Source organism: Paenibacillus taichungensis (genome assembly GCF_003287275.1).
GTDB classification, from domain to species: Bacteria; Bacillota; Bacilli; order Paenibacillales; family Paenibacillaceae; genus Paenibacillus; species Paenibacillus taichungensis_A.
Window position 1 is genome coordinate 865,071 of record NZ_QEVW01000005.1, and the last position, 57,671, is coordinate 922,741.

At 46.6% G+C, this 57,671-nt stretch carries 60 protein-coding genes and 1 tRNA gene (2 of these 61 cut by a window edge); 23 read left to right on the top strand and 38 right to left on the bottom strand.

Annotation, left to right across the window (positions count from 1 at the left end; genetic code table 11):
- From DC345_RS09045 to DC345_RS09055, 3 genes are all read left to right on the top strand, one after another.
- A protein-coding gene (locus DC345_RS09045; RefSeq protein WP_113052783.1) for an oligosaccharide flippase family protein crosses the window boundary here: on the top strand, nucleotides 1-1,044 show its 3' portion. 426 nt of this gene lie to the left of the window's left edge; the window shows 1,044 of its 1,470 coding nt (coding positions 427-1,470); the start codon falls outside the window, past its left edge; its stop codon occupies nucleotides 1,042-1,044.
- Nucleotides 1,045-1,208: 164 nt separating this feature from the next.
- Nucleotides 1,209-2,549, top strand: a complete 1,341-nt coding sequence (locus tag DC345_RS09050; protein ID WP_113052784.1) for a multi antimicrobial extrusion protein MatE — start codon at nucleotides 1,209-1,211, stop codon at nucleotides 2,547-2,549.
- 37 nt (nucleotides 2,550-2,586) lie between these two features.
- Nucleotides 2,587-3,756, top strand: a complete 1,170-nt coding sequence (locus DC345_RS09055) for an MFS transporter (RefSeq protein ID WP_113052785.1) — start codon at nucleotides 2,587-2,589, stop codon at nucleotides 3,754-3,756.
- A gap of 149 nt (nucleotides 3,757-3,905) precedes the next feature.
- On the opposite strand, the gene DC345_RS09060 is transcribed toward DC345_RS09055, so the two are convergent.
- The gene (locus tag DC345_RS09060; protein WP_017689394.1) at nucleotides 3,906-4,103 is read right to left on the bottom strand and encodes a cold shock domain-containing protein; all 198 of its coding nucleotides are present in this window, start codon (nucleotides 4,101-4,103) and stop codon (nucleotides 3,906-3,908) included.
- A gap of 163 nt (nucleotides 4,104-4,266) precedes the next feature.
- Between DC345_RS09060 and DC345_RS09065 the strand changes: the two genes are divergently transcribed.
- The 5 genes from DC345_RS09065 to DC345_RS09085 all read left to right on the top strand — a co-directional run bounded on the left by DC345_RS09065 (nucleotide 4,267) and on the right by DC345_RS09085 (nucleotide 8,364).
- Nucleotides 4,267-4,500 (top strand): hypothetical protein, encoded by a 234-nt coding sequence (locus DC345_RS09065; RefSeq protein WP_024629225.1) that lies wholly within the window; start codon nucleotides 4,267-4,269, stop codon nucleotides 4,498-4,500.
- Nucleotides 4,501-4,503: 3 nt separating this feature from the next.
- The gene (locus tag DC345_RS09070; RefSeq protein ID WP_024629224.1) at nucleotides 4,504-4,689 is read left to right on the top strand and encodes a hypothetical protein; all 186 of its coding nucleotides are present in this window, start codon (nucleotides 4,504-4,506) and stop codon (nucleotides 4,687-4,689) included.
- Nucleotides 4,690-4,889: 200 nt separating this feature from the next.
- Complete coding sequence (gene pepF, locus DC345_RS09075; RefSeq protein ID WP_113052786.1) at nucleotides 4,890-6,680, top strand: oligoendopeptidase F; 1,791 nt, start codon at nucleotides 4,890-4,892, stop codon at nucleotides 6,678-6,680.
- A 136-nt stretch (nucleotides 6,681-6,816) separates the two neighbouring features.
- Nucleotides 6,817-7,206 (top strand): LapA family protein, encoded by a 390-nt coding sequence (locus DC345_RS09080; RefSeq protein WP_113052787.1) that lies wholly within the window; start codon nucleotides 6,817-6,819, stop codon nucleotides 7,204-7,206.
- Between the two features lie 117 nt (nucleotides 7,207-7,323).
- On the top strand, nucleotides 7,324-8,364 hold the full coding sequence (locus tag DC345_RS09085; protein WP_113052788.1) for a M42 family metallopeptidase: 1,041 nt from the start codon (nucleotides 7,324-7,326) through the stop codon (nucleotides 8,362-8,364).
- 195 nt (nucleotides 8,365-8,559) lie between these two features.
- Here the strand turns inward: DC345_RS09085 and DC345_RS09090 are convergent, their stop codons facing one another.
- The 9 genes from DC345_RS09090 to DC345_RS09130 form a co-directional block, all read right to left on the bottom strand.
- A complete protein-coding gene (locus DC345_RS09090) occupies nucleotides 8,560-9,498 on the bottom strand; it encodes a hypothetical protein (protein WP_113052789.1) in 939 nt (312 codons plus the stop codon).
- Nucleotides 9,499-9,663: 165 nt separating this feature from the next.
- The gene (locus DC345_RS09095) at nucleotides 9,664-11,598 is read right to left on the bottom strand and encodes an ABC-F family ATP-binding cassette domain-containing protein (protein WP_113052790.1); all 1,935 of its coding nucleotides are present in this window, start codon (nucleotides 11,596-11,598) and stop codon (nucleotides 9,664-9,666) included.
- Between the two features lie 74 nt (nucleotides 11,599-11,672).
- Nucleotides 11,673-12,251, bottom strand: a complete 579-nt coding sequence (locus DC345_RS09100) for a TetR/AcrR family transcriptional regulator (protein ID WP_113052791.1) — start codon at nucleotides 12,249-12,251, stop codon at nucleotides 11,673-11,675.
- 13 nt (nucleotides 12,252-12,264) lie between these two features.
- A complete protein-coding gene (locus DC345_RS09105) occupies nucleotides 12,265-13,074 on the bottom strand; it encodes a DUF92 domain-containing protein (protein WP_113052880.1) in 810 nt (269 codons plus the stop codon).
- Nucleotides 13,075-13,322: 248 nt separating this feature from the next.
- On the bottom strand, nucleotides 13,323-14,096 hold the full coding sequence (locus tag DC345_RS09110; protein ID WP_076292050.1) for an ABC transporter permease: 774 nt from the start codon (nucleotides 14,094-14,096) through the stop codon (nucleotides 13,323-13,325).
- Nucleotides 14,097-14,112: 16 nt separating this feature from the next.
- On the bottom strand, nucleotides 14,113-14,889 hold the full coding sequence (locus tag DC345_RS09115) for an ABC transporter ATP-binding protein (RefSeq protein WP_113052792.1): 777 nt from the start codon (nucleotides 14,887-14,889) through the stop codon (nucleotides 14,113-14,115).
- Nucleotides 14,890-14,916: 27 nt separating this feature from the next.
- The gene (locus DC345_RS09120) at nucleotides 14,917-15,972 is read right to left on the bottom strand and encodes an ABC transporter substrate-binding protein (protein ID WP_113052793.1); all 1,056 of its coding nucleotides are present in this window, start codon (nucleotides 15,970-15,972) and stop codon (nucleotides 14,917-14,919) included.
- Nucleotides 15,973-15,993: 21 nt separating this feature from the next.
- Nucleotides 15,994-17,433: an aryl-sulfate sulfotransferase gene (locus tag DC345_RS09125; RefSeq protein WP_113052794.1), complete on the bottom strand. Its 1,440-nt coding sequence runs from the start codon at nucleotides 17,431-17,433 to the stop codon at nucleotides 15,994-15,996.
- 46 nt (nucleotides 17,434-17,479) lie between these two features.
- A complete protein-coding gene (locus DC345_RS09130; protein WP_113052795.1) occupies nucleotides 17,480-18,037 on the bottom strand; it encodes a MarR family winged helix-turn-helix transcriptional regulator in 558 nt (185 codons plus the stop codon).
- Between the two features lie 358 nt (nucleotides 18,038-18,395).
- Between DC345_RS09130 and DC345_RS09135 the strand changes: the two genes are divergently transcribed.
- On the top strand, nucleotides 18,396-18,803 hold the full coding sequence (locus DC345_RS09135) for a hypothetical protein (RefSeq protein WP_113052796.1): 408 nt from the start codon (nucleotides 18,396-18,398) through the stop codon (nucleotides 18,801-18,803).
- Between the two features lie 122 nt (nucleotides 18,804-18,925).
- Here DC345_RS09135 and DC345_RS09140 read toward each other — a convergent pair whose 3' ends face one another.
- The 6 genes from DC345_RS09140 to hemE all read right to left on the bottom strand — a co-directional run bounded on the left by DC345_RS09140 (nucleotide 18,926) and on the right by hemE (nucleotide 25,475).
- Nucleotides 18,926-19,561, bottom strand: coding sequence for a fumarylacetoacetate hydrolase family protein (locus DC345_RS09140; RefSeq protein ID WP_113052797.1), 636 nt, complete (start codon nucleotides 19,559-19,561; stop codon nucleotides 18,926-18,928).
- Between the two features lie 105 nt (nucleotides 19,562-19,666).
- The gene (locus DC345_RS09145; RefSeq protein WP_113052798.1) at nucleotides 19,667-20,419 is read right to left on the bottom strand and encodes a glycerophosphodiester phosphodiesterase; all 753 of its coding nucleotides are present in this window, start codon (nucleotides 20,417-20,419) and stop codon (nucleotides 19,667-19,669) included.
- 31 nt (nucleotides 20,420-20,450) lie between these two features.
- Nucleotides 20,451-21,860, bottom strand: a complete 1,410-nt coding sequence (locus DC345_RS09150) for a CapA family protein (RefSeq protein ID WP_113052799.1) — start codon at nucleotides 21,858-21,860, stop codon at nucleotides 20,451-20,453.
- Nucleotides 21,861-22,043: 183 nt separating this feature from the next.
- The gene (gene hemY / locus DC345_RS09155) at nucleotides 22,044-23,468 is read right to left on the bottom strand and encodes a protoporphyrinogen oxidase (RefSeq protein WP_113052800.1); all 1,425 of its coding nucleotides are present in this window, start codon (nucleotides 23,466-23,468) and stop codon (nucleotides 22,044-22,046) included.
- Nucleotides 23,468-24,418, bottom strand: coding sequence for a ferrochelatase (gene hemH / locus DC345_RS09160; RefSeq protein ID WP_113052801.1), 951 nt, complete (start codon nucleotides 24,416-24,418; stop codon nucleotides 23,468-23,470). Before hemH ends, hemY begins: the two co-directional genes overlap by 1 nt.
- On the bottom strand, nucleotides 24,411-25,475 hold the full coding sequence (gene hemE, locus DC345_RS09165; protein WP_063564891.1) for a uroporphyrinogen decarboxylase: 1,065 nt from the start codon (nucleotides 25,473-25,475) through the stop codon (nucleotides 24,411-24,413). The genes hemH and hemE overlap by 8 nt, the downstream gene beginning before the upstream one ends.
- Nucleotides 25,476-25,679: 204 nt before the next feature.
- Here hemE and DC345_RS09170 point away from each other — a divergent pair, with 204 nt between their 5' ends.
- The gene (locus tag DC345_RS09170) at nucleotides 25,680-26,891 is read left to right on the top strand and encodes an MFS transporter (protein WP_113052802.1); all 1,212 of its coding nucleotides are present in this window, start codon (nucleotides 25,680-25,682) and stop codon (nucleotides 26,889-26,891) included.
- Nucleotides 26,892-26,985: 94 nt separating this feature from the next.
- Here DC345_RS09170 and DC345_RS09175 read toward each other — a convergent pair whose 3' ends face one another.
- Nucleotides 26,986-28,215 carry a cytochrome P450 gene (locus tag DC345_RS09175; protein WP_113052803.1) on the bottom strand — a complete coding sequence of 410 codons (1,230 nt, stop codon included), beginning with the start codon at nucleotides 28,213-28,215 and terminating at the stop codon, nucleotides 26,986-26,988.
- Nucleotides 28,216-28,725: 510 nt separating this feature from the next.
- Between DC345_RS09175 and DC345_RS09180 the strand changes: the two genes are divergently transcribed.
- Complete coding sequence (locus DC345_RS09180) at nucleotides 28,726-29,937, top strand: asparaginase (RefSeq protein ID WP_113052804.1); 1,212 nt, start codon at nucleotides 28,726-28,728, stop codon at nucleotides 29,935-29,937.
- A 139-nt stretch (nucleotides 29,938-30,076) separates the two neighbouring features.
- Here the strand turns inward: DC345_RS09180 and DC345_RS09185 are convergent, their stop codons facing one another.
- Nucleotides 30,077-30,709: an O-methyltransferase gene (locus tag DC345_RS09185; protein WP_113052805.1), complete on the bottom strand. Its 633-nt coding sequence runs from the start codon at nucleotides 30,707-30,709 to the stop codon at nucleotides 30,077-30,079.
- Between the two features lie 241 nt (nucleotides 30,710-30,950).
- Between DC345_RS09185 and DC345_RS09190 the strand changes: the two genes are divergently transcribed.
- The 4 genes from DC345_RS09190 to DC345_RS09205 all read left to right on the top strand — a co-directional run bounded on the left by DC345_RS09190 (nucleotide 30,951) and on the right by DC345_RS09205 (nucleotide 35,724).
- Nucleotides 30,951-32,102, top strand: coding sequence for a THUMP domain-containing class I SAM-dependent RNA methyltransferase (locus DC345_RS09190; protein ID WP_113052806.1), 1,152 nt, complete (start codon nucleotides 30,951-30,953; stop codon nucleotides 32,100-32,102).
- Nucleotides 32,103-32,315: 213 nt separating this feature from the next.
- Nucleotides 32,316-34,313 (top strand): LTA synthase family protein, encoded by a 1,998-nt coding sequence (locus DC345_RS09195; RefSeq protein ID WP_113052807.1) that lies wholly within the window; start codon nucleotides 32,316-32,318, stop codon nucleotides 34,311-34,313.
- A 94-nt stretch (nucleotides 34,314-34,407) separates the two neighbouring features.
- Nucleotides 34,408-34,833, top strand: a complete 426-nt coding sequence (locus DC345_RS09200) for a cytidine deaminase (protein ID WP_113052881.1) — start codon at nucleotides 34,408-34,410, stop codon at nucleotides 34,831-34,833.
- Between the two features lie 156 nt (nucleotides 34,834-34,989).
- On the top strand, nucleotides 34,990-35,724 hold the full coding sequence (locus DC345_RS09205; RefSeq protein ID WP_113052808.1) for a DsbA family oxidoreductase: 735 nt from the start codon (nucleotides 34,990-34,992) through the stop codon (nucleotides 35,722-35,724).
- 367 nt (nucleotides 35,725-36,091) lie between these two features.
- Here the strand turns inward: DC345_RS09205 and DC345_RS09210 are convergent, their stop codons facing one another.
- Both DC345_RS09210 and DC345_RS09215 read right to left on the bottom strand, forming a co-directional pair.
- Entirely contained in the window at nucleotides 36,092-36,922 is an 831-nt protein-coding gene (locus tag DC345_RS09210) for an aldo/keto reductase (protein ID WP_024629201.1), read from the bottom strand.
- A 174-nt stretch (nucleotides 36,923-37,096) separates the two neighbouring features.
- Nucleotides 37,097-37,378 carry a hypothetical protein gene (locus DC345_RS09215; RefSeq protein WP_113052809.1) on the bottom strand — a complete coding sequence of 94 codons (282 nt, stop codon included), beginning with the start codon at nucleotides 37,376-37,378 and terminating at the stop codon, nucleotides 37,097-37,099.
- A gap of 197 nt (nucleotides 37,379-37,575) precedes the next feature.
- Between DC345_RS09215 and DC345_RS09220 the strand changes: the two genes are divergently transcribed.
- Complete coding sequence (locus tag DC345_RS09220; protein WP_113052810.1) at nucleotides 37,576-37,974, top strand: hypothetical protein; 399 nt, start codon at nucleotides 37,576-37,578, stop codon at nucleotides 37,972-37,974.
- Nucleotides 37,975-38,059: 85 nt separating this feature from the next.
- Here the strand turns inward: DC345_RS09220 and DC345_RS09225 are convergent, their stop codons facing one another.
- The 10 genes from DC345_RS09225 to DC345_RS09270 form a co-directional block, all read right to left on the bottom strand.
- Nucleotides 38,060-38,281: a YuzB family protein gene (locus DC345_RS09225; protein ID WP_024629198.1), complete on the bottom strand. Its 222-nt coding sequence runs from the start codon at nucleotides 38,279-38,281 to the stop codon at nucleotides 38,060-38,062.
- 21 nt (nucleotides 38,282-38,302) lie between these two features.
- Nucleotides 38,303-38,605, bottom strand: a complete 303-nt coding sequence (locus tag DC345_RS09230) for an iron-sulfur cluster assembly accessory protein (RefSeq protein WP_064639226.1) — start codon at nucleotides 38,603-38,605, stop codon at nucleotides 38,303-38,305.
- Nucleotides 38,606-38,749: 144 nt separating this feature from the next.
- Nucleotides 38,750-39,007, bottom strand: coding sequence for a hypothetical protein (locus DC345_RS09235; RefSeq protein WP_113052811.1), 258 nt, complete (start codon nucleotides 39,005-39,007; stop codon nucleotides 38,750-38,752).
- Nucleotides 39,008-39,238: 231 nt separating this feature from the next.
- Entirely contained in the window at nucleotides 39,239-40,453 is a 1,215-nt protein-coding gene (locus DC345_RS09240) for a M14 family metallopeptidase (RefSeq protein WP_397333645.1), read from the bottom strand.
- 242 nt (nucleotides 40,454-40,695) lie between these two features.
- Complete coding sequence (gene racE, locus DC345_RS09245) at nucleotides 40,696-41,505, bottom strand: glutamate racemase (protein ID WP_113052883.1); 810 nt, start codon at nucleotides 41,503-41,505, stop codon at nucleotides 40,696-40,698.
- Between the two features lie 225 nt (nucleotides 41,506-41,730).
- Complete coding sequence (locus DC345_RS09250; RefSeq protein WP_113052812.1) at nucleotides 41,731-42,117, bottom strand: YtxH domain-containing protein; 387 nt, start codon at nucleotides 42,115-42,117, stop codon at nucleotides 41,731-41,733.
- A gap of 187 nt (nucleotides 42,118-42,304) precedes the next feature.
- The gene (locus tag DC345_RS09255) at nucleotides 42,305-43,210 is read right to left on the bottom strand and encodes a DUF4261 domain-containing protein (protein ID WP_181586529.1); all 906 of its coding nucleotides are present in this window, start codon (nucleotides 43,208-43,210) and stop codon (nucleotides 42,305-42,307) included.
- A gap of 11 nt (nucleotides 43,211-43,221) precedes the next feature.
- Nucleotides 43,222-43,683, bottom strand: a complete 462-nt coding sequence (locus tag DC345_RS09260; protein WP_113052814.1) for a DUF86 domain-containing protein — start codon at nucleotides 43,681-43,683, stop codon at nucleotides 43,222-43,224.
- Nucleotides 43,684-43,856: 173 nt separating this feature from the next.
- The gene (locus DC345_RS09265; protein WP_063564906.1) at nucleotides 43,857-44,144 is read right to left on the bottom strand and encodes a Dabb family protein; all 288 of its coding nucleotides are present in this window, start codon (nucleotides 44,142-44,144) and stop codon (nucleotides 43,857-43,859) included.
- Nucleotides 44,145-44,321: 177 nt separating this feature from the next.
- Nucleotides 44,322-44,822 carry a phage holin family protein gene (locus DC345_RS09270; protein ID WP_397333647.1) on the bottom strand — a complete coding sequence of 167 codons (501 nt, stop codon included), beginning with the start codon at nucleotides 44,820-44,822 and terminating at the stop codon, nucleotides 44,322-44,324.
- A gap of 438 nt (nucleotides 44,823-45,260) precedes the next feature.
- On the opposite strand from DC345_RS09270, the gene DC345_RS09275 reads away from it, so the two are divergent.
- Nucleotides 45,261-45,857 (top strand): helix-turn-helix domain-containing protein, encoded by a 597-nt coding sequence (locus DC345_RS09275; protein WP_024629188.1) that lies wholly within the window; start codon nucleotides 45,261-45,263, stop codon nucleotides 45,855-45,857.
- A 678-nt stretch (nucleotides 45,858-46,535) separates the two neighbouring features.
- On the opposite strand, the gene DC345_RS09280 is transcribed toward DC345_RS09275, so the two are convergent.
- A complete protein-coding gene (locus DC345_RS09280) occupies nucleotides 46,536-47,690 on the bottom strand; it encodes a sn-glycerol-1-phosphate dehydrogenase (protein WP_113052815.1) in 1,155 nt (384 codons plus the stop codon).
- Between the two features lie 160 nt (nucleotides 47,691-47,850).
- On the opposite strand from DC345_RS09280, the gene DC345_RS09285 reads away from it, so the two are divergent.
- Nucleotides 47,851-48,030 (top strand): hypothetical protein, encoded by a 180-nt coding sequence (locus DC345_RS09285; RefSeq protein ID WP_113052816.1) that lies wholly within the window; start codon nucleotides 47,851-47,853, stop codon nucleotides 48,028-48,030.
- A 60-nt stretch (nucleotides 48,031-48,090) separates the two neighbouring features.
- Here the strand turns inward: DC345_RS09285 and DC345_RS09290 are convergent.
- Nucleotides 48,091-48,174, bottom strand: a tRNA-Leu gene (locus DC345_RS09290).
- Between the two features lie 236 nt (nucleotides 48,175-48,410).
- On the opposite strand from DC345_RS09290, the gene DC345_RS09295 reads away from it, so the two are divergent.
- The 4 genes from DC345_RS09295 (at nucleotide 48,411) to DC345_RS09310 (ending at nucleotide 51,646) form a co-directional block, all read left to right on the top strand.
- Nucleotides 48,411-49,598, top strand: a complete 1,188-nt coding sequence (locus DC345_RS09295; RefSeq protein WP_181586530.1) for an adenosylhomocysteinase — start codon at nucleotides 48,411-48,413, stop codon at nucleotides 49,596-49,598.
- A gap of 40 nt (nucleotides 49,599-49,638) precedes the next feature.
- Nucleotides 49,639-50,631, top strand: a complete 993-nt coding sequence (locus DC345_RS09300; RefSeq protein WP_113052818.1) for a Gfo/Idh/MocA family protein — start codon at nucleotides 49,639-49,641, stop codon at nucleotides 50,629-50,631.
- A gap of 57 nt (nucleotides 50,632-50,688) precedes the next feature.
- Nucleotides 50,689-51,084: a DoxX family protein gene (locus DC345_RS09305; protein WP_113052819.1), complete on the top strand. Its 396-nt coding sequence runs from the start codon at nucleotides 50,689-50,691 to the stop codon at nucleotides 51,082-51,084.
- A gap of 202 nt (nucleotides 51,085-51,286) precedes the next feature.
- Nucleotides 51,287-51,646 carry a winged helix-turn-helix transcriptional regulator gene (locus tag DC345_RS09310; RefSeq protein ID WP_113052820.1) on the top strand — a complete coding sequence of 120 codons (360 nt, stop codon included), beginning with the start codon at nucleotides 51,287-51,289 and terminating at the stop codon, nucleotides 51,644-51,646.
- A 75-nt stretch (nucleotides 51,647-51,721) separates the two neighbouring features.
- Here the strand turns inward: DC345_RS09310 and DC345_RS09315 are convergent, their stop codons facing one another.
- The 5 genes from DC345_RS09315 to DC345_RS09335 form a co-directional block, all read right to left on the bottom strand.
- The gene (locus DC345_RS09315; protein ID WP_113052821.1) at nucleotides 51,722-53,338 is read right to left on the bottom strand and encodes a sensor domain-containing diguanylate cyclase; all 1,617 of its coding nucleotides are present in this window, start codon (nucleotides 53,336-53,338) and stop codon (nucleotides 51,722-51,724) included.
- A gap of 180 nt (nucleotides 53,339-53,518) precedes the next feature.
- Nucleotides 53,519-54,268: a spermidine synthase gene (locus tag DC345_RS09320; RefSeq protein WP_258530593.1), complete on the bottom strand. Its 750-nt coding sequence runs from the start codon at nucleotides 54,266-54,268 to the stop codon at nucleotides 53,519-53,521.
- A 149-nt stretch (nucleotides 54,269-54,417) separates the two neighbouring features.
- A complete protein-coding gene (locus DC345_RS09325) occupies nucleotides 54,418-55,320 on the bottom strand; it encodes a LysR family transcriptional regulator (RefSeq protein WP_053783582.1) in 903 nt (300 codons plus the stop codon).
- A 140-nt stretch (nucleotides 55,321-55,460) separates the two neighbouring features.
- Entirely contained in the window at nucleotides 55,461-56,198 is a 738-nt protein-coding gene (locus DC345_RS09330) for an SDR family oxidoreductase (protein ID WP_113052823.1), read from the bottom strand.
- A 26-nt stretch (nucleotides 56,199-56,224) separates the two neighbouring features.
- Nucleotides 56,225-56,500 carry an Atu4866 domain-containing protein gene (locus tag DC345_RS09335; RefSeq protein WP_113052824.1) on the bottom strand — a complete coding sequence of 92 codons (276 nt, stop codon included), beginning with the start codon at nucleotides 56,498-56,500 and terminating at the stop codon, nucleotides 56,225-56,227.
- 165 nt (nucleotides 56,501-56,665) lie between these two features.
- On the opposite strand from DC345_RS09335, the gene DC345_RS09340 reads away from it, so the two are divergent.
- A complete protein-coding gene (locus tag DC345_RS09340; RefSeq protein WP_113052825.1) occupies nucleotides 56,666-57,598 on the top strand; it encodes an AraC family transcriptional regulator in 933 nt (310 codons plus the stop codon).
- 62 nt (nucleotides 57,599-57,660) lie between these two features.
- On the opposite strand, the gene DC345_RS09345 is transcribed toward DC345_RS09340, so the two are convergent.
- Nucleotides 57,661-57,671: the end of a MerR family transcriptional regulator gene (locus tag DC345_RS09345; protein WP_113052826.1), read on the bottom strand. Its footprint extends 427 nt past the window's final position; only the last 11 of its 438 coding nucleotides appear in the window; the start codon falls outside the window, past its right edge; it ends in the stop codon at nucleotides 57,661-57,663.

The window sequence follows — 57,671 nt, forward strand, 5'->3', positions numbered from 1 at the left end:
TATTACGGCGCCATTGCTGTCTCGGAGGTAATGGAGCAAGCGGTTCGGATCGGTCTGATGCTAGGTATCACCTGGCTGTGGCTTCCTGAAGGTGTAATGTATGCAGTGGGGAGAAGTTTGATTGGAACAGCAATGGGCGGGATTGTCGCTTTTGTTATGCTGCTTCTTTTCTTGCGCCATACCGGTCAAAAGAATGAAATAGATTGTGTTCCCATAGAGAGATCGGACGGCTCTTGGTTTATTAAGAGCTCCATAGTCATTTCCCTCACACGGCTACTGATTCCGTTCTCCGATATGCTTGATGCGGTCATTATCCCTTCTCGATTGCAAACCGCTGGCTATACCTCCACACAAGCCACTGCAATGTACGGTCTTCTTATGGGTATGGCCATGCTGGTAGTTTATATGCCTACCATTGTAACCGCGGCCATATCACATACCCTGACCATGAAGCTGGCTCTCTCCTGGAAGGAGCTTCGTTATAATTATTTTGCCAAGAAAAGCCGACTAACCATGGAAATAGTGTGGATTTGGGGACTGACCTCCAGCTCCTTTTTATGGATTTTCAACCGCGACCTAGCACAGCTCATGTTCCATTCTACACAAGTCGCAGAGCTGATTCGCTGGTTAAGCATCATCCCTCTGCTTGTCGGACTTCGGGAAATTTCCACTAGTATATTATGGGCACAGGATAACAAAAGAGTCAGTCTGATCGGAACGGCAATCGGCATTACTGCGGCTTCCCTCTCCCACTACTTCCTGATTCCTCTCGACGGATTTCACCTTAAAGGTGCAGTGGCGGGTGTCATACTAATGGAACTTATTATCATGTCTGGAAATTTGATTGGATTAAAAGATACGCTAAAAGACATCCGGATTGGTACTTTGGCTATTCATGTCTTAGTTGTGTTGATAATTTCAGCGTTAGCAACAAGACCCGCCCTTCCTGTAAACTGGGGAGACTACGCGATTCTTCCAAACATTTTGCTGTTTTTTGTGTTAAATGGCAGCTATATGATGATCCACTATCGTCTGAAAAGCTAATCCCATCTATTTACATCAACTCCCTACAAGAATATAATGTCTATAATCTTTCAAAAGTATCGGAACCTTTTTGACCCGCTGGCATTCAATTGCTGGCGGGCATCTCTTTTATGTAAGCATCATCTTATACTTACCTTAATTCATCCATCAAAGGAGTCGTTGACATGACGTCTAGTGAACCGCTCTCGTGGAGACGGTTATTTGCTTTTTTTGTGCCGCTCGGCATTTCCGCTTCTCTTGTTACCATTTCTCATGTAATCATTAACAGTACACTCGCACGTTCCGCTCATCCCGAGACGGTCATTGCTAGCTACGCGATCGCTGGTAGCCTGCTAACCCTCACCGAGCGCCCTTCAACCCTACTGCGTCAAACCTGTTCGGCGCTGGTTCGGGACCGCCTTTCCTTTCAGGCCCTCACGTTTGTGACCAAAATCTTTCTCGCTTGTGTACTTCTGATCGGATTTCTCATCGTATATTCTCCCATTGGTACAGGTGTATTCAAATATCTGTTTGGCGTAAGCCCGGATCTGTTATCCAAAGTAATCGACGTCTACGAGATTCTCATGTATGTCAGCATCTTTTCGGTCATCCGCAATATCTATCAGGGCATCATTATTACGAATAACCGTACGAAATGGCTGACAATCGGCATGTTATTTCGCCTTGCTGGCATGTATGGCTTATCCTTGTATTTCATATATACTGACAGCATTGACAGCGGACGTGTAGGCGCTATCATTTTTGCCGCAGGTATGATGATTGAGACTTTGGTCAGTTTTCTTGAAGGTAACAGCATCAAACGCAAGATGCCAGCCAAGCTGGAAGATCATCCTGTTGAAAACAAGGCAGACGTCTTTCGCTTTTACAAACCGCTGTTATTATCCAGTTTTGTGGCCCTGTTTATCGGACCCGTCATTAATATCGTACTTGGCAAAACGACCGGGATTACTCTGGCCATCTCTTCCTTTGCCGTTGCAAGTAGTCTGATGCAGCTGATGCTAAGCTTTTTTACATACATCCACCAAATCGTGCTGAATTTCTATCTTGTTGATGCCAAACTGGTGAAGAAGTTCGCACTGGTCACCGGATTTGTTCCTTTTGCCATGACCGTATCGATTGCCTACACCCCACTTGGACCGTGGGTATTGGAAAATGTAATGAGCGTTCAGGGCAATCTGCTACAGCAAAGTTTGTGGACACTGCGTGCGTTTGTACTCTTTCCGCTGATTTCACCTTTTCTCGACTTCAGCAATGGTTTGATTCTTCTTCGCGGACAGACCAAAACGATGTTTCGCTCCCAGACGGCCAATGCCATATGTACGGTGATTGTTCTGCTCATACTGGTCAGCATATTCCCTGCGTGGAACGGCATGATCGGTGCAGTGGCTCAATCCCTCGGCCTGCTTGCCGAGCTTGTCATTGTCTGGCTTGTCATCCGGCGTACGCAGAAGGAACCTAGCATGTCTGTACACTCATCGGGGAAATCATCTTCCCTCAAGGGATAATAAATTTGAACTGTAATCAAGAATGGAGCCTTTCATCATGAAATCAAGTCATACCGCCCGGCCAGATCAAAACTGGCTGCGGGCACTCATGTTCACCATCTTCGGTTCCACCGTTCTGGTGGTATCGTATTTCCAGCTTTATTTCAGTCATCTGGGATTCAGTCGGGCTGAAATCGGTTACCTCTACGGAATTGGTCCTCTCGTCTCCGTATTCTCCAATATGTTCTGGAGTATGGCGAGTGACCGATACAAAACCGTGCGCAAAGTGATGATCATCCTGCTTGCCGGGCAACTGATCACTGGTGTCATGCTTGCCAATGCCACAACCTTTGGTCAGGTGTTTGTACTGGTGACCCTGTTTTACTTTTTCTACTACCCGGTTTATCCACTTTCGGATACGATGGCGATTACAACCGCAAGCAAGTATGGACGAAATTTCACTTCCATTCGTGTATTTGGCTCGATTGGATATGCGTTCTTTGCGTTAAGCATTGGATATTTTCTCGGATCTTTCGGACCGGGATGGACGATGTGGGTATGTATCGCACTGGCGGCGACTACTCTCCTGATCGGTTTTCGATTAAAAGATCAGCCTTCGGGCAACAGCACTAAAATGGATCTTTCGGGACTATGGTCCATCTTGAAAAGAAGGGATGTTCTCACCTTTTTCGGCTGCGTTTTCCTGCTCGCTCTGGGTCACCGGATGAATGAAGCTTTTCTCACCATTACGCTGAAAGACCTAGGTGCCAGTGAAGGACTGATCGGGTGGTCCCTGTTAATCTCTTCGGTCAGTGAGATTCCAGTGTTTTTGCTGCTAAGCAGATACGGCAATCGCTACAAAGAACTTCCTTTGCTGACGATCGCTGCGCTGATGTATACGATTCGCTTATTTCTGATGTCCATCTCGGATACACCCGCAGCGGTCGTTGCCATTCAGACGATGCACAGCGTGACCTTTGGCATCTTCTACGTGACTGCAGTCCGTTATATTACCCGCCTTGTCCCGGATGGTTATCGTGCCACTGGTATGGCCCTGTTCACTATTGTGTGGTCCAGCGCTTCCGGTCTGCTCAGCGGAACGCTGGGAGGATTGCTGCTGGAGCACACCAACAGAAACACCTTCTATCTCACTGCGATGGCGTTTTCCCTGGCCGCACTTGTTGGATTTTGCATGAAACTTTGGTCAAGCATGACTAGCCGCGCATAAGCATCCAAAAAGTGATTTCCCTTATGGAACTCAACATATCAAAACGTATCAAAAAAAGCACAGTCTCCCATGGGGGGGACTGTGCTTGGGTTCGTATATTCAGCTAGAAGCCAATCATTTATAAGAAATCCGTATGACCGGAAATATTCTTACAATTTGTTTACGTTAGCTGCTTGAGGACCACGGTTTCCATCAGTGATTTCGAATTCTACCGCTTGACCTTCTTCCAATGTTTTAAAGCCGTCGCCTTGAATTGCGGAGAAATGTACGAATACGTCCTCGCCGCCTTCAACTGAAATAAAGCCATAGCCTTTTTCTGCGTTAAACCATTTAACTGTACCTTTCAAATGAACAACCTCCTAAAAATATCGCCATCTATGGCGAATACCCTCATTATACTGTATGACCTTCTACATTGCAATTTATCTTTTCCATAAAAGTCGAAAAAATTTGCTTTGAATCCAAGGGTACGGTATCATTTTACCAAAACCGTTAGTTTGGAGACTACCTATGATAAAAAAACATGAAATATACAAAACAGACAAGTGGAATATGATGACCGTAGAAGTTCAAGGCAAATATCTGGTGCTTCGTGAAATCTCGGAAGAATGGGGCGAAGAATGCCATACCTTCCTCAGTCGTCCTGCGTTGATGCATTGGGCTGAACGCCGCTTCCCGAAAGAAGATTTCGAGAACCGAGAGGACGAATGGCGTCAACTGATGGCTGCCTTCAAAGGAGTCTAGCCTATGCAGCTTGACTCAAGCAATGTCGTCATCTTTATTATTCTTGCTTTTTCCTTAGGAATCGTGCTGATTCTGGGACGCAACTCCATCCCGGATCGTCTAAGACGGGGCATGGCTCTGATTGCCACCCTGCTGATTTGTTTCGCATTTTTCCTGATCGTTTACTTTTTGGTCAATATGGGAGCCTAGCTTCTTCAAATATTTCAATGCCCCTCAGGTCATACTATACGGGATTATTCGTATAGTGAGGAGGAAGGCCGTTGAAATACCGCAAATCGCTGTTCATTCTGCTGGTACTTAGTCTGATTCCTTCGTCTCTCTCCGCACAAGCGAGTGGGACGAAGGCAGCTTCGTCTATATATTCATCACTTCATCAAAGGAGGATTCCCATGAGTCAACTATTGAAACGTTCCGAGGTACCTACTGAACAAACCTGGAAACTGGAAGATCTATTCGCCGATCAGAAAGCTTGGGATCAGGAATATGAAGAAGTATCGTCTTTGACTAAGAAAGCCTCCGAATTCCAAGGCAAACTGAACAAACCTGAGACACTCAAAAGCTGTTTTGAACTCGAAGATGAGATCAGTCTCAAAACCGAACGCCTCTTTGTGTATGCACGGATGCATCAAGATGAAGACACAGCTAATCCTACATATCAAAACCTGTCCCAAAAAGCACAAAAGTTAAGCGTGCAGGTTGGTGAAGCACTATCTTATGTTACACCCGAAATCTTGTCCCTTCCGGATGATCAGTTGGATGCCCTCATCTCCAACGAGAAACTCTCTGCCTATAAGTTCACATTGGAAGAGATGAAACGCGAAAAGGCTCATGTACTGAGCCAAGCCGAGGAAGCATTGCTCGCACAGGTGGGCAACCTGTCCCAGGCACCACAGACCATCTTTAGCATGTTGAACAACGCCGATCTCAAGTTCCCGAAAATTAAGGATGAGCATGGAAACGAAGTGGAACTGACTCATGGCAGCTATATTCAGTTCTTGGAAAATCCGAATCGGGAAGTTCGCGAACGTGCCTTCAAAGCGGTGTATGAAACCTATGGCAAGCAAAAGAACACCATTGCTGCAGCTCTGAACGCTAACGTAACTAAAAACATGTTTTATGCCGATGTTCGGAAATACCCTTCCGTCATGGAGATGTCCCTTTATGGCGACAACATTCCGAAGGATGTCTATACCAATCTTGTGGATACGATTCATGAGAGCCTTCCGCTCTTACACCGTTATATGGACCTGCGCAAAAAATTGCTCGGCGTAGATAAGTTGCATATGTATGACCTTTTCGCTCCACTGGTGGATGAATACAAAATGGACATTACCTACGAGGAAGCAAAACAAACGGTTAAAGATGGCTTGAAGCCGCTTGGCAAGGATTATGCAGACGCATTGCAGGCCGGTTACGATGATCGCTGGATTGATGTATACGAAAATGAGAATAAACGTTCAGGCGCATACAGCTGGGGAGCATACGGCACACACCCTTACGTCTTGTTGAATCACAAAGATAACCTGAATAGCATGTTTACACTGGCACATGAAATGGGCCACGCACTGCATTCCCACTATTCAGACACTACACTTCCGTATCGTGATGCACAGTACACCATTTTCCTGGCTGAGGTTGCATCTACAACGAATGAAGCCTTGTTGATGGATTATCTGCTCAATAAATCGACAGATCCGAAGGAAAAGCTATACTTGCTGACGTATTATGCAGATCAGTTCCGTACCACGGTCTTCCGTCAAACGATGTTTGCAGAATTCGAAAAAATCATTCACGAGCGTGCTGAACAGGGTGAAGCTCTCACACCTCAGCTGCTTTCCGAGATTTATTATGACCTTAATGTCAAATACCATGGAGACAGTATGGTTGTGGACAAAGATATTGAAATGGAATGGGCGCGTATTCCCCACTTCTATAACAGCTTCTACGTGTACAAATATGCGACCGGCTTCTCAGCAGCGACCAGTTTTTCCAAGCAAATTCTGGAAGAAGGGCAACCTGCCGTGGACCGGTATCTTGGATTCCTTAAGAGCGGTGGCAGTGACTATTCCATCAACATCCTGAAAAAAGCAGGAGTGGATATGTCTACGCCAGAGCCGATTCGCGAAGCTATGAGTGTGTTCAAGGAACTGATTGAGCAAATGGAACAACTAACGAAATAAGGTTGCTTTCTCGTCCATGTGACCTGTGTCCCTTGCCCATTCGGGCAAGGGATTTTATAATCAAGCAAGATGCAAGCTTCATGAATTAGGGTAATTGCTTACATAGTCCTGAATTGTTCAACAAGGAGGCACCACCATGAAAATGCAATGGGCACTCATCGCAGGTCTCGTTTTTGCATTACTTACCGGAATTTTTGCGGTCATTAATGTGGATTCCGTACAAGTCAACCTGCTATTTAACACGGTTCAAATCCCGCTGATTCTGCTCATTCTTGGCTGCACCCTAATCGGTGGAATCATTGTAGGGTCTTATGGCATCTTCCGCCAATATCGACTGCAACGCGAGAACAAACAATTGAAGCTGCGTGTATCCGAGTTGGAAAGCTCAGCAGTAAGCAGCTCTACCTCTTCTCTGGATTCGTTTAAATCGATGGATACATTCGGAACGATCGATTCGGACAACGCTTCTGCTGAGTCCGATTCCATTCAGAGTCAACGAAAAGGAAATCCTTCGGGTACGCTGTAACACATCAGAGGCAGCCTGCTGGCTATCAAGAATGGGATTGTACATTCTGCCAGACAGGCTGTATTCTGTTTTAAGAACAACTTTCTGTACATTCATTAACGAGGAGGAAATTCCCATATGAGTTTTACCATTGACGAATCCTATGTCCTGTCTTTTCTGAAAAAGTTACTTGATACTCCCAGCCCTAGTGGCTATACCAAAGATATTATTGAGATGATCCGCAAGGAAGCTGAATCACTTCATGTTGCTTTTGAATTGAACAACAAAGGCGGAGCTGTACTCACATTGCCTGGACAGGATTCTTCCAGAACGATCGGACTGAGCGCACATGTGGATACATTGGGAGCCATGGTGCGTTCCATCACTTCCTACGGCACACTGAAGCTCACCTCTGTCGGTGGATTTACGATGAACAGTATCGAGAATGAGTATTGCTCCATCCATACACGTGATGGAAAGACCTATACAGGAACCATCCTATCCCTGCACCCTTCTGTGCACGTCTATCCGGATGCACGTACGTTTGAGCGAAGCGAGAGCCATATGGAAGTGCGTATCGATGAAGTGGTCTCTTCCAAGGAAGATGTTTTGGCATTGGGTATCTCTGTAGGGGACTTTATTTCCTTCGATGCCCGTGCGGTCATTACACCCAGCGGATATATCAAATCGCGTCACCTTGATGATAAAGCCAGCGTAGCTGCCTTGTTCGGTATCCTGGAATCTGCACATCGCGAAAACTGGAAACCACTACATAACGTTTCGCTGCTCATCTCAAACTACGAAGAAGTTGGACACGGCGCATCTTACATCCCTGCGGAAATTAGCGAATTAATTGCTGTAGACATGGGCGCAATGGGTGACGACCTGAGCTGCAAGGAGACGGATGTATCCATCTGTGCCAAGGATTCGTCCGGACCATATGACTATGATATGACCACTCGACTTATCGAACTGGCCAAACAAGCAAGCCTTGATTATGTCGTTGATATCTATCCACAATACGGCTCCGATGGCAGCGCAGCTTTACGTGGAGGAAATAACATTCGGGCTGCATTGATTGGTCCGGGTGTTCATGCTTCCCACTCCATGGAACGCACGCATAAAGACGCTGTCCTGAATACAGCGAGACTGCTCGCCGCATATATTACAACCAAGTAATTGTGACATGGTCATGGACAAGTCGTATGGTATTACAGCATTTGAATACATGATCAGAGTTGTGATTTCGATCTTGTCGGGGTATGCAATTCGACTTTGAACACCTATGATTTACCTGTATCATGTAAAAAAGGGCACTCCTGCTACGCCGCCGTTTAGGGGCACGCTGGAAGTGTCCTTTTTCTTTGAGATGATTTAGTCCGCTCGTTCAATATGTTCGAGATACCTACGTTCCAGATGCTCCAGCTTCACCTTGTGATCCCGGATCTCATCCTTCAGCACACGCATCGTGCTTCGAACTGCACTCAGTCCATCCTTCACCTGAGTTTCAGCTTTGCGAATTTTGTCTTGTACCATCCAATCCACAAAGAGATTATCGAAGAAATAGTCTGCGAATGAAAGCAGGCCTCCAAGGTGTAATTCCGTGTTTACAGCCATCTTCACATCCTCCAGCTCCTTTTGAAATCGGCGAAGGCGTCTTCCGGCATCCATAATGGCAACCTGAGCATCATCCATTCTGCTGCGCTTAATATGAGTCGAGATCATCCCCCCACCCATCATGTCGTATACTCCCCAATTTCCAGCAGAGGACAAAGCCTTTTTAGCACGTTCCAGTGCATCAAGCAGATACTGCCCCTCTCGTTCTGCTTCATTGAGCTCTTGAAGCTCTCCTGAGAGATGTTCCCGGTCCTCAGCCATTTGCTGCAATTCTGCATCTTTATCGAGCAAATCGTTTTCCTTTTTGCCCCATAACACCTTGTAATCACTCTGCCAGAATTGATATTGCCGCTGTCCTTCCAGTTGCTGCTCAACTTGCGAGCGCTGCTTCTGGATATCCGTTAACATCTGGCATGCTGTATCGTACGCTGCCTTACTTTCCATCAACTCCATTTCTTCTCTTTCCAGTCGATCCTCTTTTTTGCCGATTAAATGATAAAAGAATGCGGATAACGTCATGCTGTTGAGGCGATCGACATCGTTTTGTTCCTTCTGTAGATGCTCCAGACGCTGCTGTACTTTCCTCTTCCATTCCGCTTCCTCCTGATTCAGCTTCTCCAACCGATCATTCCATTTCTCATATATTCTTCCTTTTTCCTTGATCACTGCCAATTGTTCATTCAGTTCTCTGTACATGGATGTGGAGTTCTCCCCCTTCTATGGAATTCTTTATTTAATAAACGGATTGAATATGGTTAACGTTTCATATAAATTCATTTTCATCAATGCAAAAAAATCGCCATCCCCCAAAAGGCGACTACAAGCCGCTTTTGAGGAGAAGACGATTCATTGAAATAAACTTTAAGACTTGCTGTTTTCAATCTGTTCCGCAAGCTCATTCAGAACGGTCCACCGTTCCATCAGTTCGTCCAGATGACGCTCTGCCTCCGCCTGCTCTGCCATTAACTCCTGTAGACGGGCTGAGTCGCTGAACGATTCTTCCATCTCTTTATTAATGCGAGCGAGCTTGGCTTCAGCTTTTTCGATATTCTCATCGATCTGGTCATATTCACGCTGTTCCTTGAAGCTGAACTTCAACTTAGGTTTAGCCGCCGAGGCAGCAGGTTTACTTTCCTCCGTTGCCGGTTTCACTTTAGCTGCTGTTCCCGTCGCACTTTCCTGAGAAGATCCGGGTGCATTTTTCAGCATCCATTCTGCATATTCACTGTAGTCCCCAACATGCACACGCACAGCACCGCCACCTTCAAAAGACAGTACTTTATCCACCGTCCGATCCAGGAAGTACCGATCATGGGATACGACAAATACAACACCCGGGAAATCATCCAGGTAATCTTCGAGTACAGCGAGTGTCTGAATATCCAAGTCGTTCGTAGGTTCATCCAACAGCAGGACATTCGGTGCAGCCATCAGCACACGCAGCAGATATAGGCGACGCTTCTCTCCGCCAGACAGACGGGAGATTGGTGTCCACTGTGACGCAGGGGTGAAGAGGAAACGCTCCAGCATCTGAGCAGCGGTAATGAGAGATCCATCAGCCGTTTTTATATTCTCGGCCACTTCCTTGATGTACTCAATTACCCGCAGAGATTCATTCATCTCCTGATGCTCCTGAGTGAAGTAGCCCAAATTAACCGTTGGTCCCACAACAACTTCCCCTGCATCGGGTTCCAGCTTACCAGAAATCATTTGCAACAAGGTAGATTTACCGCTACCATTCGGGCCCACAATACCCACCCGATCACCAGGTACCGCAATGTAACTGAGATCGTCAATCAATTTACGGCCATCTGCCGATTTGGACAGATGCTCAATCTCCAGTATTTTTTTACCCAAACGAGTAGAACCCACGGATACCTCTAGTGAGCCTGAACGATTAGGCCCCTGTTGATCCTTTAACTGTTCAAAGCGATCAATTCTCGCTTTTTGTTTCGTGGTCCGTGCTTTTGCACCGCGACGAATCCAGGCGAGTTCCGTACGCAGCAGATTTTGCCGCTTTTGTTCGGATGCGGATTCACGCTCTTCACGCTCAGCCTTCAGTTCCAGGAAGCGGGTATAGTTGGCCTCATACCGGAATAAACGTCCATGATCGAGCTCCAACATCACATTTGCTACACGATCCAAGAAATAACGATCATGCGTAATCATGAGCAAGGCGCCGCGCCGTTTTTGCAAATACTGTTCCAGCCAAACTACGGAATCATTATCAATATGGTTCGTAGGCTCATCCAGAATGAGCAATTCGCAGGGATGAATCAGCGCGGAAGCAAGCGCCACCCGTTTGCGCTGTCCACCAGACAATGTGCCCATCAACGCATCAAATTGACGAATGCCCAGTTTGGACAGAATGCTCTTCGCTTCACTTTCCATCTGCCAAACTTGAAGCTGCTCCATTTGCTGGTTCAAGCGCAACAAACGCTCTTGCAGCGCCGGATCGGAAGGATTAAGTTCCAGCAGCTCCATTGTTTCTGTATACTCACGTACTGTTTTCATCTCCGGACTGTCACCCTCAAATACTTGTTGCAAGACCGTATTATTCGGGTTAAACTGCGGATTCTGTGCCAGGAACTGAATACGCACGTCATTCCCAATCGAGATCTGTCCTTCATCCGCTGGCTCCATACCCGCAATGACACGCAAAAAAGTGGACTTCCCGGTTCCATTGACACCAACGACACCAATTTTGTCCTGATCGCCCATGCCGAATGAGGCGTCTTTAAACAATATTTTCTCACCATAGCTTTTCGCAACTTGCTCTACCGTCATTATGTTCATTGCTCGTAACCTACTTCTCTGTAAAATGTATTCAATATGAGGCTGCGCATAAGATGCAATTACGCCCACTCACGCTATATTTGCAAAAAGGAACGACATCCGTCCAGAAACAAAGCTGCTGCAAAAGCAATTCGTTTGTTCAGGTGCTCCTCGTTAAAATCCGGATTCAGCATGATATCCATCTTTAGCCGATCGAGAATACCAATATAAGCTTCTGCGAGCAGCACAGGCTCAGGCACGCCAGCATGCTCTAACACCTCACGCACCATGCTCATATATTCATTCATAAACGCCTTCATGAATCTCATCAGATCCGGATCATTATTGGGTGCCATAAAAAACAGCTTGGTATGATTGCGGCGCTCATAATAATACGTAAGGTGAGTCTTGGCGATCGCGCCCAGTTTATCCCCCGTACTCTGATGTGATTTCAATGCATAATCCAGGCGGCTGATAAAACTGTCGCAGTCCCGCTTGGATACGGCAACAAATAACTGTTCCTTATTTTTAAAATATAAATATATGGTGCCTTTCGCGATACCCGCTTCGTCCGCAATATCGGACATTTTCGTCTCATAGAATCCTTTTGAACCGAAAATACCATAGGCTGCATCCAAAATTGCCTCCGATTTGTCTCCTTGCACAGTGCTCAAACGCACTCCCTCCCTACGACGCCAAAATGATACCCAAACCGATCGCCAAACATCCGCCGATCACCGAACTGAGCACGTTTACCAGATCATTACTCATCCAAGACCAGCCACGAGCCCGAACGGTTTTGTGTCCACAATGTTCACTGACCTCGACCTCCCGGCCGCATACTGTACAACGATACATATACTGAACCGTTGCCCCCAGATAAGAATCCGCAAAAGCTCCTGCCAATCCGCCTACAAGGCCGACACACATCCATCTGAACAGACTCAAACCTCCGATCCCGGCAACCCAGGAAAAGAAAAACGCACCCACGCCGATTAAAGCTCCACCTATGGCAGCAGCCAGCGTCCCAAGTAATGAAACACCTCCAGATGTACCTGGAGTCAGCACCTTCCACGTCACGACAGAGCGCGGTGGCTTACGGCTGAGACTTCCCCATTCGGTTGCCCATGTATCTGAAGTAACGGTAGCCATGACACCGATAAAAGCATACATCCAGGCCGGGTGTGGCAGAATCCAGTTTCCCAGAACAAGAAACATCCCAATTCCACCGTTAGCCATGACCTGTCCCGCATCACGATTGCCCGTCTTGGCATACGATTTCTCAAGCTCCTGCTTGCGATCCTTGCGAAACTTGGAGAACAGCGTTGAGGTAATGAAAAACAACAGCAGTGTTCCAAACCAGAACAGGTTGCCCGCTCCGTAATATATCGTACCCATGGTCACAGCCGCCAGGCAGCCGGATAGGGTTAGCGACTTCTTCGCGTAGGCAGCACCCGCCACAATAAAAGCGCATACGGCGCCAATAATCCAGTCCATAAGTTCTCCTGCATGTGGCAGCATCTATGGCCCACATGACGTTTTATATTTTTGAAATTCAATTATACCACGGTTTGAACCCAATGCCGAAACTCCCTAGCCCCGCATACAAAAAACCTGATTCAGCAACTTTGAAAGCTGCCAAATCAGGTCCATGATATTGCGATAAAATTGCGAGAAAACTGAGATGAATGATCCTGCTTCCGTTTAACTAAGGCTTCGAGGATTACAGTACCTCAAGTGCCCGTTCAGACCCGCTTCGTTCCACCAATTACACCATAACGGTAGAGCACGCTGCGACCAAACCAATTGAATAACCGATCGGTGAGAAAGCCCATAAAGCCCAGAGAAATCAGGCCGACAAAGATCCAATCTGTGCGAAAGAATAATCGGGAATTCCAGATCAGATAACCCACGCCTTCATTCGCAGCAATCATCTCTGCACCGATAATAGCCATATAGGAAGTGCCCATTGCCAGTCGCACCCCTGTGAAGATATACGGAGTCGTCGCCGGAACAACGACATGCAGCAAAATCTGCCATTCGTTTGCTCCCATACTGCGGGCTGACCGGATCTTGTCTTCTTCAATGGAGAGTACACCTGTCAGCGTGTTTAACACAACGATGAAAAACGTTGCATACATGATGAGCGCAATCTTCGATTGCTCCCCAATCCCGAACCAGACCAGGAACAGGGTAATGAATGCGATCGGCGGAATAAAGCGGATAAAATTAAGGAAAGGTTCGGCAAACAGCCGGATCATATGAACCTTGCCGATGATAAGCCCTACCGGGATCGCTATCACACTGCCAAGCACCCAACCCGCAAGCACACGTGTAAAACTAATTCCGATATACTGCATTAGTGTACCGTCAGCAAGCAGTTCACGGGCACCGAGAATGGTATCCCACGGACCGGGAATCACTTCAGGACCATAAAGCATGGCCCCTAGCTGCCAAATCAGAATTACCGTTACCCACAATAGAGGGATAGACACCCACTTTTTCTCCAACCATCTCATCTTGCTATCACCTCAATTATTCTTCAAAATGGCTTTGAATCTGGTCATATAGGGTGTTGAACTCCGATGAAGCAATATTCCTAGGATAAGACAGAGCATTATCGTAAATATCCGTTATCTTGGAAGAAGGCCCCACTGACATAATTCCAATCCGTTGACCCAGCAACAGCGCCTCCTGAATATCATGAGTGACAAAAATAACAGTCTTATGAGTTTCCTGCCAAATATTTACTAGCTCTTTCTGCATCGTACGCCGAGTCATTGCATCCAAGGCTCCAAATGGTTCATCCATCAACAGGATGGCCGAATCGTTGGCTAACACCCGGGCCAATTGCACCCGCTGCTTCATGCCACCTGACAATTCCTTTGGAAATTTGGCTTCATGACTCCCCAGTCCAACCAGCTCAATGTATCGGTCTGATATTGTACGCCGCTGAGACTTTGGCACCTTGGCCATCCGAAGTCCAAACTCCACATTCTCCCTGACGGTAAGCCACGGGAAGAGTGAAGAATCCGCCTGCTGGAATACCATGGCTCGATCCTTGCCCGGTCGATCGATCTCCTTATTATCCACCTTGAGCTGCCCCCCCGACTTGGAGATAAAGCCTGCAATCATATTTAGAAGTGTGGACTTGCCACATCCGCTGGGACCAAGCAGGACAAAAAATTCCCCTCCCTTGATGACCAGATCAACATCCTTGATAATATAGTGAACATCCCCATGGGTGGGGGCATTGTATGTTTTGCGAAGCTGCTCGATACGAATTGTATGCTGATCTGCAGGTAAAGACATGAGAACACCTCCAATGCAATTTGCGAGTTATTTACTATAAGTCACTTTATCTGGCAGTGTCTGCTTCAGGGGTTCCAGGTTCAGTTTGCTATCGAGATCAAAATCATGTTCGATGATCCCGTTATCCACCATATACTGCTTCTGCCCTGCCAGACTGTCATATGCTGCCTGGGTAAATCCAACTTCCCAAGGATTGATTGGAAGGTCCTTCAAGGTGGCCTCCTTAGGCTGCTTGGTTTCCTTATACATCAGGTCCGCAACCTCTTCAGGATGTGCCTGGGCATACACGGAGGCTTCATTCAGCGCCGCGAGAAAACCACTCACCGTTTCCGGGTTTGCCTGGATGAACTCATTGCTTGCCACGAGCCCCATTCCAAGGCGTACAGGTGTTTGGGACATATCCGTAAGTTGATGTACCCCTTCAAGCGCATCGAACTTATCCGTTAAGGCGGAACCGATGACCCAGGTTGCATCTAGATCACCCTGCTTTAGTGCAATGTAGGATTCGTCAAATGCTCCCTGACCCACCTGGGTTACATCATTTAGATCCAATCCCTGGTCCTTCAAATATTCATCCCACAGGTAAGGAATAAATGTACCGCGGATGAAACTTACTTTTTTACCCTTCAGATCTGCACCACTCTGTATATCGTTCTTGGCATACAATTTCCATGCAGCAGCCGCTTCATTCGTAGCCTGACCTGCGGAAGCAATAACAGAGTAATCCCCTTTTGCCAAAGCGTTCAATACAGGAAAGTCAGCCCCGTACGCAATATCCACCTGCTTGATAAACAGTGCATTTACACCTTCCGCTGGTGAACCAAACGTAATGCTCTCTGCATCAATGCCTCGGCTTGCAAAGAAACCTTTGGCAATGGCTACCCTGAACGTTGGGTTTGTACTTGTATCTGCGATCCGGATTTTCACTTTTTTGGCCTCTGTGCCGGATGCGCCTTTTGCTTCGGATACCGTTTCGTTTGCTGAACATCCCGATAATATCAATAACAGTGATAAGAGCATCAATAATGCACCAGTTAAGGTGGACGGTTTTCTCACAGTATGCACCCCATTCGTTCTAATCATTGTTCGTCGCTCTTCGCCACCTCACTTGCCTTCATCTGACGTTGCCACACAGGCTGCACCTTCAACAAACGGCAGTGTTACCTCAACACTTACAACGGATGAAGAGCCTTTGGGCGCTGCGCCCGGCACTCTGTAGGCAGACACATCAATCGCTTCAATAGCAACCTCCTGCGGCTTCTCCAACTGTGGTACCCAGTGATAAGGCACACGATACGAACGATAGACCATATTGGTGTTCCGTCCATCCTTATAAGGGGATATATATTCCCAAACCAGCTCATACTCGGATGTAACCTCGAACAGTCTTCCATTGGAGCCCTCAGTAATTAGCGTGTTTCCATTAGGTAATCGCTGAGCGGAGCTAATATACGGGCTATAAAATTTATAGGAATCTGTCGGAACGGAAAATCCAGCTTCTGCGGATGTATATTGCCAAACAATCTCCAGGGTCACCGGATTGATCTCCAGCACACGTGAATGATCGCGAACGGCATGTTTCAAGCCATATGGAGAAGCTGGGTTAGGCAGACCATAACCGGCCCAGCCGCCATTGTCGAATACCAGCAGATTCCCTTCTCCGGGCAAACCTTGGGGAATGATATGTGCATGATGCTGTCCAATAATGGTGCCGATATGCTTCACTTCAGGCAAAGAGTAATCGGGACCTAATCTCCATACGATCTTTCCACTCTGTCTGTCGGTAATTGCGATAATATTTGCTTCTCTGGCATCCCAGATAATATTGTCGGGATGGAACCGCTCGTCTCCATTTTCATAGAAATGGTTTGGACCCACATAAGAAGCTGAATTAATATGTAGCCAATCGCCCACCCCACCACCGAGATGTCCAAATGAGCGTGTGTTCGGGTCACGGAACAGAACATTACGGGCGGCCTCATCGAATCCAAGTTCCTCAAAGTGCTCGTTCGGCAGCCATTCCCATAATACATTTCCCTCCCAATCGACTTCTATAATCGCATCATCAAGCAAAGGTTTATCCGAAATGGATGGGTTATTCACATTTTTATGAGCAAGAATCAGTGTCTTCCCGCTCTGTGTCTTTGGTGCGAGCCCAGGAGCGTAATAGCCGACTGGATTGCCTTCACGTTGGAAATCATGGTGCTGACGAGCGTACCACAGCGGTTCATATCCCGGATCTTCGATGTGTTCGTAGCTATTGTATTTCCACACAATGTTGCCATCCCAATCTACCTGGACCAAATCGACGTTGTCCTGGATACCGAACTTCGGATCCCTTCGCCCCGTGCTGCCCAATACGAAGCCACCGGGGAATACTTTGGCCGGAAAACCCAGTAGCCCTTTCCACAGGTGAACCTCCTTACCATTCATATCAATCAGTACTACACCTTCCTCCCCTGCCTGATACACGGTATAACCACCCCAAGCCTTAATAGGGTTATATACGGTTGCCCCGGTTGGATAAATTGTTGAATGCCCCATTGATCATCTCTCCCTTGGATTGTTTGTTTTCACATCGGATCAAACGCTAATAACTGAGATAGTTGCTCTTTCCGGTACTCTCCCTCTGCTTCTGTTCAGGGTCACTTTCGGTGGATGGATCGTGTTCCTGCCTCCCGTTGTTCTCTGCCAATTCCAGCAGCGTATCCGAGAACCCCTCCAGATTCGCTATCACCCGCTCATAAAATTGGCTTTGCTGCTCCAGTTCCTCCGTCGTAAAGCCCTCAAACAGAAGCGTGATACATCGGGCACCGATATTGCTGTTCCGTGCAAACATCTCCCGTCCACTTGCAGTAATGTCCAGCAGAACTGTCCGGCGGTCATCTTCCTTGCGCCTGCGGATCGTAAGTCCCTTTTTCTCCAACTTGTCTGTTAAAGCTGTAATGGCACCTGAAGTGAAGTCCAGTTGTTCAGCCAAATCCCCCAGCCGCTGTTCCCCTTCACGAATGATTTTGTGCAGGATGAGCATGCCTGGTAGACTGACCCCCTCTACCGATATGCGATCTCGTTCTTTCACGAATCGTCTGACCATTTTACGGAACAACCAATCCGTCTTCTCCAACGCTTCCCAGTCGTTATTGCTCATTTCATCCTCCCTGTCTAACTGAAACGGCAGCAAATACGAAAAAAGGCTCCCGTGGACATTCCATAGTGGAGTAGTCCCGGGAGCCTTTGGTGGTCCAATCAGCTCGCTACTGTTCAATTTATTTCACTGTTCATTTAATGAGTGTTAAAATAATTGAGTTCATCATATAACCCACTAACCCAACCTGTCAAGTATGAATTTAATTTTATTTTTTCGTAGCTAGATGTCCCTCATATTTAAATTACTTATCCGGTTTTAAGTTTCACTTCAGCTTTCCCGGTTACATTATCCTCAGAGCGTTACATCAAACCAGCTACGATTCAATTCGTACTTAACCATAGAAATGAGGATGACACATATGAATATGAAGCGCGTAATCATTGTCGGAACAATGATTGTCACCATGTCTTTCGCCGGAACAGCCTGGGGCAGATCAGCGATAACCCCTATACCTTTGACGAAATGGTCCATCGTTAACATAGATACCAAAGACAATAGTGGAGATGAGTTACTGAGTGCTCTGAATCAAAAGTCGGAAGATGGCTTGGTCCAGGATCTGTACGCGGGTAAATCGCTGAGGATGATTGCAGATGAGAACGCTGGTGACTTTAACGAGGTTGTCGCATTGCAAATAAGGCAGCTCAAGGAGCAGTTAGATCAAAGACTCGCAAGTGGAAGTATTAGCGCTGAGCAGCACGCAACGCACAGTAGTGAACTGGAAGAGTTAGTCACGGAGAGTGCCAATACAGCCTACAGCTTCGCGTAAATGAAAAGTCTCCCATGTGCTATGGCAGAGAATGAGGGCACGCCAAAAAGGAGCGTCGAAACGCCCCTTTATCTGTTGGTTTCATATTTACTCTAAGTAAGCAGATTGATGATGCATGGTACTTACTGAACTGCTGCTGTAATCGTACATTTGCCCAAGGAGTCGCCGCCCCAGGCCAGTTCAAGCACATCTCCTGCTGCCGTTGGTCCAACCCCTTCTGGTGTACCTGTAAAGATGACATCTCCTGATCCCAGTCCGTAATGATGACCTACATAATCCACAATATCCTGTAGACTGAAGATCATGTTACGAATATTGCCCCGTTGGACCTCGGCACCGTTCTTGATGAGTGTAAAGTCTTTCTCAAGAAGAGCCTGGGCCCCCGGAAATGGCTGGAATGCAGTAATCGGAGCCGAGTTCTTAAACCCTTTGGCTGCAGTCCACGGATGTCCCTTTTTCTTAATGACCGTCTGTACGTCACGTAATGTAAAATCAATGCCAAATGCATACGCGTCAACCAACTCATCTACAGCCATACCCGGCTCATAATCCCGCCCGATTTGAATGACCAGTTCAGCCTCATAATGAACTTCGCCCTTTGTCGCAGGCAATTGCAGCGTTTCACTATTCAAGGCCACAACCGCATGGGAAGGCTTCATAAAGATCATCGGTTCATCCGGAACCGCGTTACCCAATTCTTCTGCATGAAGTTTATAATTTCGTCCTACACAATATACATTGCGAATGTTTGTCAGCATGGATTTAACGACCACCTTTATCGGATTCATTAGCGTATATGGAGCATGTTCATCTTTTTATTATATAAGTACATATCATATTTTCGCTATTCAAAAAAATGGAGTTTATGGTCTGAAAAATCGACTGCTCGTTTCATGAAAAGCCTGCTCCCACACATCAGGCCGGTTTGTGCATAACATCAGCTCCGGATCAATCGCCGCAAGACGCTTCATGATGGTTTTATCATCCACTGTCCAGGCCATTACCTGAATGCCTTCGATACGCATCTCGCGCATAAGCGATTTGTCCACATTGGTGTATCCGATAGAAAGAAAATTGCAATTCATCTGCCGCAGCACTGCTGCCAGATCCCCTGGCCGTGCATCGATAATCAAACCTGTTTTGAACTCCGGAGCCAGTTTCTTCACTTCAACCAGAGCCGCAGGTTCAAACGAAGTGATGACCACATCATGCTGCATATGCCTTTTCCTCACCTCATGAATAACCGCTGCTGGCAGACCGGGATACATGTTCCCTTGCGTTTTCAATTCGATATTCAATCGAACTTTTCCACAGGAACGTTCCAGTACTTCACTAAGCGAAGGAACACGTTCCCCTTTATAAGCTTTTCCTTTCCAAGATCCCGCATCCAGCTGCTGAATATCTGCCCAGTCCTTTTCCCGAACTAATCCTTTTCCATTCGTAGTCCGATCAAAAGTAAAATCATGAATAACCACCGGCACACCATCACGTGACAGCTGTACATCCAACTCCATCCACTGAACTTCAGGCTGTTCCATGGCAAGCAGAAATGCAGCCATCGTATTTTCTGGTGCAATGGACGAAAAACCACGGTGCGCTACACAAAGGTTGTTCATTTCATCCCCTCCTCAATAAATAAATTGAATCTTATTTTACCGTTGCGAATCCATTCGCATCAAAACGAATACCTGGCGAAAGCTGGGTCATCTGCTCCAGTAGAAGTTTGTTAGCTTGATCTACCATGGGAATCGCCTGACCCAACCCTGCTTCATATGGGATAACCTTCATGTTACATTTGGCATCCTTACTACAGCTCGCCTGGAAAATCGCTGTTTTCCACGTTTCCTCTGTCGTTGATTTCGAGAAAATAAAGTTGCCTGTACTATATGCAATCCATTTGCCTTTGTAGTACTCTACCCCTTGCAAGACATGAGGATGCCCACCAATGACCAGATCAGCTCCGGCATCTACAAATTCATGCGCCAGTCGGGTCTGATCATTGTTCGGTGTGCTGACCCGTTCTTCTCCCCAGTGTGCAACAACGATAACCAAATCAGCCTTTTGACGGGCTTCCTGAATTGCTTTTACCGCTCCAGTAGAATCATAAGTCTCGGCAACACCTGCCCGATTCCCTTCCGCTTTCCAGCTCGTTTCAGGCACAACCCGACTGAATCCAAGCAGTGCAATCTTCATGCCTTTGCGCTCCAGATATGCTGGTGCATACGCCTCATCCCTATTCATACCCGCCCCTGTGTGCGCAATACCATATTGGTCAAGATAAGTTAACGTATCGACCAAGCCTTCTACACCTTGATCCAGGATATGATTGTTGGCCAGATTCACCGCATCAAATCCTGCTGAAACCATCGCTTCGAGCGCTTTTGGCGAAGACTTGTATACATAGGTTTTGTCTGCTGCACCAGTTCCACCAAGGGTTACTGGAGTTTCAAGGTTACCAATGGTCAGATCATCTTCCTTGAACAAGTTGCCGAGCTTTGCAAAGGGATAGTCATAACCATTCTTATCCAACAATTCAGCCACTTTGCCCGAAAACTGGATATCCCCAACAAAGTTAATGGTTATATCTTTTGCCGAATTAGATGGCTGTTTCGTCTCATTCCCTGTACCTTCACTCCCCTTGGAACCGGAAGAAGCAGAAGTATCCGACGTTTTTTTCGTTCCCGTATCTGTCTTTCCATTTGCCTTGGAATCTGCAGCATCAGGCTTTTTCTCACCAGACTTACCGCCGGAATTTTCAGTTACCTGTTTGTCAGAATCCTCCGATCCTTCATCCGAAGTAGTACCCTCCTCCGAATCCGTGTCAGGTGAACTCACCTGATCACCCCCCTGAGGCCCCTCTTCATTCACAGGTTCCTGATTCACAGCCGTTTCTGTCAACGCTGGGTCTATTCGTTGCTCCTGCATACCTACTGCGTAATAGATGCCGACAAGTCCAATTGCCGCAATCAATACCAGATTAATGATCCAAATCCGGCGTTTGCGAGCACGTTTCACTTTTTTCTTTTGTACACTTCGTTTTGATCTTGGGGGATACATAGGCAGCTCCTCTTCTTCACAGCAATCCTTATCATATTATATCAGGCATATTCTGGATTTCCATCATTCCTTGGAAGTGCAAACATTGAAAGAGTTTACTTCTCTCACCTTTTCGCTTTATGGTACAAAAAAGGCCGTCTCCCCTGTAGAAAAACTCTACGTTCGAGACAGCCATAACGTTAATTATTTTGCATCAATCAATTGTGTAGCTTGAACTGACATTTCCTTCGCCTGTTTGATACAGTCAGGCAAGCCTACCCCTTCATAACCAGCGCCCGCAATGTAAACCCCCGGCAATTTGCTGCCAAGTTCATCCCGGAGTGCTGCAATCTGCTGCAAATGACCTACCGGATACTGCGGCATGGATTTGCGGAGCCGAGTAATTTCCGAGAAGATCGGAACGGCCTCTACGCCCATCGTTTCACGTAAGTCCTTGAGGACCAGATCCGTCAGTGCATCATCCGGGAGTTCCACATTCTGTTCGTCTCCCGAACGGCCAACATAACAACGAAGCAGTACTTTGTCATCCGGGCTGGTGTGCAGCCACTTGGTTGATGTCCATGTACATGCTGTAATATTGCGGCCTTCCTTACGCGGAACGAGGAAACCCGATCCATCAAATACATGTTCGATATCCTTTTTCTCAAAAGCCAGCACAACATTCGCTACCGATACGTAATTGATTGCATCAAGAGCCGCTGTATCCACATGCGGTTGCAGCAGCTCGGATGCAACATACGTAGGCACGGTAATGACTACATCATCTGCTTCAAGACGCTCTCCGTTATCCAGCTGAATGCTATATCTGGCTGCATCTCCAGTCTGAACCTCCAGGGATTGCACGGAAGTGTTCAGCCGTTGATCCACGTCCTGCAATTCATGGACAAGCGCATGAACCAGACTCTGCAAGCCCTGACGGAAGTTCAGAAAAGCACTCCTCTTCGTTCCCGTATGAGTCTCTGCTGGTTTGCGGCCCGTCATCATTCCCCGGATCAAACTACCGTAATCCCGCTCCACTTCGCCAAATTGCGGGAAGGTTGCCTGAAGACTCAATCTCCGCATGTCACCTGCATAGATGCCCGCAAGCAGCGGCTCAGTTAGGTTTTCCAGCACTTCCGCTCCAAGTCGGCGTTCAATCATATAACCGAGCGATTCATCCTCTGTTGTACGACGGGGAGGGATGACAAAATCCATTAAAGCCCTCAGCTTGCCTGCCGGAGATACAAGGCCACTTCTCAGAAACGGTCTCAACTCCGTCGGAATGCCAAGAACAAGTCCTGCCGGCATAGGATGCAGCTTGCCACGCTGCATGATGTACGTTTTTTTGGATTCCGGATTTTGGCTGACCAGCTCATGGTCTATTTCCAGCTCTTTAGCCAAATCAATCATCGCCGTTTTGCGGGCAAGGAAAGAATCCGGCCCCTTCTCGATGACGAATCCATCCCGGTGTAGCGTCTCGATCATGCCACCCATGGAAGAACTCTTCTCAACCAAGGTAATGACAGGTTCAACCCCTGCTTCCCGGTAATGCTTCCGGATATAAAATGCCGCGCTTAGGCCGGTCAGACCTCCGCCGACAACAACGACACGACGTTTATGGTCATCCATTACTCATCCGTTCCTTGCTGCCACTGGCTAATAATGACGTCACTTAACGTTTCCATGTAAAGTGGGTCACTATTGAGAGAATCGATACGCATAAGGCGCATGTCAATCTCTTTGGCAATCGCTTTGGCTTCAATATCAAGATCATAGAGCACTTCCAGATGATCCGATACGAATCCAATCGGTGCTACAAGCACATCTTCCACCTGTTCACGAGCAAGATCCTGAAGCGTGTCCAGAATATCAGGGCCCAGCCACGGCTCCGCCGTCCGCCCTGCACTTTGCCACGTGAACTGCCAGTTCGTAATTCCTAAACGGGAAGCAATGACTTCCGAAGTCTCCAGCAGTTGCTGCGGATATGGATCACCGATATCTACAATTCGTGCAGGCAGACTGTGTGCACTGAACAGCACGCGTACATCCCCGCGTTTGGCTCCAGCTTCCTCGAAAGCATCCAATTTGGCGCTAACACGTGTGGAGAGAGCCTGAATCAATTTCGGGTGCAGATGATAACTCTCAATGAAGGACATCTGGATACCCAGTTCTTCCGCTTTCTCCCGAGCACGCTTGATATAGCTCCCTACACTCATCGTGGAGAAATGTGGTGCCAGTACGATGCCTATTGCAGTTTGAACTCCATCCTTCGCCATCTGTTCCACGCCATCCTCAATGAACGGATACGCATGCTTCAACCCTTGATAACAACGGAATTCAACCTCATTGGAACGATCATCCTTGTTTAATGTCTCCTGGAGGGCTTTAACCTGATTATCCGTGTTTTCCCGAAGAGGGAACACACCCCCAACAATCGCTTCATAACGGTCGGTCAATTCCTTCAGTTGTTCCGGTTCAGGTGGACGTCCTCTCCGGATATGTGTGTAATATGCTTCAATACTTTCCATATTCTCAGGCGTGCCATACGACATCACCAGTACACCTACTGTATTAGTCATTAGTAACCGTCACCCCAGTCTTCAATGCTTCAGCAGAATATTCATGAATATACGCCGTGAGTTCTCTTAATTTATCCAAAGATGCTTCAGGAAATAGTCCGTGCCCCAGATTGAAAATATACCCTGGCTCCTTGATACCTTCGTCAATAATCAGTTTGGCATGCTGCTTAATCAGATCCATCGGTGCAGTCAGCACATAAGGGTCAAGGTTACCTTGCACAGCAAATTTTCCGCCCAGTCGTTTACGTCCCTCGGAGATGGATACTCTCCAATCCAGCCCAATCACATCAGCCTGCAGATCATGCAGGGTTGGCAGCAATTCTCCAGAAGCCACACCCGGGAAATAAATTTTCGGTACATTCAAATCCGATAATTCGGTAAAGATACGAGTAATCGTCGGCAACACATACGTTCTGAAGTCGTTTGGCGAAAGCGCGCCAACCCAACTGTCGAACAGTTGGAATGCTTTGCCGCCGTTCGCAATGTGTGCACGGACATATGTAATCACCATATCGCCCAGTTTTTGCATTAATTTATGCCACACTTCAGGTTCACTGTACATCATCGTTTTGGTCCGTATGTACCCTTTGGAAGGTCGGCCTTCAATCAAATAGCTGGCGATGGTAAACGGTGCACCGGCAAACGTAATCAAGGGTACATCGAGTTCCTTGTCCAGAATTCGAATCGTCTCCAGAATATGAGACAGGTCTCCTTCAACATCAATGGGACGCAAACGATCCACATCTGCCGCCGTGCGGATTGGATTGTCTATAACAGGTCCAATATTTTTAACAATATCAAAATCTATACCGAGTGAAGCAACCGGATTCATAATATCGGAATACAAAATAGCCGCATCCACACCAAGTTTACGTACCGGCATGAGTGTAACTTCAGCTGCTAGCTCAGGTTGACGGCAAATTTCGAGCAAAGAATACTTTTCCTTAATCTTGCGATATTCGGGATCATAACGCCCAGCCTGACGCATGTACCACACGGGAACACGGTCTACCTGCTGTTTGAAGCTGGCCTGAATCAGACGATCATTATAGCTCATGTAAGAAGCCTCCAATAGTTTTTGGACTCATAAATAACATTATGCCCTTTTTAAAGAGCGGTAACAACCACGTGTCGATCTGTTCCGATGACAATACTATGACATTCCTTACATCCCCTCACCCATATGCAAATTATGTTATAATGAAAGAATCGTGTTTTTTTGAAACGTTGCAGAAACGATCGGAAAGGAAGTGAAAGCACTTTGAAAACGTGGAAAGTAAACCTCATTGTGCTTTGGTTTGGACAATTTCTGGTCAACTCGGGAATGACCATGATTACCCCGTTTTTGTCCCTTTATCTCGCCAGGGATCTTGGCGTGGTTGGTGAGCATGAAATTGGCATATGGGCGGGATTTATATTTGCTGCCAACTTCCTCACCTCATTTTTGTTCCAGCCCTTGTGGGGCAAATTGTCTGACAAGTACGGACGGAAAATTATGTTGCTGCGTTCCGGATTCGGGATGGCGATTGTTATTGCCTTGATGGGTTTTGCACAGAACCCATGGCAGCTCCTTTTATTACGACTGCTCAACGGTACGATCTCCGGCTTCAACCCGGCAGCAGTTGCATTGATCTCGGGTACAACGCCGAAAGATCGCATGGGTTTTGCCATGGGCATCAGCCAATCCGGCCAAGTGGCCGGTACGATTCTGGGTCCGCTAATCGGCGGTTTGCTCGCTGATGCAGTAGGTTTCCGCCCTATCTTTTATATTACTGGCGGACTGATCTTCGCAGCTTCGATGCTCGCCATGTTCCTGGTCAGAGAGAAGTTTGACCGTAAGGAAGCAGCCAAACTGCCGGAACAATCCGTATTGTCCGGTTTGAAGGAACTGAACAAGTCGCCCCAGTTACCTGCGTTGTTCGCTGTAACATTCCTGCTGCAATTCGCCATGATCAGCCCGATGTCACTCTTGCCGTTATATGTACAGAAATTACACGGTTCGGATGTCAACGTCGCCTTCTGGGCAGGACTTGTCGGTGCAGTCACGGGATTGTCCAACATGGCCATGTCCCCGATTCTCGGAAAGCTCAGTGACAGGATTGGTTCACACAAGGTATTAACATTTTCTCTTATAGGAACAGGGCTCATGCTTATACCTCAAGCTTTCGTGCAGACGGTATGGCAGCTCATCATCGTCCGTTTCATGATGGGTGTGTTCATGGGTGGCCTGCTTCCAAGTGTCAATGCGCTCATTCGCTCCTATACGCCAGATAGCATGATTAGCCGGGCGTTCAGCTTTAATACGAGCACACTCGCATTGGGTAACATGCTTGGAGCCGTAATCGGCGGATTTATGGCCGGGTTCATCGGCATCGAAGGATTGTTCATCGTCTCTGGTGGTCTGCTGCTGCTCAACATGGTGTGGGTGAGATTCAAGCTGTACAAAAAGCCTCCTCTGCTCAGAGAATCATGACGCTTCGATTCAAATGATATTTATTCTTAAGAAAAAGCCGCTTTCAGTGCCTATCAGGCATGAAAGCGGCTTTTCACATTCATTTGTTCAAACCTTAACATTGATTCATTGCGTCAGAGGGCTTGTGAATTAAACTCTTGAATTGAATCGGATATTCTTTAACGCCAAATACAAAAGCACTTTGAATTGGCTGCAAAACCGTATCGGGCACAAGCTGGATATCTTCCATTTGGCGAAGCATCGTCTGAAGTACAACCCTCGCCTCAAGTCGTGCGAGTGGTGCACCGAGACAGAAATGAATACCAAACCCAAAACCCATATGTCTATTCGGCTTGCGGTCAGGCAAGAATTTCTCTGCCTGATCGAATTGACCACCGTCCCGGTTGGCCGATCCTACCCAGGATATCACCTGTTCCCCGGCCTGAATCGTTTGTCCGTTCAATTCTACGTTTTCTTTGGCAATACGCCCAATAGCCACAATTGGAGGATAATAACGCAACGTTTCCTCTACCGCAGTGGGGATAAGTTCAGGGTGTTCTCGCAGCTGCTGTTGAAGCTCAGGCTGCTCTGACAGAATACGAACAGCATTGGTAATTAGATTGGTTGTGGTTTCATTACCGGCAGCAAGTAACAAGATGCAAAATCCGACCACTTCCTCTGCCGTTAGCTTCTCCCCTTCAATCTCCGCAGCAAGCAGCAAAGAGATCAGATCATCCTCTGGTCGCTGACGTCTTTCTTCCATAATGGCCGTGAAGTAGCTCGCCAGTTCCTGCTGGTTCCGTTTCTTTTCTTCCATCAATTCCTGGAAAGCTTCATCACTGTCATCCCGCGCACCCTTCACAAGTGCATCAGACCAGTCTTTAAACTTCTGGCGATCTGAGGCAGGGACGCCAATCAATTCGGCAATCACGATAACCGGAAGTGGAGTAGCAAGATCATCGATAAGACGCATACGACCTTCTGAAAAGTGCGGAGTTAATAATTCATCAGCGATTTCCTGAATACGCGGAGCTAATGCTTCGATCGCTCTAGGTGTGAACGCCTGATTAACCAGGTCCCGCAGTTGTTTGTGCTTAGGCGGATCTGTAGTAAGCATGCTGGCGTTGGCACGATCACGTTCAGAAGAGAACAGTTTAGGGTTTTTCAACACATATTGCACATTTTCATAACGGAAAATATCCCAGCATTCTCGATGGTTGTCATAGCGGACTGGAGTGTTTTCACGAAGTTCAGCGTACACCTGGAAGGGAAGTAATTGTTGCTCCACCGCCTCCAGCTCCCGGATCGGAATGTAATTGGCATACTTTCTGGGGGCTCGGTTCATCGTTTCTCCTCCAATCATTAATATATATTTATTTACATATTGAAATCACCATATATTATAGACTCAACACTGCCGGCATACAAATATTTGGCAATAATTGAGCCTCTTTTCCTAGATCGTATTACAAAAATCATCAAGACTTGCTAACTTACACCCTCATTATTCGTTATGGATAGGATCACTTCTGCTATGGACGATCCTGCAACACTTCCCCCCCCAAATCTCCTTCTAAATCTATCAGGCCGAAAGACTCATATGTAATAAAATATTACATTAAAAATCATTTTTTATGATTCCATATTCCCCATCCTCTTTTTTTATCTTCTCATATTCATTCATAAAACCTAATAAATACGATATATACTCTACATTCCTATTAATGTAAACGATTACTCTACCTTTATCTACAATTGTCATATTATTTAACATGAAATACAATCAATTTGAATTCATATACATATCATCCTCAACAAACATCACACGAAACTAACCTGAAGGAGAGTGCTATTCATGAAAAAAACTTCAAATCTTCGTCCTTGGGCTGTATGGAGCACAGCCGCTTTGACGGCTCTGACCATTTCCCTGTCCCCCATCGGGACCTATGCAGCTCAGGCAGCTACGGTAGAAGTGAGCGGTACCACCAGTGCGGTTCAGGCCGCATCATCCACTCCGGCTCGCAATACAACCATCCCTGCTCTATCAGATTCGTTCAAACAATCCGCACTGCCTAATGTTCTGGTCATTGGAACGGGTGGTACGATTGCAGGTCAATCCGAGGATGCAACCAGCTTCAAGAACTATAAAGCCGGTACACTCCCGATTGGAGAAATGGTCGACGCCTTACCGGACAAACAGAAGATTGCAGATGTTAGCACACTCCAATTCGGAAATTCAGGTTCAGGCTCTTATACCATGGCTGATCTCTATGATTTATCTCAGACGGTAGATAAAGCTCTGGCTCAGTATGATAGCGTTGTGGTTACCACCGGTACAGATACCATGGAGGAAATCGCCTACTTCCTCGACATGACCGTACAAAGTGATAAACCCGTTGTCATTACGGGGTCCATGCGCCCTTGGACGGTTATCGGCTCAGATGCACAAGCGAATCTGTACAACGCCATCAAGCTCGCAGGCAGCGGGCGCACGACTTCATTTGGGACCGTGCTGATGTTGAACGATACCATTCAATTGGCACGTGGCGTGACCAAAACGAATGATTATCGAACAGACACGTTCGAAACCCCAATGCTTGGTGCAGTAGGTTATATTGATGAAGAAAACATTCGAATTTACCGTGCTCCTGCACGTGCCTTGAAGCCTGAAGGTACATTAAAACCGGCATTCGACCTAAGCAAAATCACGAAGGCAGATCTCGCCAAGGTTGAAATTGCGATTTCCTATCAGGAAGCTGGCGGCGAGGCTATTGAAGGATTTGTGAAAGGCGGCGCCAAGGGAATCGTAACGTCTGGTACAGGAGCAGGCGGTATTTCCAGAGCGATGGGACAAGCACGTACCAAGGCGGTGGAGGATGGTGTAATCTTCGTAACGACCACTCGGACAGGTTCAGGCAGTGTATATGGCGGAGGGAAAGGCGTTATCGCGGGTGACAACCTCAGTCCTCAGCAAGCACGCATTTTGTTGATGCTTGGCCTATCCTTCAGCGATGATTTTGACACGATCAAAAAATGGTTTGAGACTTACGGAACACCGGAAGTATAATAGCCACTCTTATAACTTCTCTCCAATTAAGCAGAAAGAGACGATAATCCCCTGAGATTCAGGAGTGTTATCGTCTCTTTCTTTTCGAATTGTCTGCGCATGCCACCCGTTTTAACGGATCTGTATCTGTATCTTTTTCTTATTTTACCCAGGCCAGAGCCAGACCATCATAATCCGGCAGCATCGTTGTTACGAGGCGCGGGTCACTCGCCATCTGCTCGTTGAAGCGTCGAACCGCGAGGACAGCCGGACCCTGCTTGTCCGGATTCAGCGTACGGCCGCGCAGGAAACAGTTATCTCCCACAATGACCGCCCCGGGCCGCGCGAGCTTAATGGCGTAATCGAGATAAACGGGATAATTCTCTTTGTCTGCATCAATGAAGAAGAAGTCGAAGGTACGCCCTTCCTGCGCCAGCTTCTCCAGACTGTCGGCTGCGGGGCCGATTCGATATTCGACCTTATCTCCAAACCCCCCTTCCTCCAGATGACCACGAGCCATCGCTGCGTATTCCTCTTTCAGTTCCAGCGAAGTCAGTGTTCCACCGTCACTTAGACCGCGAGCAAGACAGATACCGCTATATCCACCCAGCACACCGATTTCGAGTACAGCCTCCGCTTTTGATGTCTTCGCGAGAAAAGTGAGCAACCGGCCATAGGCCGCTGCAACCGAAACTTCCGGCATGCCGTTCGATCGGATGGCTTCTTTTACCTTTAACAAGAGATCATCCTCTTGAAATAATTGATTTACATATTCGTCAGGGGTCAGATTCACCGCTAAAATCCTCCTTGGACACTTGGACTGCTTTCCATATGGATGCCAATGTTCTATAATAAATGTTTGTTGTCAAACACAGGCGGTTGAACTGCTGCATCGGCTCGAAAGATGAATGCATGAGCGCACCGCATTTCTCATTGTAAGTTTTTTCACGGAAAGCGGCAAGGCCGCACCGTCACTATACAGCTTAGAGAAGGAAATTCCTTCTCCGGCTTGAAATGGAGTTGAAATGAATCACATGGCTCAATTGCAATTGATTGCGACCTCGGCGATGGGACTCGAGGCTGTTGTCGCCCGGGAACTGAAGCAACTGGGGTATGAGGATGTTACGATCGACAATGGCCGGGTTTTCTTCACTGGAGATTATATTGATATCTGCCGGTGTAATCTGTGGCTGAGAAGTTCCGATCGGGTGTTGATCAAAATGGGTGAATTCCCGGCGACAACGTTCGATGAATTATTTGAAGGTACCAAAGCATTACCTTGGGAGGAATGGATTCCAGCCGATGGCGAATTTCCGGTAGAAGGTCGCTCCCACAAGTCTCAGCTGAGCAGCGTGCCTGCATCACAAGGGATCGTGAAGAAAGCAATCGTAGAGAAACTGAAGCTGACTTATGACACGGAGTGGTTCCCAGAGGATGGGTCTCGTTATGTGATTGAGGTCATTCTGTTGAACGATCGGGCTCTGCTTACGCTGGATACAACTGGACCTGGTCTGCACAAACGTGGTTATCGCAAACTGGTAACTGAAGCTCCGCTCAAAGAAACGCTTGCTGCGGCGCTTATTCAGCTCAGTCGCTGGAATGTATCCCGCCCCTTCTATGATCCATGTTGCGGATCAGGTACAATGCTGATTGAAGCCGCCATGATCGGCTGGAACATTGCACCAGGACTGCGTCGGACCTTTAACTCCGAGAACTGGGCTGTCATTCCTGAAGAATTGTGGGAACAGGCGCGCGAAGAAGCATTTGACGCGGTTCGCGACGATATTCCATTGCAAATTTCGGGCAGTGACATCGATCCGGAAGCCATTGAAGTTGCGCAGGCAGCAATCAAGAGTGCCGGCTTCGCCAAGGATATTGAAGTCAGCGTCCTGCCAGCTCATCGTGCAAGACCACAGGGTGAATATGGTGTCATTATTACCAACCCTCCATATGGTGAACGTTTGAGTGAAGAGAAAGAAGTACAGAAGCTGCTTCGTTCTTTAGGGCGCAGTTACCTCGATTTGCCGACATGGTCCTTTTTCGCCATCACGTCGACCAAATCGTTCGAGGAAGACTTCGGCCACAAGGCAGACAAGCGCCGCAAGTTGTTCAATGGACGCATCGAAACCCAATATTATCAGTATTTGGGCCCACTGCCTCCACGTAACAAAACACCACAACAATAATAATATTAGAATGATCAAGCGCCCCTGCCTTCCACGGCTGGGGCGTTTTTTTGTATGTATTTCAGGAGACTTATGGATGATCTTGATAACATTGCTTCCGCATGAAGTTTTTATCCCCTGGGCATAGTTGAAAAGCCATGACACCACGCTATAATGGATAAAGTCCTATTTTACATTCCGTTAACAAAACCATTCATCAGGGAGGAGACATATATGTTTGTCACTAAGCCAACACGCGGCCTTACGCCGCGCGGGCTTCTGAGTCATCCACTTACGTTATATCTTATTTTTCTTGTACTCATGCTGCTCAAATTAATGTGGCTTCACCACAATCTGCACGCCTACAACATTACGATGGGGCTTCTGGACAAAGTGATTGCCATCGGTTCGCTGCTGCTTCTGTCCTTCTGGACCTGGTGGTTGCCTCGCCGGGGCATGATTATATCACTCGTTATGCTCAATCTGCTGCTCACTGCACTGATTTATGCGGATATGGTTTATTATCGCTACTTTCAGGATTTTTTAACGATTCCTGTGCTGATGCAAGCCAGACAGGTCGACGCTTTGGGAGACAGCATCGCTACGCTAATCTACGCCAGTGATCTGTGGTTTTTCGTCGATTGGCTGGTGGTTATCCCATATGCAGCAATCCTTCTTTTCAGCAAACGTAACCGTCGGGGAGATTACAGCGCATATTCGAACGGGTTAAACTCTTACTCATCAAACTCCCGCAAAACAACCATGCGTCGTCGACTCACCGCAGGTATCATTGCCCTGGTGTTGGGTCTGGGGCTCGCGGTTGGTCCGATTTATTTTTATAGTAAAACCTGGGCAAAAGGGTTGTTCGATAACAACTGGTGGAACGTATCCATGTACAATGTTACCGGACTTCTTGCTTTTCATGGCTATGATCTGTACAACTATGCCAAAGACCAGCTTGGCTCTGGACCGGAGGTCGATCCTGCCGATCTCGAACAGGCGGAAGCTTATTTCGCCAACAGACAACAGGCTGATCCACCGAAGGATGCGATGTTTGGCAAGTACAAAGACAGTAATGTAATCATTGTCCAAGGTGAAGCCTTCATGAATTTCATGATTGGCCAGAGCATTGGCGGACAGGAAATTACGCCTCATTTTAACGAGCTGATGAAGGAAAGCCAGTACTACAGTCACTTTTATCATCAGACAGGTCAGGGACGGACATCGGATGCCGACTTTGGGGCCAATATTTCATTGCATCCGCTGTCGGTTGGATCCGCATTTGTCCGTTACGCAGACCACAGTTACGATTCCCTGCCTTCTATCTTGAAGGATCATGGTTATAGTACGAATGTATTTCATGCCTATGAGAGTGGATTTTGGAATCGTTATACGATGTATCAGAATATGAAGTATGACAAGTTTTACAGTAAAAATGATTTTGAACAGGATGACCCGCTTGGCTGGTCGCTCTCCGATGATTCCTTTTTCCGCCAATCGGTTGAGAAAATGAGCAGTGAAGTGACAGAACCTTTCTATTCATTCCTGATTACGCTCAGCAGTCATCATCCATACGCGTTGCCCCAGGATAAACAGCAGCTGGATGTCGGGGAATTCAAGGGAACGATGTTTGGTAATTATCTGCAATCCGTTCATTACGTGGATTCTGCGCTCGGCAACATGGTGGAAGACCTGAAAAATAGGGGATTGTGGGACAAAACGATCTTCATGTTCTATGGGGATCACGATAACTCCATCAAGGAACAGCCGCAATACGAGAAGTTTCTCGGACGCTCGCTGAACGATCTGGATATGGAGCAGATTATGAACGAAGTGCCTTTGCTGGTGCATCTGCCCGACGGAGCCTCAGCGGGGACGATTGACGAGCCTGCCGGACAACTGGATGTTACACCTTCAGTACTGCATCTGCTGGGGATATCAGATCAATCCTACTACCACATGGGCAACGATGTGTACGACGGTTCCTCCCGCATGGTGGTATTGCGCAGCGGTGCATTTACAGATGGCTCCCTGTTCTATATCCCTTCGGATGATTACATCTATGACAGCGGATCCTGTTACGATCTGTCTACAGGCACCAAAACGGATATTAATGCTTGCCGACCTGCTCATGAGGAAGCAACGAAACGACTGCATGTGTCAGATACGGTTAATACGTTTGACCTGATCTCGCGTTTTCGCGAGCAGCAAGCGTCTGATTCCGAATCCTAACAAACACTGAGCGGAACGTTGCACCGACAGAAATGTATTATTCATTTTTCAAAGCTAAGCCGACACTACACTGAAATGGAGCTAATGCATGACCATGACGTCACATCCAGATCAATTCAATATTGAACAAAAGCTGTTCGAAGAAGCAGCAAACTTTGTCAAACATCGCTACCCTCAAGGGTGGGGTGGGGCGGCTGCCGTTTATACTGAATCTGGCTCGCTGTTAATCAGCGTAGCTCCAGAAGTGATTAATGACGCCACACACTTATGTATGGAAACAGGAGCCTATCTGGAAGCACACAAATTAAACGAGCGTGTCACCCACTCGATCTGCGTGGCACGTGACGATGAGTACTCGGCATTCAAGGTCCTCACCCCTTGTGGTGTGTGCCAAGAACGACTGTTTTTCTGGGGAGAAGACGTGAAAGCTGCCGTATACGACCCGGATGGCACTTTAATTTACAAGAGATTGGACGAAATTCAGCCTTACCATTGGACCAAAGCATACCGGGATAAATAAGAAGTTAAACTACAAGTGTTGAGAATGCAATCCGTTGCATGCTTCAGCACTTCTTTTTTTGAGGCTGGGAATAACCACAACCTTGCGAATGATGGAAAGTCGCTATATAATTGTAACTGTATTGGTTTCATTTATAGATAATGGAGGTTTTAATGCATGAATATTGAAATATGGTCCGACTTTATGTGTCCTTTCTGTTATATTGGCAAACGTCGTTTGGAGAATGTACTGGCACAATTCCCACACCGCGATGATGTGAAATTACAGTTCAAAAGTTTCGAACTCGATCCAAATGCTGAATTGAACAGTGGCAAAACCAACGCGGAATATCTCGCTGCCAAATACAATATGAGTGTGGAGCAGGCACGTGGCATGAATGCACAGATGAACGCCAATGCTCGTACAGCTGGACTGGAATACAACATTGATGAGATGATTCCTACCAACTCTTTCTCTGCTCACCGGCTGACCCATTGGGCAGAAACACAAGGAAAAATGCTTGAACTGAGCGAACGATTATTTCAAGCGATTTTCATTGAAGGCAAACATGTCGGCAATACCGATGTACTGATCCAGTTAGCTGAAGAAGTCGGTCTGGACCGCAATGCCGCAGCAGAAGTCTTGTCAAGCAATCAATTCGCAGACCAAGTGCGTGCTGACCAGGCCGAAGGCGAACAGTTAGGCATCCGGGGTGTGCCGTTTTTCGTATTTGATCGCAAGTTCGCTGTATCTGGCGCTCAACCGGATGAAGTGTTCCTTGACGCTATTCAGAAAGCTTGGGACGAGCGCTCCCCTTTCACCATGGTAGAGTCCAACACCACTGACACAGATGGCAGTGGAGTGTGCACAGAAGACGGCTGCGAGGTTCCGCAACCGGATCAATCCAAATAACACAAAAGCAGCAGGATCAAGGGGTTTCCCTTGATCCTGCTGCTTTATTTAAATCCATCCACATAAGATGAACTCATAATTTACACTATAACGGAGAGGGCAGAACGAATCTGGAGAAGCGGCGCTAAAAGCTTTCTGAAAGAAAGCTGCAACGGAAGCATACACTTCGCATTTATCACTGGATTTTACCCTTTGAAGATAGGGAATTCCAAAAATCCGGGGATAACGGCGATCGAAAGATTGTTCTGCACACGTAGTTGCATAGTGTAAAGGATTATGCTTTCATTTTATATCACGAAGAACGATCCGTCACCGGAACATCCACAAGCAGATCATTAAACACTCATTTTGGAATTGAGCTACATGCTCAATCCCAAAACAGCTGATCCGGATGTGGTCCCGTCCGTTTATCCGAATCCAGCGCATCAATTAGTTTCAGCTCATCAGGAGTCAATTCAAAATCAAAGATGTCCGCATTCTCACGAATCCGCTCAGGGGTAACCGATTTCGGAATCGTCACGATCTGGTTCTGGATATCCCAGCGCAGAATAACCTGTGCCGGTGTTTTTCCGTATTTCTGTGCCAGACTTTTCAAGGCCGATTCCTTGTTCAGTTTACCTCTCATAATGGGGCTCCACGCCTCCAATTGAATACCCTGCTCCCCACAGAAATCCTGCAGCTCCTGTTGAATCAGACCTGGATGCAGTTCCACCTGATTCACCGCAGGTACCGTCCCACCTTCATCTATGATATCGCGCAGATGGTGTACTTCAAAATTACTTACACCAATGGCACGTACGCTTCCTTCACTATATAGACGTTCGAATGCTCTCCACGTCTCTTTATACTGGTCTCTGCCAGGCCAATGAATTAAGTATAGATCAATGACATTTAATCCAAGCGCCTTCTGACTGGCCTCAAATGCTCTCAAAGTCGAATCAAACCCTTGGTCCTCATTCCACAGCTTTGTTGTTACAAACAGCTCATTACGGGCAATACCACTGCTCGCTATAGCCTGTCCCACTTCCTCTTCATTTCCATAGACGGACGCCGTATCAATGCTACGATATCCAACTTCCAATGCAGTCTCCACTGCTTGTTGTACTTCTTTACCTTTTGCTCGATAGGTCCCAAATCCCAGCCATGGCATCGTCACGCCGTTGTTCAGAATCGTACAATCTGTAATATGTTTTGTCATTCTGTACCTCCTGTGTGAAATTTGCCTGCTCTTGGTCTATTAACCTTCTCACCAAATTTTAAGCGGCACTTCACACACAGTTTGGCTGAGATCAACTTCTTGGGGTCATTCAAAAAAGACATGAATAACCCGCAAAGCACTGCTGCTCTGCGGGTTCTGGTGTGACAGGAACGCCTATAGATCCCCTTGCCCATTCTGACTCTGGATCGAGTTCAATCTTCTCTTCTCCTCAATGAACATCTCTTCTGCCAACTCAACACCCTGACCTCCAAGCGAACGTTCAGCTTGACGCATGGCCTGCTCGGTATGTGCCAAACGACGCTCTGCCTGTTCAATGGTCTGTTCTGTTGGATGTGACATTGCCTGTGAAACGGCAAAATGAAGTTTGTTCACTGCATTCTGCGCCTGGGATACGGTCGTATCGGCTTGCAAACTGGAATCATAACGCTTCGGCATGAGTATTCCTCCTTGGGATCATGTTCCTGTTACCCCTATAGCATGGTTGACATCGACCCTCCTTATTCTTCTTTTGCTGAAACAATGACGAATCGCTCTGCTTTCTCCAAGATAGAGATGAAAATCAATATTTTGTATAACCTTTTCCAGTCTAATGCGTTTATTTGATAAGTACCTTTTCACAAGGAGGTGTGTGTTTGAAGAATTTTGGGTTTGTTTTCATTCTGCTATCTTCATTGCTACTTACCAGCGGCTGTACACCTTCGACGTATGAAATAACGGGATATACAGGCTCCTCCATTAATGACGAGATTCCGGTTCCCGTAAATGCAAAGCAGGTAAGCTTAACGACACATTCAGACAATCCAAACATTCAAAAAGGCATTAAATATGAATTAAAATATATCGGGGGAGAACAGGGATTATATGTACCATCCGATTATTTCGAGAAGTTGTCCGAAGCCGGATGGGTTGAGGTGGAAGAAGAGCGTATGGGGAATATTCATTTTTTTTTAAAAAGCAATACGGTCATCGCCATTGAGATTCAAGAGGATACCTTTGATATTTTTGAAATGATGCAGGGCTTCACCTTTTAATCTGTACCATTTCCGATAAAAAAAAGAGAGGCCGCGGCCTCTCTTTCCTGTCGTGGACAAGTTTGCCCACTGCATATCCATATAATTACTTCACGAATTTCGCTACTTTTGCAAGCACTTCTTCTTCTGACGGAGCACTGATGTACCGACCGTTGATGAAGACAAAAGCACGCTTCGCGCAAGGACCACAATACGATTTGCAACCAATTTTGATCTCCGTATCCGGAGCCATTTTCTCCAACTTGGCCACAATCGATTTTAGTCTGATATGATTACATTTTTCGCATACGCGGATATCGTTAGCCATGAGTTCCCCTTCTTCGCTCCCTTAGTGGTCGCCGTGGTTGCCTTTGGATGGGTTCGTAATAACGAAGCCTTCTTCAGGGAAGTAAAGGTAATCAATTTTAACGCCATCCAGCAAAGGCTGATCATTCTCAATAATAACGTCAATCTCTTTATCGGTAGATACAACCGTATCATTTTCTTTTGGCGTATCGATATCGAGTCCGTAGTGGGCATGATCTCCGTGTGCATGTGTGATCACAACGCGCAGCAATTTACCTTCGTTCTCAGGCTTGTCCAGTTCAAGTTTCAATACTTTCGCGGCATTACGTGTAATTTTGCAGTTCATTTCATTCATCTCCTATATCTTAATTGCTGGTTCCAACAATTTTTCAGTATTTCTAAACTCCAGCATCTATTGTAAAGAAAATTACTGCGCTTCGCAATAACATTGATGCAAAATCGATGTTAAAACCACCCATTTTGTGTCGGATTAAGACGACGCACCCGCTGCAAGTACCGGATATTTGCGCTCCGCACGACTTACAAACCAGTTCATCAGCAACAACGTAACCCCGATATCATCTATAGGCATAAACGGCATCACGTCAGGAAGCACCCAGTAGAGCAGCGCTGGAATGATGAACAGCAGTTTCTCACTCAAAGGGATCTGCGGAGCCCGCAACAGACGCGGCAGCCGTTTGAATACTTGTGTCCATCGTTTGAATGACAGCAGTCTTCTCCACTTCATATGAACCCCTCCGTATGATTAATGCACTGAAATAAAACAGCACACGTTATAGTCACACCCATCATTACCCGTTCCGGAGAGATCCGGAACGACCGATGAACTATGCAGATTAAAAAAACGAACGCCGGTAACAGCGCCCGTTCCTGTTATACGAGTGGACAACCCGTAAGTTTCATGTTACCCCATCCAAATTATGTGAAGTCAGGTTTCATGGGTTCTCAGTTTCCCCTGTTAATACTCTCGATGTGATAATAATTCAGCCAACAGCATGCCAACCTCTACGCAGATGTCATCGAACTGATCCATAGGCAGCGGGTTGACTCCGAGTCCCACTTCTACCGTGAAGCCAGGCTTCCGAAACTTCTGAATGAACCAATCTTTGTACCCCGCGTCACTTCCACCCAGCTTAACTGCCTTGTACCCTGAAGCCCTTGCCAATCTGCGTGACAGCGGGGCACTCTCCTTTGGCTCCAAATCTCGGTAGTTCCAATAAATTTCCTGTCCCTGGCTGTGCAGTGAAACGACGGCATCAAAAGAATGCTGCTCGGTCCACTGTGCAAGTGCCCACGCCTCTGGTTCCGATAAAGGCGCCGTTCCTGCATAATCTCTGGGCCCTGGAGTCGTTATCCCTCTTCTGGCTGCCTCTTCCTCCCAATAAGCCGGAAATTGGTCGTTAAGGTCTACTCCCCTAATATTGGACTTCCAATGCGTAAAATGGGAGCGTCCGGCATTCCATGCCAGCAGCTCTTCTGCATGGGGATGATCATTGACCACGCCCTCTTGCACCAATTCAACTCCATCCGGGTTGACCATGGGCACAGCCCACAGTGTGGTTTCCTGCATCCAGCGTTCCGTCTGGAATTGATGCCACGGCGTATGTGTGCTGTAGGCATTGGCGTATTCTTCAATGAACCGCATCAGAACCGCCGTTGTCAGCCACTCATTCGCATGAACAGATGCGTTGACATGAATATGTCTGGGTCCTTGACCCAAACGCAGATAAGGCAAATCCTTGCCCATGACACTACTGCCTATCGAGCCAATCTCGATAAATGGATATTTCTTTTCCAGCAAACCGATATCACGATTCATTTCACGGTAACCATACTCTCCTTGCAGCTTGACGATAGTTTTTCCATTTGAATCCGGAATATGAATACATCGTCCGCACCATTCCGGAATGCTCGCTATTTCTGGATTGGCCTCGCGTAATTCTTCTTCAATCAGTCCAAAACGAAATGCAATATTGGCCACTTTTTCTCCCGGTTGTACTGCGTACCTGCGCCCAGTTCCTGGCGTAATGCGCAGCATCTGTCCTGTCAGCAAATAGGGCTGGGACGCTGTTTCCGGGTTGAGAGCGGCCAGTAACTCCCTGGTCATATGGTTCGCTGCCGCAATACGCGACAAGGTATCTCCCTGATGAACAATAATCCATTGCAGCTCCATGTCGATCTCCTTTCCCTCAGGAAATTGTGTAATCTCCTCTCCTTTTCTCGCTTGTGTCCTTACTGTATGTAATATGTATGCCGATCTGGTTGTCCGTCATGTGACATGAATCGCGTAAATCCCTCCAACATAAGAAAAACATGATAACATTCCGAAACTCTTACACTTTCTCATATGATCAAAAAAATCCCGGAACACTAAATGTTCCGGGATTCTTGTAAGCCTAGAAATCAAAAAAAACGCTATGATAATTGCGTAACCTGCCACACAACTGGCGTTTTGGAGATCTGCTCTCCCAACCATTGGCGAGTAATATTCTGGAACATGCGTGGATCACCTGTGCAAAAAAACTGATGGACCGGCGTCTCATCCCCACTAGCCAGCTTTCGTTTATCATACAAAATCGTACTAATTTCCCTCGCCGTTTCATCTGCCGAACTAATCAGCTTCACTTCCTGCCCCATAACCTCCTGAATGGTATCCATGAGAAAAGGATAGTGCGTACAACCCAGAATAAGACAATCAATTGGCTGCTGCTTAATTTCGCCTAAAGATTGCTCCACCGTACTTGTCGTTTGCTCGGAACGGAATTCGCCTTGCTCCACCAGTGGCACAAGTGCCGGACAAGCCTGACTGACCACATCAATATAGGGGGACAACTGTTTGAGTGCAGATGTATACGCACCACTACCAATAGTTCCCACGGTGCCAATGACACCGATGCGTCCTGTGCGTGTCGCTGTGATGGCTGCTCGTGCTCCCGGATGAATGACACCAATGACAGGCACATTCACCTTAGCTCGAATATAGTCGAGCGCTGCTGCCGTAGCCGTATTACAGGCGATAACGATAACCTTCGGATCGAACTGGATCAAGAAATCAACGATTTGTTCCGTGAATTGTTTAACTTGTTCGGACGAACGGGGTCCGTACGGTGTCCGGGCAGTATCTCCAAAATAGATGATCTTTTCCCGTGGGAGCTGACGCATCACTTCCTTGGCGACCGTCAACCCCCCTACACCGGAGTCTAATATAGCGATTGCTTGCTGCACGAACACACCGCTTCCTTCTTCATTGAATTGATTCTGTTAACAAATTGGTTCCCAGAGCTTTCTCCCTACCGTATGAATGTTCAGGCAAAAAGGTACCTACATCTTACCCGATTTCATCGCAGGGTTCAAACAAAATGCCATATCGTACAACTCCTGTACGCCCATGCACAACAAAGCAGGCTCCCCTCCAGATGGAGGAAAGCCTGCTCGCATTTAAGCTTAGCTTTAGATGCTGTCTTTGGAGTCGTCGGCAGGAAGCTTCGCGATGACTTCAATGCCTGACTCATTCGCTGCATCTGCATCGATGGAAGAATCGGAATCAGTAATGACGGCGGATACGCGCACTTCTTTACCTTCAGCGCAATTGCGCCAGGATTGAATATCCTGGATAACGACATCTGCCGTCTCTTTTACTTTGGATACGATCTGTGCGCTTTGTTCTCCTACCTTGCTAGCCAGTTCCTGACCTTTCTCACTCACCTGACGTGCACCTTCCGAAATATCTTGACGAAGTTCCCGTCCGGATTTTGGCGCCAGCAGCAAAGCTGTCACTGAACCTACAACCGAGCCGATTAATGCTCCCCACAACAAACTTTTGTTAGAATCCTTCACGTCGCATCTCTCCCTTTACCTTAAATGAAGTACCGAATAACGAAGCAACAGCCTGTTGCTCGTCAATCCGGGCGAATGCCTACTCTGTTGATGCAGTATAAGCAGCAAGGGCTTGACCTGACACTCGGATACCAAAAAAAATTCCGGATACCGTTTTCCGCACCTTCTGACGTTATCGAGATGTTTCTCAAGTCTGCCGCGCCGGCTCAAGCGGAGCAGCAGCATGTTCATCACCTGGGTCCAGATCAATCACATATCGTCCTGGTGCAATCAATGCCGCTTGATGCTCACAACGCCAGCGTCGTCCCCCGGAAGATCCCAGCGTCTGTCCATCCTGAAGAACATCTCCCTGATCAAATATGTAATAGGCGGCACCCAGTAATGTCTGGGCTACCGTATCCGGATCAAGCCCAATGAAATGACACTGTACATCAGGCACGCCAAGTGCTGACAACCCTACCGTGTCCATAACCAGCTGACGCTGCTCCTCCGTACCCCCAGCCTGATACATGCGCACATTCATCGCAGCGTAGAGATGTTCCTCACGCTCCTGTGACAGCACATAGGCTTCCGGTTCAACCAACTTGTCACTTCCGTACCAGTATAACGCCTCACAAGGCATCACTTCCATAACAGCCTGAATCGTCTTTTGGAACAATTCGAGTCGCTGTTTGCGCGGCATGGCAGCAGTGAACATATCATGAAGCCGGATCGAATATTGGATCGTTTCCATAGCTTGTCCTGCTTCTGGCCAATGCCAGGCTTGCTGTAAAGCCCCTCCAAAGCGGGCGCGATCTACAATCTCAGTAATAGGGAGCATGCAAGTCTGTGCTGGAATATTACCTTCCTGAAAAGAAACCTTATGGTCCAGATGGTAGAAAACCAGCATCTCGGGATTATGTTCCTCATTGCCCTGCTTCACGTCAAGCCGGACTTGTCCGGTATGACGGCTCAGTGCATCCTGCAAACGCCCCTGATCTATAATGGGACGTTCCTGAAATAACAGCTCAATCATATATACCGGATGAAATCCGGATGGTATGTCGTTCATTTCATTATTTCTCTCTCGATCTTCTTTCCATTCGTTCGTCATGCTGCTTCCCCTCATTCCTTGCTCTGTCCCTCAGCCTGTGCAGTCTGGAAAGGCCCGAGTTCTTTTTCCACATAGGTATTGACCTGATGGGAAAAATGTTCAAGCACGCCAGGTAAGTCACTGCTCAGCGGATGCAGTTCAGACCGCTCCCAGCTGTAATAGTCATGAACAAGCGGCTTGCGCAACGATACGAGGCGACTCAGCACCTCATAGGTTGCATGATCAAAAACCTTCTCTTCATGGTTAATTTGAATAATATCGTCATAGCTGCTCGCATCACGCATGATGAAGCCGTCAATCAGATAACTCCCCACATCCGTAACGATTTCAATTGCGAGATGAAGGCAGCGTTCCTGTACCAAACCCAGCATTAGACTGCCATCCCAAGCTTGTGACGCGCGGCGAAGACCTTCAGCCACCTCCGGTACGGCAGCAAGCCGGCGGGCAATCTGTTCCCTGTTTACGTAATACAATGTGTTCACTTCCCGTTCAGTGAATTATCGGTTCCTTTTTCCTCTTCGCTTCAGCCAAAATAACATCACAGGACAAGCGATCAGAAACACGACAAAAATATATAAAAATTCCATAACGTCTCTTAAATCGCTCATGCAGAGTCCCCTTTATCCAAAGTAGAATGAATAACAGATTAGATTTCGTAGTCCACTGCAATCGACTGCTCTCTGACCTCGTTCATATACTTGATGACTTCCTGATGCAGCGGATGCACCTGATATGCCTGAAGATCTTCCAGTGATGCAAATTCTGCCGTAAGTGAGATGTCAAAAGATCTGTCCGAACGAAGCACGTCGATACCTACTTCGAGCGAGACCAGAACGTCAATTTTCCCTTGCAGATTGCGAAGAACATTCGCAGCAGCTTCAATACTTTCAGGAGAACGATCTTTCATTTTAAACAGAACAATATGTTTAATCATCAGACAAGCACCTCATTTGAGTAAAATAATTGGTATGAATGAATTTTCTTGTATCCAAAATATATCATAACGTCCTCTATTACGAAAGGATACTTGGAAACGTTCTCTTCAAAGACAATCTATTCGGGGCTGCTTTCATTCGCCCTGGATTTCTTTTGAGACAGATTATCCGTCTGTTCACTTTGGTTTGTCTGTTTTTTCTGGGTCCACTTCTGCTGCTTGTTCTTTTGTCTCCTTATTCTCCACATTCGGCTGTGGTTGAGGCCATTCCCTGTCAGACAACCCCTCCTGTTTTTTCAGAACCGCTATAGCCTGTCTGAGCTTATCAGGCAATGGAAGCCCAATGCGGGCATAATTTTCGGTAATAGATATCAGCTCATTCACCAGATAAAAGTAGATGGCTCCCCCTTTAATGATGTCAGTCCCCATGAGCATGTCAATTCGGTGGGCAAGCAGAATAACCGTAAGCATGAGACCTTTGCGCGCAAGCCCCCAGAATCCAACATTACTATTCAATCCTTTTCCTGTTCTTACTGCCGCAGCGAGACCCGTAATATAATCCACAGCCATTGCAACCGCCAGTAAGCTAAGCAGTTGATCCCATCCACCAAAAGCAAACGTCATGAAAGCCCCTGAAATGGCAGCAAAGGTACTTACGGATGGACTCACGTTTCTCACCTCTCCCTCTCACTCAATCTCCATACAAGATATGTAAGAATAAGAGATTTTGACAGTCCACATGCCTGCTTAACACGCGGATTTCTAATTTCAGATTTGTGCACATTGGATATGAATTCCTTAAACGGAAATCGAGTTTTTATGGGTAAATCAGGGAAATAAACCGCATCATATCAACAAAAAATAGATAAAAGTACTAAAGTCTCATTAATAGGTAATTAGACTCATTTTATTTTTGTTCATTATCTATTTGATCCCTTAAATTTAGTGAAACATTGTAATCTAGGAATATACTAGGATGTGAATTGCGTCTGGTCTAGTTCATAATTCCTCCTTTGTAGCGGATTCACGCATCCACTCATTTGAAACAGGTGCACCCGGCACTTGAAAGTACCCCCATACTTATTGTAGTATTTGGTTAAAAAAATCGGAGGAAATATGCCTAATCAACCAGAACAACATTCCATCCAGGCGTGGTCTCTGATCAACCGTAAATATTTGGGAAAAGGCGTCCGTGTTAAACGATTCCGAAAACCGACACGCTGTCAAATCCGCAACCGTGTTCTTCTTGCCGTGCTGATGGCCAATGATATCAAGTTGTCTCAGCTCGCCGAAGATCTATCCATCTCTTCACGCAGCGTCAGCGCGTGGGTGTATGAAGGACGGATACCCGGCAGTACCAATTTGGACAAGGCATGCCAATTGCTCGGCTACCCGCGCCACATTCTTTTTAACGAAGAAGTGGTACGCAAAAGCCCTGTCATTTGTCAGCCCGAGCCTTCCCGCTTCATGAAGCGTACGGTGACCCGTTCTCCGGTTAGCAACCGTATTCTGACAGGCTTGTGTATGGTCCATGATTTGTCGGTGACAGATGTCAGCCACTGGATCGGGGTTCACCCCGGCACTTTCCGCAAATGGCTGCATCAGGGAACGCTGCCTTCTGCTGCGTTTCAGGAACAAGCGGAACAATTTTTCCGCATCCCGAAAACTATTTTGTTCGCAGATGTCATCTTGAAAGATCGCCACAATAACTAAATTAGCGAACAACCAAAAGGCTCTGCCCTCTCCCCAACGGGAGAGGCAGAGCCTTTTTTAAATAACACTTATATCTTCAGATTAAATTATATTAGGTTACGATTTCTTCAGTCGTGTGAACTCTCTATCGTCTCTCAAGGATGGTATGCGGTCCTCTTGCCCTCCAACCAGCTTTGTATGCATCATTCCCTTCATCTCAGTAAAGGCTTAACCTGCGCCTGTACAGCTTGCTCTCTGTCGAGGCGAAAATCTCCTTGTCGAAAGGCGCGGCGACTAAACTCATATATACCCCATCAAATGCTACCCAACCATTCCATTAAGTCATTGATCATTAAAAAAATAGAACTTCATCGTTAGCTTCATTTTCATCATATATTTGTACGAACAATTTAATTCAACACTTCTTATAAAATATAAAAAAAGCCTGTCCCCTAAGGAAGTAGGCTTTAATTAACACTTTAATTCAATATGAATAACGTTTGACCCGATCCATTCTAAACCCTTGCATGACCGTGCTCTTCAAAAATTATCTAGATATATTACTTTCCAATCAACCGCCAGCTCCTCTACCGTAAACAACGACACTATCTTGTCTCATACATTACATTATTCCCTCTAAAATTTGTACGTACAACTTAATACGTAAGAAAACACTTGTTCATATTATTTCTTTCATCCTTATTTCGAATCCACGTTAAGATTCTCGTTGATATATTTCAGTCCTGTATAGCGATCCCGAAGCAAATGAGCTGTGGTGAAAGCATGTTCTACCATCTCCATGGATACACCCAGTTGTTCAGTTGTTGTAGGGCCCCCGACTTGCTCAAGCCAAGCTGTAAGCTGCGATGCATCTGGCAGATTATTATACACATCGAAAACCGGTTCGCCAGATTTTTGTGCAAGATCTTTGTATTTTACGGTAAGCAATGCACAGGCTACTCCCACCTTGGCTCCATGCAAAACAGGCTTGTGCCCAGCTTCCATCAGGTCCATCTCCCACCGATGAGACAGATGATGTTCTCCACCGGATGCCGGACGGGAATGATCAATGATCAGCATGGAAATGCCGGAAACAATCAGCGCATCCATCAATACAGTCACACCATCGGCCCGTCCTTCAGCGATACCTTTGATATTCTCCACACAGGTCGTTAGTGCTTCTTCCGTCATACGGTAAGCTACGGGGCAGAACGGTTCTCCGCCCAGATCCCTGGAAACCACCCAGTCCGCCAGTGATGTATATTTACCAAGCATATCTCCAAATCCAGCAGCATTCATCTCTTGAGGGGCTTGCTCCAAAATATCGACGTCCGCGAAAATAGCTTCAGGCGGTACCGCCTGGAACGTCTGTTTAACGCCGCTTACAATAAGAGGTGCACCTGCCGAGGTAAACCCGTCAACTGAAGCTGCCGTAGGTACTGACAGAAAGGGCTTGTTCATTTTGGAGCAAACGAATCGCACCAGGTCATGAATGGTTCCTGAACCAGCAGCAATGATCGCCTGGCTTTCCTGTTTCACACCCAGCAGTACCTGCACAATCCCGCCCTCATCGGCGATCACGTCACCTGCTTTGTTCTCTGGCATGCCTATCTCATCCACATGAACGCCTGCTTCTCGAATGATCTTTACCACCTCGTGTCCTGCTGCCGGACCCGTAAATCGATCATATACCACGGTTACATGTCTGTACCCTTGCCCGGACAAATACCCAGGTAACCGCTGAATAGCTCCATGCTCCAGATAGACCTGCATTTGCACCAACCGATGACCATGCCCACAAGTACAATTCTTCGCTTCTTCGTTCCATGTGGCAATTCGCTCGTTCATATTCATTCCGCTCTCAACCTCCCTTAAGAAATATCATGCATAATTACATGGTTAAAACCACAAAATGAAAAAAGGAAATAAAATGTGAGTATTTTCCTGATCACACTTTACTTCCTGTAATAAAAATTTGCAAACCCCAAACTTACATTCCCAAGCAGGTGAACCTATGAAATTAACCAAAGAAATAGGGATTTCTCTCGGATTTCTCGCAGGAACGACATTTGGCAGCGGCATCGCTTTTTTGTTTCGCTTTCAGGCGTATGAGGTCATGGCCAGTGTTGCACTCTTTGGTATTGCTGGAGCGATTACAGGCCTTTGTGTGCAACAATTCATATTCAATAAATAAAAAAAACAAAAAAAGCTCGCGAATTGCCTTTAGAGCAATTTCGCGAGCTTTTTTCTTCGATGCGGTCGAGAGGACTCGAACCTCCACGGGGGTTAGCCCACACGGACCTGAACCGTGCGCGTCTGCCAATTCCGCCACGACCGCATAATATGTATCTTCTCATCATGGATGAAAAGCATTCCGGTCAAGCAATTGCTTGTTTTACCGTAATTAAGAGTATACATGCTCTCAAATAAGTTTGCAACACCTTTTTTTCTAAGCTCCAATGAAAAGGACATATGTCCTTTTTTAACTCCATCAAACTCCCTATCGTAGACAATAAGCAGATCATGTGTCCTGTTTGGACACGCTATACCTTGCATAGAAAAGGGGAGTTTTGCATGACGATCAAGAACACAACGCATGAACGTATTGAAGAAGGAAAACGCAGCATTCACTGGACGGAAATGCATATGCCCCTACTCGGCGAATTGAAGTCCCAGTTTGCCAAAGAGCTTCCTTTTGCTGGCTTAACCATCGGTATTTGTATTCATGTGGAGCCCAAAACAGCTGTGTTATGCCGCACACTTCAAGCAGGTGGAGCCAACGTTGTATTGACTGGCAGCCCGGGTACAACCAAAGACCCCGTCGCAGCAGCTCTGCAGGAAGAAGGCATCACGGTATATGGTCAACGTGCGGACAGACGCAATGAACACCTGCAAAATATCCACAGTGTACTTCGTCACCAACCCCATCTCCTTATGGACAACGGGGCTGATCTGGCACGTACCTTCATTCAACAGTATGATACTAATTCTCTAATTGGTGGTACGGAGGAGACCACGACTGGGGCCAATCTGCTGCGTGAAGAGACGGGTGAGAACATTCCTTTCCCGATCATTGTCATTAATGACAGTCCACTCAAACGGATTATGGAAAATGAACATGGTGTCGGACAGACCATTATTGAAGGTTTTATGCGTACTACAAACCTCATTCTGCCCACACGTCGTTTCGTCATCGTAGGTTATGGAACCTGTGGACGAGGCATTGCCAGGTATTTGCGGAATCTGGGCAGCCAGGTCGTCGTCGTTGAAACCGATCCGATTGCTGGCCTGGAAGCGGCGCTGGATGGATTCAGAGTGGCACGATTGGAGGATACGTTTGCATTTGCCCAAGTGTATATTACTGTCACTGGCCGTCCTAACGCCATTCTGAAGGAACATTTTAATCAAATGAATGACGGAACGATCCTTGCCAATGCCGGACATTTTTCTTGGGAGATGGATCTGGAAAGTCTCCGTCAAGAGGCGGAGCATACGGATCAACTGACAACAGATATCGAACAATTTACATTAGCAAATGGACGTCGACTCATGCTGCTTACTCAAGGCGAGATGCTGAACCTGGCCGGTGGCAGTGGCAACCCTGCCGAAACGATGGATCTGGGCTTGTCCCTGCAAGCCGCCTCTCTCCTATATCTTGTACAGCAACGCCAACATCTCACCCTTGGACCACAGCCGGTTCCTCATAGCGTTAACAACACCATTGCCGGACAGATGCTGAAGCATTTGAGCTACAAAATCTAATCCGTGTGATTGGTGATCTGCATTTAAAGGAGAGATTCACATGAAAAAAGCGAAACTTTGTTTTATCGGTGCAGGATTCCATGCATCCACGAATATATATCCATCTGCTGTTGAAGCAGGAGCAGAAATTCAGGCCATCGCCACCCGCAGTATTGAACGGTCTGAGGCGGCTCTCCTTCGCTTTGGTAGCAGCGGGAAAGCGTATGACAATACTCAGCTGATGTTACAAAATGAAGACTGTGATGGCGTGATTGTTGTGGCGCAACCAGAGGATCAGACATCACTTGCCCTTGAATGCATACGCGCTGGCAAAAATGTATACGTGGATAAACCCCTCGGATGGAATGCTGCCGAAGCTGCCGCTGTGGCTGAAGCTGCTCAAAAGGCGGGTGTGGTTGTCATGGTTGGATTCATGAAACGATATGCTCCGGTCTACATGAAACTCAAGGAACTGATTGATGGTGGATCATTGGGCAGAGCACGTTCTTTCCAAATGAAATTCGCTGTAGACAGCACACCATTCTGCAAGAATGAGGAACAATTCATGAAGCTCGCTGCCATTCATATGGTCGATCTAATGCGTTTTCTGTTCGGGGAAGCCGTACAGGTCACAGGTACAACGGTTAAAGACGGAAAACATATTAACCAGAGCATTTCGCTGAAATTTGATCACGATGTGGTGGGTAGTGCCTACTTTGCTGGCATGAGTGGCTGGTCCCGTGAGAGTGAAAGTGTACTAGTCACCTTTGACGACGGGTTTGCCTTAGCGGACGAAATCAACACACTTACGGTTCATCAATCTCGCACAGGGGACAACCTTCCCTGGAAATCCCTTGAAGAGCAAGATACTGTTTTCACTCCCTCCGGCTCTCCCATGTCAGGCGCTTATCGCGACCTCTACTTACGAGGATTTGTAGGGGAAATGGCTCATTTTATGGAATGCTGCCAGAACAAATCTGATCCACGCTCCAGTGGTAAGGATAATATTGAAACCATGGCGCTATGCGATACCATCCTGGCGTCCCTGATTTGATGTTTACACGTTATAAAGACAAACATGTTATACAATCTGAGAAGAGGGAATAAACATATGTTAGACGCCGGATTACTTATCATTCGACTTGTTATTGGTTTCATTATGTTGGGTCATGCATGCAAGAAACTGTTTGGCTGGTTTGGTGGAGAAGGCATATCAGGAACAGCTGAATTTTTCGGAGCGATTGGTCTGAGGCCTGCAAAAGTTATGGCTGTTTGTGGAGGCCTTATGGAGTTGTTCGGCGGATTTCTGTTTGGGGCAGGCCTTTGGATTGGTTTTGCTGCCATTTTGCTCATCATCCCGATGGTCGTTGCCATAGCGAAAGTTCATGCTAGTAAGGGACTTTGGAATCTGAACGGAGGATTTGAGTACAACCTGGTTATGCTTGGATCGTTAATCGGTGTTGCACTTGCGGGTGCAGGGGCGTATTCTTTGGACGCTTTAATCTAGCTTTCCAATCCTGAGAACCTCGATGTTTCGTGATACGAAACAGAGGTTCTTTGTTGTTTTATCTTCATGTAGATGTATGAGATGGGGTTTATAATCCAAGGGAGAAGTGGTATGCTCATAGATGAGTAATATGTACATTTATGTACCGTAGTACTGAAATGGATACTATAACTAACCACCACACACTGGAGGTGCAACTATAATGAGAAAGAACTCAAATGATGCGTGCCCCTCGCCTTATGGCTGTTCCGTTGAAGTCACGCTGAGCGTCATCGGAGGCAAATGGAAAGGTGCGATCCTATATCACCTATTCTCCGGTTCGTTAAGATTCAACGAGATCAGAAAATTATTTCCTGATATCACCCAACGGATGTTAACTCTCCAATTAAGAGAACTGGAAAGCAGCGGAATTGTTCACAGAGAAATATATCCTCAGGTACCGCCCAAAGTGGAGTATTCGCTTACACCGTTTGGAGAAACGCTCCAGCCGATTATTTACAGCATGCGAGACTGGGGAGAACAGTATACCAATGAAGTCTTGGCCAGATCACAAGAGGTCTAAACAAAAGACAAAAAGAAGCTATCCCTTTCTTCAATGGGACTAGCTTCTTTTTTTTTGATATAGGGAACGTATACCTTATTTTATGACCGTTTGAATGGTAATGGTACGATTACGTCCTTCTTCCTTGGCTTGATATAACGCATTATCCGCCAAATGGAACAACTCTGTCGCCGTTGTAGAATGCAGCGGGTACTCGGCAATGCCTGCCGAAATCGTCACAGAACGATCAATGGGCAAAATACTTTGTTCCACCGATACACGGATATGCTCGGCAATCTGATACGCTGTTTTGGAATCCGTATGTCGCAATAATACAACAAACTCCTCCCCGCCAAACCGGGAACAAACATCCTGCGTCCGAACCGACAGCTTAATGATATTCGCGATATGCTTCAGAACCTGATCCCCCGCATGATGCCCATACGTATCGTTTATGGATTTGAATCGATCAATATCCAGAACCACAATGGAGAAGGGAACTTCTTCATCAATCCAGTGCTGAATGACTTCTTCAAATGTTCTGCGATTAGTCATTCCGGTTAATACATCCGTTCTGGCATCATAGGTAAGCTGATCTCTTTGCTTTCGAAAGTTCGCCAATGCACTTAGCACGGTACGTGTTAACAAGTCCGCTTCCCTGTTCCAATGCGGCTTCATTACAGGCAGATCTACTTTACCCTGATCCACCTGGTTAACCAAATCCGCAAGATAAACAAACGGACTCGCTAGCTTGCGCGCTACACGAATAACGATAAGTGTCAGAATGATAAACGGGATTGAAGTGTACAGCAGCAACATGCGAATATGATGATTAAGCTGATCGTATACCATCTGGGTTGGAGATACGACGACAACGCCCCAATCTGTTGTTGGAACCTTATAATACCCTGCGAGTGAATCCACACCCGCCAGATTCTTGTATTGTTCTTTGCCCGTCTGGTCGTTAAGCAATTTCTGAACAACTTGATTTTTGTTTAGATTTTCACCGATTCTTTCCGTATCGGGGTGAAATAACAATGTCCCTTTGGCATCAACAATAAAAAAATAAGAGCCATTACTGGTCTTCAGCTGACTGCCAAATGACAGGTTCAAAATGTTGTTTTCCTGTAGATAAATGCTTCCACTAATCAAACCTTTGAATTCACCTGAAGGACTGAAGATCGGCTCACTCACAAAAACGACTCTGCGTTCCGAATAAGGCGCACGGTACGCTTCGGATATAAAGGAAGCCCTCGATTTAAACGCATTTTTCGCTGCATTAGATGTTATAGGCTTTCCGAGGCTTTTTTCCGAATAAGGTGATGAACCTCGAATAATTCCCGATGCATCTATAAGAGAAACCGAATTGAAGTAATTACTGCTGTTTCGAATCAAATCCAGTGTGGAATCCAGTGTTTTGGCGTCTGCATAGTCTATTTCCGGAAAATAATTAGCTGAATACTTCAAACTGGCTTGCATGGATTGAAACAACGAGTCCAGTGTTTGGCTCATCTGCACGGCACTTGAATAATTAAGTGAGAGTGTATTATCAATCAGCGATTGCTTCTGGGATGTATAAGATGAAACAAACATAATGGTCAATGTCATCAAAACGGCAATGGTGACCAATCCACTCAATAGAGCGGTAAGGCTGATTTTTTTGATCTCCCTTACTTTTCTTCTTAATCTGGATGTTTTATTCTCTGCGATCATTATTGCTTCCCCCGGTTTTTCATGAAAAGGCATATTCCTTCTATCTTATACGAAAGTTGTTAAGAAGAAATAAATAGTTTATGAAGTTCGAATAATTACATAGGAAGATTGACGATTTAATGACAATTGATTACATGAAAGGATACTTTCTGCGAAATCATTTGAAGCTGAAATTCAAGATTAAGATTTATATGAATCCACAATTACATATCCCTCGCCAGGCTGTTGTTCTACAAACCCAGCCATATGTCGTGATTGAAACGAAATGGGTACGTCACACCCCACCAAAATACGATTTTGGATTTCATCAGTTGTTTCAGCCGGTAATGCAAACGAACGCGTATAAGCGAAGTGTTCCTGTAACGTGGTATAAACTGCGTTCACCAGTCTGTCATTACCTGCACGACCAAATACATTCAGTAATACGATACCACCAGAATGCAATTTGTCTTTTAACATCGTGAAAAATGAACTTGAAGTAAACTGTGCTGGTGTTCCTGCAGCCGTAAAAGCATCTACAACAATATAATTATATGCGCCTGATGCCTCCTGTTCTAATAGTTCACGACCATCACCAACCAGCACTTGATCTCCACTATATCCAAAGAAAGTTCTGCTGAGCTCAACAACTTCCGCATCGAGTTCGGCCACTTTTACTTGACGGTTAGACAAGTAGCTTGATAAGGTTCCGATGCCGTGTCCAATTACAAAAATCGATTCATAATCGGGATTATTACGTTCCATCAGGTGAACCATTGCTCTTGGATACTCCAGCACCATCCGGGATGGCTCATCCAGATCCATTGCCCCCTGAACTGCTGCATTGGAGAATTCCAGCACACGAAATCGGCCCTTTTCCCCATAAAGTTTGGATGTATCATATATCGTTAACTCATGTTGTTCACTCTTATTTCGGTATAAAACTCGCACTGACCGTTCTCCCTTCGTACTTTTACGCAATTGATTATTCATGTGTTTCTATATTATACGGGAAGATAGTATTGTACCCTAGACTAGAATGATATAAAACAACAAAAAAACCGACTCCGCTGGAACGGAAACGGTTTTTCATTGACCAATTAGGATTGAATCGCTTCATGCAAAGCCTGGACATACTCCACGCCCAGATTGGAAAGCGAAGCATTTTTATGGCTGATCCACCCGACATTAATGGTCTCCTCACACTCCAGTGGAACGGGGATGATCTCGTTTCCATTCAGGTCGGCACTAAGCACACCTGTCGAGATGGTATACCCGTTCAAACCGATCAACAGATTAAACAGCGTGGCCCGGTCGTTAACCTGTATGCTTTTGGGGTGAGAAAGGGTGCTTAGGATTTCCTCTGAAAAATGGAAGGAGTTATACTCCCCCTGGTCAAAGGACAAGTAGGGATAATCCTGAAGCTGTTCAATCGCAACCGATTCCTGCTTCGCCAGGGGATTTTGCACACTGATAAAAATATGCGGCTTGGCAACAAACAAACTGTTAAACACCAGTCCCGCATCCTTGAGCAGCTTGTTAATAACCTTGGAATTGAATTCATTCAGATATAGAATGCCAATCTCGCTGCGCAGGCTTTTTACATCCTGAATAATTTCATACGTTTTCGTCTCTCGCAGAGCCAGTTCATATTCATCCTGTCCATACTGCTGCACCAGCTTGACGAAGGCATTTACTGCAAACGCGTAGTGCTGTGTGGAGACGGAAAAATGTTGCGGAGACGGCTTTGCGTTCAAATAACGATTCTCCAGCAATTCCGCCTGCTCCACCACCTGGCGCGCATAACTTAGAAATTCCACGCCTTCTTTGGATAGAGTTATCCCTTTATTCGTGCGTTCAAAAATGGTAATCCGCAGCTCCTGCTCCAGATCCCGGATGGCATTCGACAGGCTGGGCTGGGAAATAAACAGCCGTTTGGCGGCTTCATTCATCGAGCCACGCGTGGCGACTTCAATCACATATTTTAGCTGTTGCAGCGTCAATGCATTATTCCCCTCTCTCTGGTGCGTTACTTGATCATTACTATACCATATCGCAACCCAGACGAGCTTTCTTCAGGTTACAAAAAGACGCCCCAACCCGTCATATGGTTGTGGACGTCTTTGGAGTATTACAGCAAGGTTTAAGCCATGCTTGCTGTGGGTCTCACCACGATTTCATTCACATCCACCTCAGCCGGCTGGTTGATTGCGTACAAAATGCTCTGAGCAATAGCTGTGGCCGGAATGGATATGCGTCGATAATCTTTCATAAGCTCACGTGCTTCATCATCAGAGATTGATTCGGCAAGTTCGGATTCAGTTACACCTGGAGATATGAGAGTCACGCGGATATCTGAGCCTACCTCCTGGCGCAAACCCTCCGAGATCGCACGGACAGCGTACTTGGTTGCACAATATACCGCGGCTGTTGGTGTCACCGCATAAGCTCCTATGGAGGCAATATTAATAAACTGGCCGAAACCCTGTTCCTTCATAACGGGAAGTCCGACTGCAATGCCGTGTAAAACACCACGAATGTTAACATCAATCATTCGATTCCACTCGTCTACTTTTAGTGCTTCAAGGGGTGATAGTGGCATGACTCCGGCATTATTAACAATCACATCCAAACGTCCATAACGACTGAGCGCAAGCTCTACGATCGTTTGCATTTCTTCCAGCTGTGTAACATCAAGGGTATGATATTCTACTTTACCACCTTCCGAGCGAATGGAGGAAGCCAGCGTCTCCAGACGATCCACTCGTCTTGCACCAATGACAACATGTGCCCCCTGCTCTGCTAATAGACGTGCCGTTGCTTCCCCAATTCCGCTGCTTGCACCAGTGATCACAACAACTTTCCCTTTTACATTAGACATTTTGACTTCTCTCCCTATTAGGTATTTTATAGTGCATTTTCTCTGTAAAACACCATGCCCGCATGATAAAGCACGCCGTCCTTAAAGTCTCCATCTGCGGTAAAGCCAGTATCATCCACATATTCAATATGGTCTCCATCGACTACATACCGACCTTGATATGCACTTTGCCTTTTTCCCCGCGCTTCATCATAGCGACCATCAGGGAGAAGTTCGTGCCTGATGTACCCGTCCTTCGTCACCCACATCCCAATATACGGGTGTTTCACTTCCTGTCTGTCTCCTGATCTAATACCTGTCATATTCCCATGACACTCCTTTCTGTTGCCAACAGATTCAATTGCTTACCCTCATTATGTAAGGAATCAGTCTCTATACGATAGAAGAATCCCACAGTATTCTTGCCTATTCATCCAGCACATTCTAAAATGGTTAAACAAGTACGAGGAAGGGAGGGTCTGCAATCCATGCTTTCAAAAATAGAACAGGATAGTGCTCTTATTCAGCAGCAGCAGGAATTGGCCCGATTGATCGGCCGTTTCACCCACGAAGACGGTATTCATCTAACAGCAATTCCTTCGCTTGCTTTGATCCGTGCTTCCCGGGTTTCAGAGCCTATTCATGCCGTGCACGAACCCGCCCTGTGCATTGTGGCCCAAGGGTCCAAACTGGTTATTCTCGGACAGGAGAGCTACACCTATGATTCTTCACAGTATTTGGTTGCTTCCATAAACTTGCCTATTTCAGGGCAAGTTGTACAGGCTACGACAGAACATCCCTATCTCTGCCTGCGACTTGATTTTAATTCAGGGCAGATTTTTGATCTTATTCAGGATTCTCCCTCTACACAAGCCATGCCCGACAAATCAACACGTCGTGGGTTGTTTGTAAGTTCAACCAAACCTCCGCTTCTGGAAGCCGTAATCCGATTGGTCAGATTGCTGGATACACCTGAGGACATTCCAGCACTTGCACCGCTTATGACTCGTGAGATTCTATATCGCCTGATTCAGGATGAACATGGACACTCCATCAGGCAGTTTGCGATTCAGAACAGTCACGCACAGCACATCGCTCAGGTCATTGAATTAATTCAATCAGAATACGCCCATCCGCTTCGAATCGAGCAATTGGCTTCCATGATCAACATGAGTACATCCTCATTGCATTATCATTTCAAAGCCATTACTGCCATGAGCCCACTGCAATATCAAAAACAGATTCGCTTGCAGGAGGCTCGGCGAATACTGCTTGCAGGTTCAACCGATGCAGCCGATGCTGCATTTCAGGTAGGGTACGAGAGTCCTTCACAATTCAGTCGGGAGTACACCCGCATGTATGGGCTTCCTCCTAAAAGTGATATCAAACGCCTTCGTCATAGACTCCATATCGAATGCTAAATATAAGCAAAAAACCACGTCATATTGACGTGGTTTTTTGAGTTCGGGTGAACTTGCAGCACTCAGGAGAAGA

Coding starts and splice junctions, on each gene's coding strand:
- DC345_RS09050 (WP_113052784.1), top strand. CDS start 1,209: ATGACGTCTAGTGAACCGCTCTCGTGGAGACGGTTATTTGCTTTTTTT.
- DC345_RS09055 (WP_113052785.1), top strand. CDS start 2,587: ATGAAATCAAGTCATACCGCCCGGCCAGATCAAAACTGGCTGCGGGCA.
- DC345_RS09065 (WP_024629225.1), top strand. CDS start 4,267: ATGATAAAAAAACATGAAATATACAAAACAGACAAGTGGAATATGATG.
- DC345_RS09070 (WP_024629224.1), top strand. CDS start 4,504: ATGCAGCTTGACTCAAGCAATGTCGTCATCTTTATTATTCTTGCTTTT.
- pepF (WP_113052786.1), top strand. CDS start 4,890: ATGAGTCAACTATTGAAACGTTCCGAGGTACCTACTGAACAAACCTGG.
- DC345_RS09080 (WP_113052787.1), top strand. CDS start 6,817: ATGAAAATGCAATGGGCACTCATCGCAGGTCTCGTTTTTGCATTACTT.
- DC345_RS09085 (WP_113052788.1), top strand. CDS start 7,324: ATGAGTTTTACCATTGACGAATCCTATGTCCTGTCTTTTCTGAAAAAG.
- DC345_RS09090 (WP_113052789.1), bottom strand. CDS start 9,498: ATGTACAGAGAACTGAATGAACAATTGGCAGTGATCAAGGAAAAAGGA.
- DC345_RS09095 (WP_113052790.1), bottom strand. CDS start 11,598: ATGAACATAATGACGGTAGAGCAAGTTGCGAAAAGCTATGGTGAGAAA.
- DC345_RS09105 (WP_113052880.1), bottom strand. CDS start 13,074: ATGGACTGGATTATTGGCGCCGTATGCGCTTTTATTGTGGCGGGTGCT.
- DC345_RS09110 (WP_076292050.1), bottom strand. CDS start 14,096: ATGAGATGGTTGGAGAAAAAGTGGGTGTCTATCCCTCTATTGTGGGTA.
- DC345_RS09115 (WP_113052792.1), bottom strand. CDS start 14,889: ATGTCTTTACCTGCAGATCAGCATACAATTCGTATCGAGCAGCTTCGC.
- DC345_RS09120 (WP_113052793.1), bottom strand. CDS start 15,972: ATGATTAGAACGAATGGGGTGCATACTGTGAGAAAACCGTCCACCTTA.
- DC345_RS09125 (WP_113052794.1), bottom strand. CDS start 17,433: ATGGGGCATTCAACAATTTATCCAACCGGGGCAACCGTATATAACCCT.
- DC345_RS09130 (WP_113052795.1), bottom strand. CDS start 18,037: ATGAGCAATAACGACTGGGAAGCGTTGGAGAAGACGGATTGGTTGTTC.
- DC345_RS09135 (WP_113052796.1), top strand. CDS start 18,396: ATGAATATGAAGCGCGTAATCATTGTCGGAACAATGATTGTCACCATG.
- DC345_RS09140 (WP_113052797.1), bottom strand. CDS start 19,561: ATGCTGACAAACATTCGCAATGTATATTGTGTAGGACGAAATTATAAA.
- DC345_RS09145 (WP_113052798.1), bottom strand. CDS start 20,419: ATGAACAACCTTTGTGTAGCGCACCGTGGTTTTTCGTCCATTGCACCA.
- DC345_RS09150 (WP_113052799.1), bottom strand. CDS start 21,860: ATGTATCCCCCAAGATCAAAACGAAGTGTACAAAAGAAAAAAGTGAAA.
- hemY (WP_113052800.1), bottom strand. CDS start 23,468: ATGGATGACCATAAACGTCGTGTCGTTGTTGTCGGCGGAGGTCTGACC.
- hemH (WP_113052801.1), bottom strand. CDS start 24,418: ATGACTAATACAGTAGGTGTACTGGTGATGTCGTATGGCACGCCTGAG.
- hemE (WP_063564891.1), bottom strand. CDS start 25,475: ATGAGCTATAATGATCGTCTGATTCAGGCCAGCTTCAAACAGCAGGTA.
- DC345_RS09175 (WP_113052803.1), bottom strand. CDS start 28,215: ATGAACCGAGCCCCCAGAAAGTATGCCAATTACATTCCGATCCGGGAG.
- DC345_RS09180 (WP_113052804.1), top strand. CDS start 28,726: ATGAAAAAAACTTCAAATCTTCGTCCTTGGGCTGTATGGAGCACAGCC.
- DC345_RS09190 (WP_113052806.1), top strand. CDS start 30,951: ATGGCTCAATTGCAATTGATTGCGACCTCGGCGATGGGACTCGAGGCT.
- DC345_RS09195 (WP_113052807.1), top strand. CDS start 32,316: ATGTTTGTCACTAAGCCAACACGCGGCCTTACGCCGCGCGGGCTTCTG.
- DC345_RS09200 (WP_113052881.1), top strand. CDS start 34,408: ATGACGTCACATCCAGATCAATTCAATATTGAACAAAAGCTGTTCGAA.
- DC345_RS09205 (WP_113052808.1), top strand. CDS start 34,990: ATGAATATTGAAATATGGTCCGACTTTATGTGTCCTTTCTGTTATATT.
- DC345_RS09210 (WP_024629201.1), bottom strand. CDS start 36,922: ATGACAAAACATATTACAGATTGTACGATTCTGAACAACGGCGTGACG.
- DC345_RS09215 (WP_113052809.1), bottom strand. CDS start 37,378: ATGCCGAAGCGTTATGATTCCAGTTTGCAAGCCGATACGACCGTATCC.
- DC345_RS09225 (WP_024629198.1), bottom strand. CDS start 38,281: ATGGCTAACGATATCCGCGTATGCGAAAAATGTAATCATATCAGACTA.
- DC345_RS09230 (WP_064639226.1), bottom strand. CDS start 38,605: ATGAACTGCAAAATTACACGTAATGCCGCGAAAGTATTGAAACTTGAA.
- DC345_RS09235 (WP_113052811.1), bottom strand. CDS start 39,007: ATGAAGTGGAGAAGACTGCTGTCATTCAAACGATGGACACAAGTATTC.
- DC345_RS09240 (WP_397333645.1), bottom strand. CDS start 40,453: ATGGAGCTGCAATGGATTATTGTTCATCAGGGAGATACCTTGTCGCGT.
- DC345_RS09255 (WP_181586529.1), bottom strand. CDS start 43,210: ATGACGAACGAATGGAAAGAAGATCGAGAGAGAAATAATGAAATGAAC.
- DC345_RS09265 (WP_063564906.1), bottom strand. CDS start 44,144: ATGATTAAACATATTGTTCTGTTTAAAATGAAAGATCGTTCTCCTGAA.
- DC345_RS09275 (WP_024629188.1), top strand. CDS start 45,261: ATGCCTAATCAACCAGAACAACATTCCATCCAGGCGTGGTCTCTGATC.
- DC345_RS09280 (WP_113052815.1), bottom strand. CDS start 47,690: ATGAATATGAACGAGCGAATTGCCACATGGAACGAAGAAGCGAAGAAT.
- DC345_RS09285 (WP_113052816.1), top strand. CDS start 47,851: ATGAAATTAACCAAAGAAATAGGGATTTCTCTCGGATTTCTCGCAGGA.
- DC345_RS09295 (WP_181586530.1), top strand. CDS start 48,411: ATGACGATCAAGAACACAACGCATGAACGTATTGAAGAAGGAAAACGC.
- DC345_RS09300 (WP_113052818.1), top strand. CDS start 49,639: ATGAAAAAAGCGAAACTTTGTTTTATCGGTGCAGGATTCCATGCATCC.
- DC345_RS09305 (WP_113052819.1), top strand. CDS start 50,689: ATGTTAGACGCCGGATTACTTATCATTCGACTTGTTATTGGTTTCATT.
- DC345_RS09310 (WP_113052820.1), top strand. CDS start 51,287: ATGAGAAAGAACTCAAATGATGCGTGCCCCTCGCCTTATGGCTGTTCC.
- DC345_RS09315 (WP_113052821.1), bottom strand. CDS start 53,338: ATGATCGCAGAGAATAAAACATCCAGATTAAGAAGAAAAGTAAGGGAG.
- DC345_RS09330 (WP_113052823.1), bottom strand. CDS start 56,198: ATGTCTAATGTAAAAGGGAAAGTTGTTGTGATCACTGGTGCAAGCAGC.
- DC345_RS09335 (WP_113052824.1), bottom strand. CDS start 56,500: ATGACAGGTATTAGATCAGGAGACAGACAGGAAGTGAAACACCCGTAT.
- DC345_RS09340 (WP_113052825.1), top strand. CDS start 56,666: ATGCTTTCAAAAATAGAACAGGATAGTGCTCTTATTCAGCAGCAGCAG.